This window comes from Enterococcus sp. DIV1421a, from assembly GCF_051711025.1.
Classification (GTDB): domain Bacteria; phylum Bacillota; class Bacilli; order Lactobacillales; family Enterococcaceae; genus Enterococcus_B; species Enterococcus_B hirae.
Genome location: NZ_JBIOLU010000001.1, coordinates 2,767,844 through 2,825,514, shown reverse-complemented (window position 1 = coordinate 2,825,514; position 57,671 = coordinate 2,767,844). Strand labels below are relative to the sequence as shown.

Annotated in this window: 43 protein-coding genes (2 of these 43 running past the window's edge); 34 read left to right on the top strand and 9 right to left on the bottom strand. The window is 36.3% G+C overall.

Annotation, left to right across the window (positions count from 1 at the left end; all coding sequences use genetic code 11):
- From IGK21_RS12770 to IGK21_RS12720, 11 genes are all read left to right on the top strand, one after another.
- Positions 1-267: the 3' portion of a helix-turn-helix domain-containing protein gene (locus tag IGK21_RS12770; RefSeq protein ID WP_010737210.1), read on the top strand. Its footprint begins 1,155 nt before the window's first position; 267 of the gene's 1,422 nt are visible here — the last part of the coding sequence; the start codon falls outside the window, past its left edge; its stop codon occupies positions 265-267.
- A 122-nt stretch (positions 268-389) separates the two neighbouring features.
- On the top strand, positions 390-896 hold the full coding sequence (locus tag IGK21_RS12765) for a hypothetical protein (RefSeq protein ID WP_034700156.1): 507 nt from the start codon (positions 390-392) through the stop codon (positions 894-896).
- A gap of 64 nt (positions 897-960) precedes the next feature.
- Complete coding sequence (locus IGK21_RS12760) at positions 961-6,255, top strand: hypothetical protein (RefSeq protein WP_181914733.1); 5,295 nt, start codon at positions 961-963, stop codon at positions 6,253-6,255.
- Between the two features lie 46 nt (positions 6,256-6,301).
- On the top strand, positions 6,302-8,047 hold the full coding sequence (locus tag IGK21_RS12755; RefSeq protein ID WP_370566299.1) for a VirD4-like conjugal transfer protein, CD1115 family: 1,746 nt from the start codon (positions 6,302-6,304) through the stop codon (positions 8,045-8,047).
- Between the two features lie 469 nt (positions 8,048-8,516).
- Complete coding sequence (locus tag IGK21_RS12750; protein WP_010720705.1) at positions 8,517-8,747, top strand: hypothetical protein; 231 nt, start codon at positions 8,517-8,519, stop codon at positions 8,745-8,747.
- Between the two features lie 24 nt (positions 8,748-8,771).
- Positions 8,772-9,596 (top strand): hypothetical protein, encoded by an 825-nt coding sequence (locus IGK21_RS12745; protein ID WP_010737215.1) that lies wholly within the window; start codon positions 8,772-8,774, stop codon positions 9,594-9,596.
- A gap of 11 nt (positions 9,597-9,607) precedes the next feature.
- Positions 9,608-9,970 (top strand): PrgI family protein, encoded by a 363-nt coding sequence (locus IGK21_RS12740; protein ID WP_010737216.1) that lies wholly within the window; start codon positions 9,608-9,610, stop codon positions 9,968-9,970.
- On the top strand, positions 9,967-12,303 hold the full coding sequence (locus tag IGK21_RS12735; RefSeq protein WP_181918514.1) for a VirB4-like conjugal transfer ATPase, CD1110 family: 2,337 nt from the start codon (positions 9,967-9,969) through the stop codon (positions 12,301-12,303). Before IGK21_RS12740 ends, IGK21_RS12735 begins: the two co-directional genes overlap by 4 nt.
- 32 nt (positions 12,304-12,335) lie before the next feature.
- Positions 12,336-15,389 carry a lysozyme family protein gene (locus tag IGK21_RS12730; protein WP_252703185.1) on the top strand — a complete coding sequence of 1,018 codons (3,054 nt, stop codon included), beginning with the start codon at positions 12,336-12,338 and terminating at the stop codon, positions 15,387-15,389.
- 102 nt (positions 15,390-15,491) lie between these two features.
- Positions 15,492-16,376 (top strand): hypothetical protein, encoded by an 885-nt coding sequence (locus IGK21_RS12725; protein WP_010737219.1) that lies wholly within the window; start codon positions 15,492-15,494, stop codon positions 16,374-16,376.
- Between the two features lie 33 nt (positions 16,377-16,409).
- Positions 16,410-17,462, top strand: a complete 1,053-nt coding sequence (locus IGK21_RS12720) for a hypothetical protein (RefSeq protein WP_225792567.1) — start codon at positions 16,410-16,412, stop codon at positions 17,460-17,462.
- 98 nt (positions 17,463-17,560) lie between these two features.
- On the opposite strand, the gene menA is transcribed toward IGK21_RS12720, so the two are convergent.
- The 3 genes from menA to pplA form a co-directional block, all read right to left on the bottom strand.
- Positions 17,561-18,514, bottom strand: coding sequence for a 1,4-dihydroxy-2-naphthoate polyprenyltransferase (menA, locus tag IGK21_RS12715; RefSeq protein ID WP_181918513.1), 954 nt, complete (start codon positions 18,512-18,514; stop codon positions 17,561-17,563).
- Positions 18,515-18,526: 12 nt separating this feature from the next.
- Positions 18,527-19,627, bottom strand: a complete 1,101-nt coding sequence (locus IGK21_RS12710; protein ID WP_010737222.1) for an FAD:protein FMN transferase — start codon at positions 19,625-19,627, stop codon at positions 18,527-18,529.
- 175 nt (positions 19,628-19,802) lie between these two features.
- Complete coding sequence (gene pplA / locus IGK21_RS12705; protein ID WP_010720695.1) at positions 19,803-20,732, bottom strand: extracellular electron transfer flavoprotein PplA; 930 nt, start codon at positions 20,730-20,732, stop codon at positions 19,803-19,805.
- Between the two features lie 300 nt (positions 20,733-21,032).
- On the opposite strand from pplA, the gene IGK21_RS12700 reads away from it, so the two are divergent.
- From IGK21_RS12700 to IGK21_RS12680, 5 genes are all read left to right on the top strand, one after another.
- Positions 21,033-22,970 (top strand): NAD(P)/FAD-dependent oxidoreductase, encoded by a 1,938-nt coding sequence (locus IGK21_RS12700; protein ID WP_034700146.1) that lies wholly within the window; start codon positions 21,033-21,035, stop codon positions 22,968-22,970.
- A 135-nt stretch (positions 22,971-23,105) separates the two neighbouring features.
- The gene (locus IGK21_RS12695) at positions 23,106-23,516 is read left to right on the top strand and encodes a NusG domain II-containing protein (protein WP_010737224.1); all 411 of its coding nucleotides are present in this window, start codon (positions 23,106-23,108) and stop codon (positions 23,514-23,516) included.
- Positions 23,517-23,528: 12 nt separating this feature from the next.
- Positions 23,529-24,095, top strand: coding sequence for a Gx transporter family protein (locus IGK21_RS12690; RefSeq protein ID WP_010720692.1), 567 nt, complete (start codon positions 23,529-23,531; stop codon positions 24,093-24,095).
- 22 nt (positions 24,096-24,117) lie between these two features.
- Complete coding sequence (locus IGK21_RS12685; protein ID WP_010737225.1) at positions 24,118-25,107, top strand: polyprenyl synthetase family protein; 990 nt, start codon at positions 24,118-24,120, stop codon at positions 25,105-25,107.
- A 781-nt stretch (positions 25,108-25,888) separates the two neighbouring features.
- On the top strand, positions 25,889-26,131 hold the full coding sequence (locus IGK21_RS12680; RefSeq protein WP_010737226.1) for a hypothetical protein: 243 nt from the start codon (positions 25,889-25,891) through the stop codon (positions 26,129-26,131).
- Positions 26,132-26,668: 537 nt separating this feature from the next.
- On the opposite strand, the gene birA is transcribed toward IGK21_RS12680, so the two are convergent.
- From birA to IGK21_RS12660, 4 genes are all read right to left on the bottom strand, one after another.
- On the bottom strand, positions 26,669-27,631 hold the full coding sequence (gene birA, locus IGK21_RS12675) for a bifunctional biotin--[acetyl-CoA-carboxylase] ligase/biotin operon repressor BirA (RefSeq protein WP_034700144.1): 963 nt from the start codon (positions 27,629-27,631) through the stop codon (positions 26,669-26,671).
- A gap of 96 nt (positions 27,632-27,727) precedes the next feature.
- Positions 27,728-28,531 carry an ABC transporter ATP-binding protein gene (locus IGK21_RS12670; RefSeq protein ID WP_010720688.1) on the bottom strand — a complete coding sequence of 268 codons (804 nt, stop codon included), beginning with the start codon at positions 28,529-28,531 and terminating at the stop codon, positions 27,728-27,730.
- On the bottom strand, positions 28,524-29,438 hold the full coding sequence (locus IGK21_RS12665) for an ABC transporter permease (protein ID WP_034700142.1): 915 nt from the start codon (positions 29,436-29,438) through the stop codon (positions 28,524-28,526). The genes IGK21_RS12670 and IGK21_RS12665 overlap by 8 nt, the downstream gene beginning before the upstream one ends.
- Positions 29,439-29,456: 18 nt before the next feature.
- Positions 29,457-30,425: an ABC transporter substrate-binding protein gene (locus IGK21_RS12660; RefSeq protein ID WP_181914731.1), complete on the bottom strand. Its 969-nt coding sequence runs from the start codon at positions 30,423-30,425 to the stop codon at positions 29,457-29,459.
- 497 nt (positions 30,426-30,922) lie between these two features.
- Here IGK21_RS12660 and IGK21_RS12655 point away from each other — a divergent pair, with 497 nt between their 5' ends.
- The 4 genes from IGK21_RS12655 (at position 30,923) to msrA (ending at position 40,033) form a co-directional block, all read left to right on the top strand.
- A complete protein-coding gene (locus tag IGK21_RS12655; protein WP_010720685.1) occupies positions 30,923-31,165 on the top strand; it encodes a hypothetical protein in 243 nt (80 codons plus the stop codon).
- 5 nt (positions 31,166-31,170) lie between these two features.
- A complete protein-coding gene (gene rpoB / locus IGK21_RS12650) occupies positions 31,171-34,788 on the top strand; it encodes a DNA-directed RNA polymerase subunit beta (protein ID WP_010720684.1) in 3,618 nt (1,205 codons plus the stop codon).
- 79 nt (positions 34,789-34,867) lie between these two features.
- Positions 34,868-38,521 (top strand): DNA-directed RNA polymerase subunit beta', encoded by a 3,654-nt coding sequence (rpoC, locus tag IGK21_RS12645; RefSeq protein WP_010720683.1) that lies wholly within the window; start codon positions 34,868-34,870, stop codon positions 38,519-38,521.
- Positions 38,522-39,508: 987 nt separating this feature from the next.
- Entirely contained in the window at positions 39,509-40,033 is a 525-nt protein-coding gene (gene msrA, locus IGK21_RS12640) for a peptide-methionine (S)-S-oxide reductase MsrA (protein ID WP_080704615.1), read from the top strand.
- Between the two features lie 309 nt (positions 40,034-40,342).
- Here the strand turns inward: msrA and IGK21_RS12635 are convergent, their stop codons facing one another.
- The gene (locus tag IGK21_RS12635) at positions 40,343-41,017 is read right to left on the bottom strand and encodes a prepilin peptidase (RefSeq protein WP_034700138.1); all 675 of its coding nucleotides are present in this window, start codon (positions 41,015-41,017) and stop codon (positions 40,343-40,345) included.
- Between the two features lie 72 nt (positions 41,018-41,089).
- Between IGK21_RS12635 and IGK21_RS12630 the strand changes: the two genes are divergently transcribed.
- The 9 genes from IGK21_RS12630 (at position 41,090) to IGK21_RS12590 (ending at position 51,802) form a co-directional block, all read left to right on the top strand.
- Positions 41,090-42,631 carry a gluconokinase gene (locus IGK21_RS12630; protein ID WP_034700136.1) on the top strand — a complete coding sequence of 514 codons (1,542 nt, stop codon included), beginning with the start codon at positions 41,090-41,092 and terminating at the stop codon, positions 42,629-42,631.
- Positions 42,632-42,821: 190 nt separating this feature from the next.
- A complete protein-coding gene (locus IGK21_RS12625) occupies positions 42,822-43,289 on the top strand; it encodes a Dps family protein (RefSeq protein WP_034700133.1) in 468 nt (155 codons plus the stop codon).
- 305 nt (positions 43,290-43,594) lie between these two features.
- Positions 43,595-44,023 (top strand): 50S ribosomal protein L13, encoded by a 429-nt coding sequence (rplM, locus tag IGK21_RS12620; protein ID WP_034686358.1) that lies wholly within the window; start codon positions 43,595-43,597, stop codon positions 44,021-44,023.
- 15 nt (positions 44,024-44,038) lie between these two features.
- Positions 44,039-44,431: a 30S ribosomal protein S9 gene (rpsI, locus tag IGK21_RS12615; RefSeq protein ID WP_002287505.1), complete on the top strand. Its 393-nt coding sequence runs from the start codon at positions 44,039-44,041 to the stop codon at positions 44,429-44,431.
- A gap of 570 nt (positions 44,432-45,001) precedes the next feature.
- Positions 45,002-45,235, top strand: coding sequence for a helix-turn-helix domain-containing protein (locus IGK21_RS12610; protein ID WP_034700131.1), 234 nt, complete (start codon positions 45,002-45,004; stop codon positions 45,233-45,235).
- 62 nt (positions 45,236-45,297) lie between these two features.
- The gene (locus tag IGK21_RS12605; protein WP_181918512.1) at positions 45,298-47,055 is read left to right on the top strand and encodes a hypothetical protein; all 1,758 of its coding nucleotides are present in this window, start codon (positions 45,298-45,300) and stop codon (positions 47,053-47,055) included.
- On the top strand, positions 47,048-48,673 hold the full coding sequence (locus tag IGK21_RS12600) for a hypothetical protein (protein WP_034700126.1): 1,626 nt from the start codon (positions 47,048-47,050) through the stop codon (positions 48,671-48,673). Before IGK21_RS12605 ends, IGK21_RS12600 begins: the two co-directional genes overlap by 8 nt.
- Before the next feature lie 9 nt (positions 48,674-48,682).
- Complete coding sequence (locus tag IGK21_RS12595) at positions 48,683-49,879, top strand: SIR2 family protein (protein ID WP_034700123.1); 1,197 nt, start codon at positions 48,683-48,685, stop codon at positions 49,877-49,879.
- Entirely contained in the window at positions 49,880-51,802 is a 1,923-nt protein-coding gene (locus tag IGK21_RS12590; protein ID WP_034700121.1) for an ATP-binding protein, read from the top strand.
- 380 nt (positions 51,803-52,182) lie between these two features.
- On the opposite strand, the gene IGK21_RS12585 is transcribed toward IGK21_RS12590, so the two are convergent.
- On the bottom strand, positions 52,183-52,323 hold the full coding sequence (locus IGK21_RS12585) for a type I toxin-antitoxin system Fst family toxin (protein WP_115233184.1): 141 nt from the start codon (positions 52,321-52,323) through the stop codon (positions 52,183-52,185).
- Between the two features lie 936 nt (positions 52,324-53,259).
- Here IGK21_RS12585 and IGK21_RS12580 point away from each other — a divergent pair.
- The 5 genes in view from IGK21_RS12580 to IGK21_RS12560 are tightly spaced (at most 26 nt apart) and all read left to right on the top strand, a layout consistent with a single transcriptional unit that may run on beyond the window.
- Entirely contained in the window at positions 53,260-55,203 is a 1,944-nt protein-coding gene (locus IGK21_RS12580) for a BglG family transcription antiterminator (protein ID WP_034700119.1), read from the top strand.
- Position 55,204: 1 nt separating this feature from the next.
- A complete protein-coding gene (locus IGK21_RS12575) occupies positions 55,205-55,666 on the top strand; it encodes a PTS sugar transporter subunit IIA (protein WP_010720675.1) in 462 nt (153 codons plus the stop codon).
- 23 nt (positions 55,667-55,689) lie between these two features.
- A complete protein-coding gene (locus IGK21_RS12570; RefSeq protein ID WP_034700117.1) occupies positions 55,690-57,036 on the top strand; it encodes a PTS galactitol transporter subunit IIC in 1,347 nt (448 codons plus the stop codon).
- A 22-nt stretch (positions 57,037-57,058) separates the two neighbouring features.
- Positions 57,059-57,343 (top strand): PTS sugar transporter subunit IIB, encoded by a 285-nt coding sequence (locus IGK21_RS12565; protein WP_034700115.1) that lies wholly within the window; start codon positions 57,059-57,061, stop codon positions 57,341-57,343.
- 26 nt (positions 57,344-57,369) lie between these two features.
- A protein-coding gene (locus IGK21_RS12560) for a class II fructose-bisphosphate aldolase (RefSeq protein ID WP_094940711.1) crosses the window boundary here: on the top strand, positions 57,370-57,671 show its beginning. The gene runs 526 nt beyond the window's last position; only the first 302 of its 828 coding nucleotides appear in the window; it begins with the start codon at positions 57,370-57,372; the stop codon falls past the right edge of the window.

Below are 57,671 nucleotides of genomic sequence, written 5' to 3'. Positions count from 1 at the left end.
TCGATTCTGGTTTTAAGTACACAGGAAATTGGTGTCGCTTTACTTTATAAAAATATTATTTTAAACAAGTATCCTTTTTTTAAGCAGATTGATATTTATGAACAAGATGTCTTTTCAATTGATTACCAGGTGTTGAATCAATATGACTTGATACTAACAGATCTCTCCCTAAATTTTGAACGAATCAATGCGGATATTTTAAAAATTTCAAAAGTGCCAACGCCAATTTTTTGGTCGAATTTTGAGGCGTGTTTATATTCTTCCTAAGGACAACTTTTACGAGTGCCATCTTTTTTTATTTTTTGGAAAAAATAGGATGGAGCCAGCTAGAAAGTCAGGTATGATTAAAATAAACAAAAAAATAAAAAAATTTAAAGGAGGAAAAAGTGATGGATTCTGAAGATCGTAGTATGTTGTTTCTTTTATGCTGTCTATTTGGGGGCTTGGGATTTTTGACTGTGAAATTATTAAAATTGACTTGGGAAGTAGCGAAGTGGACTGGGGATAAGCTTTGGATAGCAGTAAAATGGACTGGGGTTAACCTTCGAAAAGGATATAAAGTTCTTAAGAAAAAATGGAATAAACGGCAAGAAAGAAAGGCATTGGCCAAAGAAAAACAAGACCTAAGCCAAGAAACAGATAAGGTCCCATTACTTAAAGATGAACAAGTTCCAGAATTACAACCAATTGATAAACAAGTTTCAAAATTACAACCAATTTGGACAGTGGCGCAACAACAAAATCCTGTGGGAGTATCAGATAAACAAGTAGATGACAAAAAGCGTATGAAAGATGCCACTACGGGAGCAGTAAAAACCAGTATAGATATTAAAAATAGTCTAACAAATGGTTTCCAAATAAACAACGGTCGTAGTGAAATTGCACATCAGATTTAATAAATTGCGCTATTATGCAATTAGAATAGATCTAGTAGAATGATCCAAGAAGGATGGAGGAGGAATGAACTACTTGGTAAGAAAGAATATATTGGAGAACGAAACCGGTGAATGGCAAAATAAATCTAATTTAAAGTCAGAGTTTATCAAAGAAGCATCGTCGTTTTCTGTCAAAAAAGAAAATGTCTTTACTCTTTGTGAAAAGCCAATCCAAGAGAATAATGGAGAAAAGACTGCACTTTTAAAAGTGCAAGATATGTTAGATGACTTTAAATTTGAAGTACTTCGACGGATGGCTGGGGATCGTAAAGTGTTTGAATTACAAAGTGAAAAAACTGAGTATGAAGCAAGAATCGAACACGCCGAGGGAAAAATCAGCGGGGAGCAACTTCAACAAAAAATTAATGTATTAGAAAAGGAACAAGAAACGAAGATCGTAAAGCATGAAAGGTATAAGGCCACAATAGAAAAATTAGAAACAAAGGACGTTTTTTTATCTAATAATAGTCATGAAAGTAATGATTATCTTGGAGCCATCGCAATAGATGAAAAAACGAAGTACTTTGAGAATAAAGATCTGGCCGAAATATTAGCTAGTCAGATCAGTCAATCGAAACAACAACTTACTGGGCTTAAGCAGCACAAACGAAACGAAGTAGCAGATTGTAACAAAAAATTAAATGAATTAAATAATGTTAGTCAGAAAAATCAAAAAATGATGCATGAGATGTCAAATACGCCAAATACGCTAGATCTGCCAAATGCGCCAGATAAGGTTAGAGGCCAAACAATAACAGACGCTAAGATTGTTGATAAAATTAAGAAGCTTGTTAAAGAATTCATGAGAACTGAGAATTTTGAAATAATAAAAACGGATACTTTGGAAGAGATGTATGCAAAAGCTACTGCAGTTGATATTACGAAAGAGGAAGTAGAAAACAGAAAGGACAAGGCGAAAAAAGTTCTCGTAGAGACAGCCACTATAAGGAGGAAAAAAAGACAGGATAGGGGGAGTGTATTAGAACAAAATCAAGACCAAATGAATGTATCAGAAAGGGTTGTAGCGTTTGAAAAGAATGGAGAGTCAAAACCCGACCAAACAGTATCAGTAAAAACACCTAATAAAAATGGAAGTAATCTACCACAAGGAAACAAGCAACAAACGAATCATTCTCTCGATGAACCAGAAGTTGGTTTGCGAAACCAAGCTAAACTTGAAACTCAAACTACTAATAGTCTTCCAAAAGGTGCATCAGAAAAGGATTCGGCAAATAATAGACCTGTCAGTGGCGATGTGCAAAGTATAATCAAACAATTTAATAGCAACAAAGAAACCTCTCACGAGCTCCAGCCAGGTCCTAGAATAAAATTCAATCAAGGACTTAGCCAACAAGACCAACAAGAAGTGTCTAAACCAAACAGAAACAAGCAACAAACGAATAATTCTTTCAATCGATCAGAAGACGATTTACGAGAACAAGTAAAACCTGAACCTGAACCTAAATCTATCAATCGCCTAAGTAATAGTAATCTATCAAAAGAGCACGAGCAGCAAACGAATCATTCTCTCGATGAATCAGAAGTTGGTTTGCGAAAGCAAGCTAAGCCTGAAATTCAAGCTACTAATAGTCTCCCAAATGGTGCATCAGAAAAGGATTCGGCAAATAATAGACCTGTCAGTGGCGATGTGCAAAGTATAATCAATCAATTTAATAGCAACAAAGAAACCTCTCCCGAGCTCCAGAAAGGTCCTAGAATAACATTCGCTCAAGGACATAGCCAACAAGAAGTGTCTAACCCAAACGGAAATAAGCAGCAAACGAATAATTCTTTTAATCGATCAGAAGACGATTTGCGAGATCAAGTAAAACCTGAACCTATCAATCGCCTAAGTAATAGTAATCTATCAAAAGAGCACGAGCAGCAAACGAATCATTCTCTCGATGAATCAGAAGACGTTTTGCGAAAACAAGCTAAGCCTGAAATTCAAGCTACTAATAGTCTCCCAAATGGTGCATCAGAAAAGGATTCGGCAAATGCTAGACCTTACAGTGGCGATGTGCGAGGGCTAATCGATAAATTTAATAGCGAAAAAAAAGACTCTCACGAGCTTCAGAAAGGTCCTAGAATAACATTCGCTCAAGGACATAGCCAACAAGAAGTGTCTAACCCAAACGGAAATAAGCAGCAAACGAATAATTCTTTCAATCGATCAGAAGACGATTTACGAGAACAAGCAAAACCTGAACCTGAACCTATCAATCGCCTAAGTAATAGTAATCTATCAAAAGAGCACGAGCAGCAAACGAATCATTCTCTCAATGAATCAGAAGTCGATTTGCGAGATCAAGCAAAACCTGAAACTAAATCTAAATCTATCAATCGCCTAAGTAATGTATCAGAAATAGTTTCGACGTTTGAAAAGAATGGAGAGTCAAAACCCGACCAAACAGTATCAGTAAAAACACCTAATAAAAATGGAAGTAATCTACCACAAGGAAACAAGCAGCAAACGAATAATTCTTTCAATCGATCAGAAGACGATTTGCGAAAGCAAGCTAAGCCTGAAATTCAAGCTACTAATAGTCTCGCAAATAGTGTATCAGAAAAGGATTCGGCAAATGATAGACCTGGCCCTGGCCCTGGCCATGTGAAAAATCTAATCCATAAATTTAATAATATAGAAGAAAAAGACTCCCTCGTGCTCCGGAAAGGTCCTAAAGCAAATTTTATTCATGGACTTAGCCAACAAGAGGAGCGTAGACCAAATAGAATAGCAAGATCTAGATCAGTTAGTCACACATTACATGAAGTACATAGAGAACAAACAGATAAAGGTCGCCGAAATAGTGCACCAGAACTCACTACGCCATCTGACAAACGAACAACAAGTATATCTCAAAAAATTCAAGAGTTTGAATATGCCACTTCATTGCGTGAACTTTGGAAGATACCTCCTTCAAACTTAAAACGAAGCAATTCAGAACGTGTACTATCATCATTATCTACAACTCAAGATTTAAAAACTCATGACAAGTTAGTTCGTAGAGATTCGGCTCCCGGAGTAATGACGGAACAGGCTATACCAAGTCACAGTTTTGACCAATTTGACCGAATTTTTATACCAAGAGTTAAATTGCGTTACGTTAATGGTCAAAGTTATGTTAATGGTCAAGTTAGTTTACCAAGGAAATTTACAAATCAAACTGCTGAACTCAATAAATTTCCAGAATTAAGCAGTTTTACAAAACGAGTTCTAACACCAGGAGATTCCTTAGATCAATCACCTGCTTCAAACTTAAAACGAAGCAATTCAGAACGTATACTATCATCATTATCTACAACTCAAGATTTAAAAAATCATGACAAGTTAGTTCGTAGAAATTCGGCTCCCGGAGTAATGACGGAACAGGCTATACCAAGTCACAGTTTTGACCAATTTGACCGAATTCTTATACCAAGAGTTAAATTGCGTTATGTTAATGGTAAAGCTAGTTTATCAAAGGAAATTACAAATCAAACTGCTGAACTCAATAAATTTCCAGAATTAAGCAGTTTTACAAACCAAGTTTTAACACCAGGAGATTCCTTAGACCAACCGTCTACACCCAATAGCGATTCAGAAATAAATAATTTTACAAATCAAGTTCCACTACCAAAGGATTCTTCAGATTTACGTTCAGTATCAGAAGGTGACATGAACCAAACTTCTATGCCGGAAAACGTCAACAGTACATTAGATGAAACAGATAGTGTGAAAAAATCAGTTTCGGTTGAAGATCTAAAGTTAGCATACGTAGAAAGATTACGATCTCAGGTCGCGTTTGTCGAACAAAAGATAAAGCACGATGAAGAATTAAAAAAATATGGACCGTACAATAATTTTTTCCTTGATCAATCGAAGAAGTCTAAAGCAGCAAGATCTAAGATAGAAATCGATCTTACTAAAAATAAAACACTATGTGAAGGTTTAAAGACAATTCTTGGCGATGAAAAAAAATTAGCTGAATTTTTAGAAGAGATACAGCCAAAGGATCCTCAGGTGCTAGCTAAGGAACTCGAAAATGTTAAGCAAGATACGGCAGAATTGAAAGGAAAAGCCGAAGAGTTAAAAGAAATTACTTATAAAGATCTTAAAAAGAAATGGTATCAGGTGCTGACCCGCCCTTCATTTTATTTGTTTTTAGCAAGACAAGTACTGTGGGTTGCACCGATGGCGTTTTTTAGTGCGATGGCTGGCGCTCTTCCGCTAATGCCTACTGGCACACAATTATTACATGGATCCGCTGTAGTCAACTGGTTAAGAGGCGTGATTATTGGTAGTTATGTCGGTCAACGCTTAGTAAATGCCGTACCTAAAATCATTCCACGTACTTCCAAGAGAGTCCAACGATTTGCTAAGGAGAGATTTCCTAAGACAGTGGCAGCGCTAGAAAAAGGTTCAAAAACAATTGCTAGACCTTTTAAATCCATCGGAAAATCTGTGCGCTCGACAGCTAGAACAATTGGTCGACCTTTAAAACCAGTCGGTAAAGTAGTGGCTAGACCATATAAATTTGGTAAGGAAAAATTAAGTAATCTTAACGCTAAAACCTTTGTTCCAATCGGAAAGAAAATAAAAGAAACATTCGATATTGCCCATTCTGAAAAGCGTTCATCAGAAGAAAACCAAAATCTGAAAAAAGGGTTGGATGCTAACGGACAGCGGTTGCCGTTTGCTACTCGAGTAAAAAATGCGGCATTGATGACGACAACCAATTTCGCCAAACGTTTATGGAGAAATAAAGTGAAAACGTTAATTGGAGTCGCCCTATTTGTTGGGTTAGCTACTTTCGGCTTACCTTTACTGTTAACCGCAGCACTTCCAGCGATTTCTGGTACACTTATTGCTTCAGTAGCAGCTATAGCAGTTCCTGCCCTTTTTACGTTGCTAGGTGTGTGGGTTGCTGATAAATACTTATTGAAACCCCTGCAAAATCGATTAGCTAATCGAGAAAATGCGAAGCGTGAACAGTTATTTACCGAACGCTCAGCTAAAGTGCAAGAACTAGGACAGCACCACTCTCTTACCCCTGACTTTAATACGCGAGTAGCACGAGTGGCTCAGATAGACAATGAAAAGCAAACAGCTGAAAAACAGAAAACGCAGACGAGCCAAAAAACGCAAGAACAAGAATCAGCTCGGACGAGTATATCTTCCATTTCTACTTTGAATAAACAGACAGAAACTGACAAAGTAAGATTAAGGGATTCTGTTAGTAGAGTGCTGAATAATCCAACTAATGCAAAACAATCTAGTGGACGAGCATCAGTGAGCAGTAAAAATGATCACCAGCGCTCGGAGGGCTACGGACGTTAGTGATAATATCACATAAACGCTATATTCAAATTAAGTAACGAAAGGGATGAACAACCACTTGAAAAAGTCTCAATATGTTTTATGGGTAGTCCACGTAGTTGTGGTGAGTACATTAATGTATATAGGGAATCGTACATTTTTTTTATTTACGATTGATCAAAATACAACCGTAACATTTGTGGAAAAAATAGCTAGATCTTTTCTTCACGCAGTTGATGAAATAGCTAGTTTTTCCTTCCAATTCTCATTTAACGTAAAGTCATTACTGGGAGGGCTCGCTTTTGTTCTTTCTTATGGATTACTAGTATTATACAAAACGTTTGATGAAAAAAAAGTACGCCCAAATGAAGAATATGGAAGTGCAAAATGGGGGAAATTTCGAGATATCAAACCATTTTTGGCGAAGAAAAAGAGTTTTAATATCATATTGACTAAAACAGAGAGTTTATCCTTGTCAGGACGAATGAAAATTACTGGTAAAGATAATTTTAACCGTAACAAAAATGTCGTTGTGGTTGGAGGAGCCGGTAGTGGTAAGACGCGATTTTATGTAAAACCGAATCTGATGCAAATGCATTCTTCCTATGTAGTCAGTGATTCCAAAGGATTGTTATTGATGGAAACAGGAAAAATGTTTGAGGAAGCGGGTTACAATATCAAAGTCTTTGATTTGATCAATCGGCGTGACACCCATCACTACAATCCATTTAAATACATAAGAACGGAAGACGATATTCTAAAAATCGTAAATAATTTGATTAAAAACACTTCAAATCCTGATAAAAAAGGTGGCGATGATTTCTGGGAAAAGGCAGAGACTGCTTTATTGATGGCGATTTTTAGCTATTTGATCCAAGAAGTCGTTGAAGAAGATCGCACATTAGGAAATGTGATTGAATTGGTACGTCTAGCAGATATTGACGAAAATGTTCCTGGATTCGTCAGTCCTTTAGACGTGCTGTTCAATGAGTTAGAAGAGAAAGATCCAACAAACTTCGCGGTTGCGCAATATAAAATTTTCAAACTATCAGGGGATAAGACGACCAAGAGTATTTTAGTTAGTTTAGGGGTAAGGTTGTCTCCGTTTGATATTCCTAGTATCAAAGACTTGGTCTCTAAAGATACATTAGAATTGGACACCATTGGGGATCGGAAAACGATTTTGTACATCTTACTGCCAGATACAGATACCAGTTTTAACTTCTTAGCCAGTATGATGTACCAACAGCTCTTTGATATGCTGGTCTACAAAGCAGATAATATTTATAAAGGACGCTTACCATGTCATGTTCGCTGTATTCTAGATGAATTTGCCAATATTGGTCAAATTCCGGATTTTGAGAAAGTTATTTCGGTTATTCGAAGTCGAGAAATCTCAACAAATGTGATCTTACAAAATATTAGTCAGTTAAAAACGTTGTATAAAGATACTTGGGAAACCATTATTGGTACGAGTGACGTCTTTTTATATTTAGGTGGGATGGAACAAAGTACGCATGAATATATTTCTAAACTTTTAGGTAAAGAAACGATCGAACAAAGAAATATCAGTGTCACTAAAGGCTCAAATGGATCATTCAATGAAAGTTTCCAAAAGCTGGGGCGTAATTTGATGGACCCCGATGAAGTAGCCAGTTTGAAAGGGCAACAATGTATTTTAAAAATACGTGGAGCAAATCCTTTCCTATCTGAAAAATATGACATTGTCAAACATAAAAACTATAAAAAATTAGGGGATGTGACAGACTCATATATGTATGAACGTAATCTCTCTACACCTTCCACTACGTAACATACATATGTAATAGGAATTTAATCCTTGTCAATGATGCTGAGTGAAACTAGTAGAAGATGATATAAGGACTGTCTGGCACTCGGAAATCATGGTGAATCCAAAAGTGGCTTCTTGTTATTTTGAGCATTTTTGATTTTTCGACTTATTTTCAGGAATCAATTCTTAAGCGCTGTGCATTTATTTGAAAAAAATGGATAGATGTTCCAAGTTTTGTAGATGAATCAATCTATTGTGTCCAAAATAACGAATTTTAAAATTTTTTAGAGTAACTATTCTTCTCAGCTAGTCTGCTTTTTGATAAGGACCTCTTACATATATTGACTAAATTAGTCAATTATAAAATTTGAGAGAGGGAGTTTCTAAAATTTCTCAACTTAGAAATAACTGGCAAACATCGGTTGAAAAATTACCATATACTAAAAGTAGTAACAAATAATAAATAACTCAAAAAAGGGGAAATGTTTAAATGAAAGATGCAGCTTTATTAGAAAAAGTTTTTAGTTTAGTATCAAACTTCACTTTAGTAGGTGGAGGTCTTTGGCTAATTTGGGGAACGGTCATTTTAGCTGGTGCATTAAAAGATAAAAATGGTCCGCAATTACAGCAAGGAATTTGGCAAATTGTCGGTGGTGGATTGATTTTAGTTGCTGCAGGCTGGTTCGCAACTCAATTTGATTTCTCTTCACTTTTACAATAATACACTGAAAGCAGGATTTAATTTATGACATCAGCGATAATGTGGCTCTTTAATCAAATCATGTTTTATTTGAATGGAGATGATTTAAAATACACTCTGAGTAAGAATCTATCAGGATACATGTATGATGCATATAAATTAGTAGTAGATTTACAGGAACTAGTTGTTATTCCGCTTTCATTGTCTATTTTAGCCATCTTTATTCTTTTGGAATTTCAAAAAATTTCACTTAAGGTTGAGGGAGCTGGAGGAGCACCAATGCTTGGGTTTGAAATGATCATCAAATCATTTATTAAATTTGCGATTTGTTATGTGGTTATTTTAAAAATTCAAGTTTTGTTAGACGGAATCATAGTGATTACTTCTAATTTAACGTATAAAATTTTACAAGTAGGTGACGAAAAAACTGTAGCGAATGTAGCAGCAAGAGTAGAACAGGCGGTAAATGATCTAGATTTCTGGTCACAAATCGCTGTGCTATTAATTATGTTCATTCTATTTTTAGTGTCACTTGTTGTACGGACGTTGATTCAGGTAACGATTTATTTACGATTTATGGAGCTTTATATTTTTAGCGCGATGGCACCAATTCCGATGGGGGCTCTACCAAGCCAAGAATTTTCTGCTATGACCAAAGGCTTCTTTAAAAATTTTGCCGCCACGGGGTTGCAGTCAACCTTTATCGCCCTGGTTTTAGTTACATATCCAATGCTATTCATGAGAATAATGGAAGACGTTGGCACCCATATGTTTGGGATTATTTTAGGATTAACGATCTATATGATTGGAATCTTACTAGCTATCAATAAAACTAAAGGATGGGCCAAAACACTAATATCTGCATCATAAGGAGGGGAGATATGGCAATAGAAGTAAAAGTTCCAAAAGATATCAAAGAATACAAAGAAAAAGTAATAGCAGGAATGAATCTAAAACAATTATTGTGTCTTTGTATTGCTGGCGGGGTAAATGTCGCGATCGCACTGATATTCATTGCATGGTTAAAAATGCCAATCGAAATCATCAGTTGGTTGATGATCATTGCCTCTATTCCAATCGTGTCTTTTGGATGGTTCAAACGAAATGGCTTATCATTTGAAGTTTATGTTAAGCAATTTTTTAAATACCATATTTCGACAGGAACTAGAAAAAAGAAACGAAAAAAGAATGATGGTCAGCAAGACATGTCAGAAAGTAAAGAATTAGGCGGACAAGAACGATGATGAAATTAAAGTCAAAAATAAAGAATAATCATAAAAATTTAAAGAAGACTTCTAAAAATATAAAGAAACAACAGAAAAAAAATCCACAAGATGTGGATTTTTTGCGCGATACTTTTTACTTTAAATCAATTTTTCCCAGCGGTGTTTGTCAACTGGATGATAATACGTACTCCATCACAGTCGAATTAGAAGATATCAACTATCAGCTTTCATCAGAAGAGAATCAGATTGAGATTTTCTCGCAATATTGTGATTTCCTTAATTCTTTAAGTAGTAAAACCCAGCTACAGTTAACTGTCTACAAAAAGAAACGACCGTTGAGTGAATTGCAATCAATTCTCTACTACCAAGAAAAGAATGATTTTTTAGATCCTTATCGCGTAGAAATGAATGATGTTATTTCCAGAAAACTGGATGAAGAAAAAAATGGCTATAAGAAACGGATTTTGTTTACCTTCATCCAGCAACATCAAACAGAAAAACTTGCTCATAAAGAGCTGGAAATGGTTGTAGATCGCTTTGCAATGTTTGCGAGTCGATTAGGTAGTAGGATCAACCGTCTTGAGAAAAAACAGATGTTGACAATTTTGTCTGATATTTTATTAACAAAAAGCGATAAGGAAGAACCAGAAATTGAGGATATCCTACCAGAAGTGATTGAACTGAAACAAAACAAAAACTACTTGAAAATGGATGATCATTATGCCAAAACCGTTTATTTGCAAGAATATCCATCGGAACTAGCAGATACCTTTATTTTTGAACTGTTAGAAATCCCTCAAGAGTTGGTGATTACATTACATATCAAGCCACTTGAGCAAGATGAAGCATTTGACTTAGTGAAGACCAAATTAGCTTTTATGGAACAACAAAAAGTGGATGAACAGAAAAAAGCCCTACAAAACGGCTACGATTTTGAAATGCTTTCCTATGATTTGACTTATTCGCTAACAGAAGCGAAAAATTTAGTTGATGATTTACAGAACAAGGGTCAAAAGCTTTATTCGATGACTGGAAGTATCCATTTCCATGCCCTAACAGTTGAAAAATTAACAGAAGTACATGACGAGGTATCTTCTATTGGTCGACAATTTGGATTTAAGATCATCGAGTTAGAATTTATGCAAGAGGCTGGGCTGAACGCAACCTTACCTTTAGGAAATAATATATTGCCATTGGATCGAACACTAACGACTGCCAGCACTGCGATATTTGTGCCGTTTACTATTTCAGATCTAATTCAAGAAAATGGGAAATATTATGGCGTAAATGCTATTTCAAAGAATATTTTATCTCTTGACCGGAAATTATTAAAAGCACCCAATGGATTTGTTCTAGGAACTCCTGGTTCTGGTAAAAGTTTCTCGGTGAAGCGTGAGATCGTAAATGTACTATTGCGTGATGCCGAAGATGAAGTCATCATTATTGATCCTGAACGTGAGTATTCCGTTATCGGTAAAAATTTTAATGGTGAGATTATCAAGATCGCTAGTGATTCCGCTACCACGATCAATCCAATGGATATCAACGAAAACTATGGAGATGATAGTGACCCGGTTGTTTTAAAGTCGGAGTTTTTGATTTCATTGTTCGACTTGATCATTGGCGGTGCATTGGGGCTAACCTCTACCCAGAAAACGTTGATCGACCGTGTATGTCGTCGAACGTATGAAACGGTTAGCGATCGGATGCCAACTTTTGTAGATTTCTACCACATCTTACAAGAGCAAGAGGAAGAAGAAGCGCACCAATTGAGGACGGACTTGGAAATTTATATCGAAGGAAGTTTGTCAGTATTCTCCTCTGAAACAAATGTCGATATTACCAAACGGCTCGTTGTTTATGATATCAAAGATTTAGGGAAACAGCTCAAAACAATGGGGATGTTGATCGTGTTGGACCAAGTCTGGAATCGGATCACTACCAACCGGGAAAGAGGCGTTCGGACCTGGTTGTATATCGACGAAATGCAATTACTGTTTACAAATGAGTATTCTGAAAATTATTTCTTTGAATTATGGAGTCGTGCCAGAAAGTGGGGGGCAATTCCAACTGGGATTACACAGAATGTGGAGACACTTTTACTTTCGGACCTTGCGCGGCGGATGCTTTCAAATAGTGATTTCGTCATGATGCTCAATCAAGCAAAATCTGACCGTTCACAATTAGTCCGGTTATTTGATATCTCAGAAGAACAAGAAAAATTTGTTGTGAATTCACCAGAAGGTTATGGACTGATGGTATTTGGCGATACAACTTTACCTTTTTATGATCATTTTCCGAAAGATACGCAGTTGTATAAGATGATGTCAACCAAACCTGGTGAAGACTAAAACGAAAATGGAATCAGAAAGGATACGTCACAGTGCCCGATTTGAATGAACCCAATAACGAACAGCAGGAATCACAAAATAGTATTATCAGCACAGGATTAGAAAAAACCAAAGGTCTCATCAAAGACCAAAAAAAAAGTTCAGAACTAACAAAAGCGATCCTTAAAAACAATCAGACAATTAAAGTAACGATAATCGTCCATAGAAATGATAAACTACCAATCATTAAAAAAAAATCTCGTTTAAAAAGAGTCATTAAACAAGGGAAACAAAAGATTAAACTGACTAAGAAACAAATTTCAAAAATAAAACGAGACGTTGAAGAATTTGGAAATAAAACCGTCGTATTAGCTAAAAATAGGTTCCGTAAAGTTTTAGGCATAAAACGCAAAAATGATCAAAAAAAAGTGCGACAGGAATTACGTGCTGATTCAAAAAGTCAGAATAATATCCAGGGAACAAAACAGTCGACAGATCAACCAAAAGTGAATGTGCAAAAGAAACAGCTAAAAAAAGAACAGTTAAAAAAAGTAGCAGAAGAAACAAAAAAAGGCAATTTGGTTGCTCGTTCTTCTAAGGATAGTACCCCTTACAGCTACACTGCTTACAAAGATCAAAAAGGATTTGCACCTCAAGATTCAGTGAAATCCACCAAAAAAAAATGGTACAATATTTTTGGTAAGGGTAAAAACACGGAAGTTGTCTATGTAAATCCTACAAAAGGCGTTGGTAAAAAGGGTGGTTTCTTCAAGAATTTTCTAGGTAAAGCAAAATCAGCGCCAAAATTTTTAGATATGGCTCAAAAGCTGTCACCAAAAGGGCAAGCAAAAGAAGCGACTATGAAAATGCTTGGTGGGCGAGATGAAAAGGGCGATCTAACGATTATCGGGATCCTCATTACGCTGATTTTTTTAGTGATTACAATCAAGGCGCTATTGATCATCGCGATAGTTATCGTTATACTAGCGATCATTCTCGTGGTAATCTCGGTTGTTTTAGCGATTTGGACTTTTATTGTCGCCTTGTTCACATTGAAAACAGAAGATATGGCGATTGCTGAAGCATTTGAGTATATTTCCTATTTGGATGCCTCTAAAAATAGAGATGTTTATAATCGTTACAATCAATTAGTTGAAGAACATGATGAAGTTTATTTTGAAGTGAATGGAATGGTTGCCGATCCGGAACAATTTTCGTTTGCTTCAAATGGGGATAACTATATCTATTACTTAAATGCCAAATATGAAAATTATAATATTAAAAATAGTGCGCTTCCTAATTATCTGAAACGACTAAAAGACCAAACCTCCATGAGTCCTCCATTATATATGTCTTTTTATGCCCAGTTTAAAGATAAGTATTCGCCAATGGAGGAAGAGCCAGTTAAGATTGCAAAAGTAGAAGATGAACTTCGCGCAATCCATGATGGCACTTTTACATACAAAGTCGAATTTGAAGAAGATAAAGATACAGAAGAAAAAGTTAAAGACAAAGAAGAAGAAGATAAAGAAGAAAAAGACAAAGACAGCGTCACGCTGAATGTCAAAGTACAAACGATTGCTGAATTTCTTGATTTAGATCCTCAAATCGAACTCTATTCAAACAATAAAGTGATAGGAACGATCTCAGCATTCTCACAAGATGAAATCGATAAATATTATCCTGTGTTAGAAATCGATCGTTTTCAGGATAAGATTTTTATGGATAATCCTTTAGGGAAAGTTTCGTATGCTTCTGTTATTGGTAATTATGGTTATCGCGGTCGGGACGATGCCAATATGAATGATGAAATAATCATTGATGCGAAACCACAAACGCCTGTCTATGCCACATCAAACGAGAAGGTAACAGAGATCAGTACACGTACGGCTCGAGATCTAAATGGGAAAAAGCAAACGACAACAAGTATCAAAACGGAAACAGGGAAATACCAAGCTTATTATATTAATGTGACGCCGATCATACGTGAAGGAGCTTCTTTAGAAAGCGGAGATTTGATTGGTTACACAAGTGACAAATTTGACGGTAATTTATTGATGATCATGAAAGAAAAACGAATCTTCCTCTACCGCAATCCAGAAATCAATCCGACAATTTTTATTGAAAATTTGGTTTATGGAAATCGTACGAAATTAAGTCAGTATGATCGAGAACAATCGCAAGGTGAGCTTATTTATCCACCTGAAAAAGTGGTTCAATGGCGAGAAAAAGTAGTAACAGAAGCAAAAAAACAGAACATTGAATCATTTACCAATGTCATACTATCCATAATCTGGGTAGAAAGTGGTGGGGATGGTGAAACCGTTCCGGATATTATGGGAATTGCGAAAGCACAAAATTTGAATCAAACGATCAACCCAGAAAAGTCAATTGAATTAGGTGTAGCTTATTTTGCAAATTTAATAAGAAAAGCACAAATGTATCAATTAGGTAACTTAGCAGCGATCCAAGCTTACAATTATGGGGAAGACTATTTGGACGAGTTGATCCGTACAGATAGTAAATATACATTTGAGCATAGCAAAGCTTATGCGCAAGAAAGAAGTAATGGGGAAGTTGTTTCTTATAATAAGGGCGTGGCTTTAGATCTTGGCTATAACTGGCGTTACGCATTTGGTGATATGTTCTATGCACGCTTAATTTCTTACAACCTCTCAAACTCTACTGGCAAGTTGGTAGAGGTGGCAACTAAAGAAATCGGTACGTTAAATGGCAATAAATATTGGGAGTGGGCTGGCTATGAGAGCCGAATGGAATGGTCTGCGATCTTTGTTACTTGGGTAGCAGAACAAGCAGGGTATCTCAGTCAAGGTCGTGTACCGAATACTGTAAGACCGTTAGATATGTTCAATTGGTACAAAAAGAATAATAAATTCAAAGCCACTGATATAGGCTACATCCCGCAACCAGGGGATTTGATTTTCTTTGATTGGAAAGGTAATAAAACGGGGAAAGACCAGGTGGGGATCGTTGAATTTACAGGTGGAAATACGATTCAAGTAATTGAAGGTAATTCAGAAAATATGGTTCGAAGAAGAACCTATACACTCGATCATTCAGCAATCTCTGGATATGGGGTGCCTTAATCTTTCGACTAGCTAGTTAATGATTCATTAGTCAATTCGTGAAAAGTAAAGGTGGTGAGTAATTCCTAAAAATAACGAAAATCTTTATTTTTAGGAAAAAATATGATCAAAAATTTTTTAGAAACCAAAACAGGTAGAAATTTTTTAATAGGGGTAACAGTTTTTTTCGTTGTGGTCTTGGGTTTGACAAGCTATTCATTGTTCTCAAACACAGCCAATCGGGAAGAGACGACTAAAAAAGGTCAGACAGAAGAAACAGCGGAAAGTAAGGAACGATTAGGAGAATACAGTGCCACTACTTATAGTGGTAAATGGTACTCCAATCGAAGTGACGAAATGGTACTAGAATTAAAAACCGACGGGACCTATCGTGCTTCTTCTTGGCTAGCAGCTGGTAAATATTACTTAGTCGATAACGGGTATTTAGTGCTAGAAGATAAAGAAGGAACCATGAAAAAACTCAAATTACAATCACGTATGGGAAGTACAATCTTTTATTTAAAAGAAGATAAAGAAGAAATCTACTTCTATCCAAATGAAGAAGTTAAAGTCAAAATGGAAGAAGAAATCACCGAACAAGCAGAAGCAGCACAACAAGTGATTTCACAAGCTTGGTTAGACGTCTTACAACAAGGCGCATGGGAAAATACGAATACCGATCGAACATTTACATTAGAATTTAAAGACGGTAAGTTAATCCAGAAAAAAATCGAAGAAGACAAAACGGTCAATGAGCTCACTTATGATTATCGTGTTGTCACCGTCAATCCAGATCAAGACGGTGCAGTATTTGTCATCACGAAAATCGACGATAACGGTAGAAAAGAAGAAGTTTCTTTCTCTATTGGAGAAAAAGGCTCGAAATATGCCCTAAGAGGCGACCCTGGTTCATTTAATTGGATTACGATATACGAGAAAGAATACGAAGCGGTATCTCCCACTCAAGATGGGACCACACGTGAAGAAGCAACGAAAAAGAATGTCTGATTCAGATGAAAAATAAGAAGGAGGTGAAAATATATGATGGAACCGGGAACGGAAAGAGAACTAGATTATACCGAAAGACTCTTTAAAAAGATGCCAGGATGGGCTGTTACTGCGACACTTTTTATTGGAAGAATGCTAATACGCGCAGGTCGAGCTGGGAAAAAATTATGGAATAAACGGAAAGAGAATCAACAACGAGCTTTTCTTACTCAACTATGTGAAGGAAAAAACGGTAGTGAAATAGAAAAAATAATAAAAGCAGATCCTAAACTAGCTAAATTAATCGAACCGAAAAAGAGAGGGTTGATTGGGCGAATAATTGATAAAGTGAGAGGTATTACGCCAGAAGCTAGGCAAAATAAATGGAAAGATAAACTACTTCAACAACCACTTCATAAATTTGATAAGAACCTATTAAAACCACTCATGAATGAGAATGAGGTCATTCGCGATAAAGTCCTAAGTGAGAACAGATTCTTGGGTTCGATTGATCCAAATGCAAGAAAAGTTTATCAAGCCACTCTAAAAGATACAACTAATCAGAGAGCTTTCGTTACGCAACTATGTGCAGGGAATCCAGAGGTAGTAAAGGCACTAGAAAAACAAAACTCTCCATTACTTAAATTAAACGGTCCGAAAAAAAGAGGCTGGCTTGGGCGAAAGATTGATGAAGTGAGAGGTATTACGCCAGAAGCTAGGCAAAGAGAATTGCTCCAACAACCACTAAAAAAATTTAATAAGTTAGCATTAGAAGACCTCATAACTAGAGATGATACTAAGGTAATTAAAGATCGAGTCAATAGTCATATCAAATTCAAGGGTTCGATTGATCCAGTTGCAAGAGCAGAGTATAAAACTCATTTAATAGATGCAAAGATACAGGCTCAAAATGCTAAAAAGGGAGTGAGCGCACTTGACGTCGGTAATACCATGTCTCGTAAAGGAGAACTAAGTAAGCTTACTGATCTTACGAAACATGCAATACCACAGGCTAAAAGACTAACTGCACAAAACCAACGAATAATCGGCGGCAATACACTAACGAAAGGTTTACAGGGACAGCTTTTGCAAGCACCTGTAAGGTAAAAGATTAGCATTCTAAGATAACTTAAAATTAACCCATGAAGTCACAGCTTTTCATTGACTTCATGGGTCTTATTTTTATTTGAAAAATCAATGGATCTCTAAACATAAGACAACAGAATACTGCAAAGTAAGCCCAATGCATAACTACTGTTGAACAAGATCATATTTTTGATGGCATAGCTAAAACTGATGGGGTGAGGCAAGGATTGTTTGAATTGTTGCAAGTTACGATAGATCGTTGGTAATGTGAGAAAAGTCAACAAGATTGGCCACTGGTAGACATGGCTCAATAGTCCAATCAAGACGAACAGATAACAAGCATACATCAATAACTGGAACAACAATTGTCCAATGGGACGCCCAATATAAAAAACTAAAGTATAGCGATGATTTTCGATATCTCTTTCTAAGTCCCGTAGGTTATTAGCTAACATGATATTGGCAATCGTAAAAACCAAGGGGAGTGAAGCTAGGATGATCGTTAGGATACTCCAAATGTTTCCTTCTAAACGGAAGGTTCCTGTCTGAAAAGAAAGAATCAGATCAAATACTTTCGTACTGTAAGTATTGATGTAAATGACCATGGCAAAAATTCCCAACCCCATTGTTACACCGCTGAAAATTTCCCCTAAAGGCATTCGTGATAAGGGAATGGGCCCAAAGGTATAAAAAATGCCAATGAAGCAACAAGTAGCGCCCATCAATAATAATAAAATCCCAGTTCTAGCGGTTAGGATTACACCAATCAGTAAGACAAATAAAATCATTCCTAGGATCATTTTTTGGATCAGTTTTGGTGAGATGCCAGTTCGTCCAATTACGTTTTCTTGGTATTTATAAGTTTTCGAATGGGCTTTTTGGTAGTCCATATAGTTGTTGATTGCTGTAGTTGCTAAATCAAAAACCAACATACCAATAAAAAACAACCCTGTATTAAGCCAATGTATTTCATGAAAAAAAGCGATAGAGAATAAAACCCCTATCGCAAAAGGAAATACACTAGCCACCTTTGTTCGTAGTTCTACTACTTCTAAAAAGATCTTTAGTGTCATAGTTCATACTCCTTATTTCAATTCAGAACGATTGCCCATCGTATATTTAGAATCTTTGTCCAAAACGAAAGTATCTTTGATCGGATCGGTCACGTATACTTTGTTTTCTTTGGTAACAAAAATGGCTTCCGTTCCATCATTCAGTTCACTTTCGACGTATTCCAATCCTTTTTTCACACCCATTGAGAAGACAGCTGTCGACAAGCCATCACCATCAATTGATTTATCTGTGATGATTGTTACACTAGCAATATCATTGTCAAAAGGATAACCAGTATCTGGATCAAATAGATGATGATATTTTTTACCATCTACTTCTAAATAACGCTCATAGATGCCAGAAGTCACTAATGTTTTGTTCCGTTCTTTGATCGTCCCTAAAACAGAACCACGTGCTAGATTCGGATCTTGGATACCAACTGTCCAGTCTTGATCTTCACCACGTGGGCTATGACCTAAAACATAGACATTTCCACCTAAGTCAACGATAGCTGTCGTTACACCTTGCTGTTTTAACACTTTGACAACTTCATCTGTGATATAGCCTTTAGCAATGGCTCCAAGATCGATGATCATGCCTTTTTCTTTCAGATAAACAGTTTTGTCTTTATCGTTCAGCTCAATTTTATGGTAATCAACCAGCTTTAATGCTTGATCGATTTCTTCTTGGGCCGGTTTTCTCGCATCGTCAAACCCAATACGCCATAATTGAGTAACAGCCCCGATTGCCATGTCAAAACCACCTTGTGAATCTTGACTATATTCATAAGCACGTTTTAGTAACGTGTAGATATCATCAGAAACCTTTACTGGCTTGATACCCGCTTGTTGGTTCACTGCGTCGATTTCGGAACCCTCCTGATTGATCGTGATTTTATCACCTAGTTCTTTGACCCGAGCAAAGGCAGGTTTTAATGCTGCTTCTTTGCCTTCATCATAGATTCGAATCCGAACATAAGTGCCTAATAAGAACTGTTCATCAGAATAAGGTTCTTGTAAAATTTTGGTGGTCGTTTTGCTCTCAGAGGTCGTTTGTTTCGTCGCTGTGCTGCAAGCTGCTAACGTGAACAAACTTAAAAAAGCTACGAAAGAGAGTAATCGTTTCTTTAACATGTGTTTCCTCATTTCATTAGTGGAAGGGACGGTTGCTGAGAAATCAAAAAGTGTACTTTGAGAAATAAGCCGAAACATCACAAAAATTTTTCAAAGAAAAATTTTGGACATCTCGGCTTGGATCTCAAAGAAACAACTTGTGCAATCGTCTCTTCCACGGATAATTATAGAAAATTTATTTTGTTACGATATTGTCAACTTGAATTGTTTGAGTGTCGCCTTTTTCAGCAGCATTCACTAATTGTTGTGCATACATTACAAATGAATGTGAGCTGTGAGTCGCACCAGTAACAACTTCAACATCTGCAGGTGAACCATCTTCTTCGCCCATTGCTTTGACAAGTTCATCGTTCAATTCAGGGATGTAAGTCTCTGGAGACGTACCACTTTTTGCTTTCATATTTTTGTTGTAGTCAGCATCGTCTTGTTTTGAGTTGCCGTCTTTGTCGACATAGTCAAATTTAGATTCAGATACTTTACCATCAGCGACTGTCATTTCAAATTGGACACGGTAACCATTAGAATAGTTTTTCTCTTCTAATTTGTATGTGCCATCTTGAAGATCTGCACCGTTATTGATTTCAATTGTATCAGTATTACCAGCTTGAGCAGCTTGGATCAATTGTTGTGCATAGTTTTGGAAGCTTTCTGAAGAATGAGTTGCACCAGTAACAACTTCAACTCCACTTGCGCTTTGTGCTTCGACTAATTGTTCATTCAATTGTGGAATGAATTTTTCTGGGCTAGTACCAGCTTTTGCTTCCATGTTTTTGTTGTATTCTGTATCTTTGGTTTTAGACTCGCCATTTTCGTTGATGTTGTCATATTTAGATTCAGTGATTTTGCCATCTTTGACAACCATTTCGAAGACTGCACGATAACCGTTAGAGTAATTTTTTTCTTCTAATTTATAAGTACCATCTTGTAACTCGCCGCCAGCAACGATTTGTGCTGAGCTTTCAGTTGTTTTTGTTTCTGATGTCTTAGCAGTTGAAGCTTCTGTTGAGCTGTTAGAGCTTCCGTTATCATCCGCACCACAAGCACCTAACATTAAAGCTGAAAAAGCTAATACAGCAAATCCAGTAATAAAACGTTTTTTCTTCATTTTACTCCCACCGTTTCCTTTTTTAGTACACAATATTCTTTGTGATTCATTATACATTCTAATGAAAATCAGCCATAAGTCAACCGTTTTCGTCAAATAACTAGTGTAATCTTTAAACCGTTTTCTTTCTGTAAATTTCGTGAAAAAGAGCTTAACCACAAATTTTTAAAAATAATGAAAATGAGTTAGACAAAAGGGAATAACATCTATATAATGTATAAAGATTGTGTAATAGGTAGCAAACTAATACAAATGTTAATCATTTCAAATAAAGGATTACCAATAAGGAGCGGATGAACAATGACAAAGCAAAATATTGTCGTTGTGGGTGCAGGTTATGCCGGGGTATCAGCAACAAAATACTTGGCAAAAAAACTTAAAAAAGAAGATGTGACAATCACTTTGATTGATCGTCATTCGTACCACACGATGATGACAGAATTACACGAAGTTGCAGGTGGACGGGTTGAACCAGAAGCAATCCAATATGATCTACAGCACTTGTTTGCTCGACAAAAAAATGTTCAATTAGTGACAGATACGGTCACTGGTATCGATAAAGAACAAAAAGTTGTGAAAACAAAATTAGGCACTTACCCATTCGATCAGTTGATCTTGGGAATGGGGGGAGAACCAAATGACTTTGGGACTCCTGGAGTAAAAGAAAACGGCTTTACCTTATGGTCATTTGAAGATTCAGTTAAAATACGTGAACACATTGAACGTACCGTGGCAAAAGCAGCTTTAGAACCTAACGATGCGTTACGTAAAGCAATGCTGACGTTTGTGGTGTGTGGTTCAGGGTTCACCGGAATCGAAATGATTGGTGAATTGATTGATTGGAAAAACCGTTTGGCAAAAGACTACAAATTAGACCCAAGTGAAATTACACTGATGGTTGTAGAAGCAATGCCGACGATTTTAAATATGCTGGATCGTAATGATGCAGCCAAAGCAGAGCGCTATTTAAAGAAACATCAAGTAGAACTACTATTGAATGCACCAATCGTGGAAGTAGCGAAAGACCATATCAAGTTAAAAGATGGTCGCCAGATTCCTACCCACACATTGATCTGGACAGCTGGTGTCAAAGGAACTTCTGATGCTGCTGATTTCGGCTTAGAGTCCGCTCGTGGTCAACGTTTGGTAGCGAATGAATATATGCAGGCAAAAGGATATGAAGATAAAAACATCTATATTATCGGAGACTTGGTTTTCTATGAAGAATTTCCTGGAACACCAACGCCACAAATCGTTCAAGCGGCTGAACAAACAGGTCATACAGCAGCAGCCAATATCGTGGCTGCCATCAAAGGCGGCGAAAAGCATAAGTTTAAAGGAAACTATCAAGGTTTCATGGTATCGATCGGTGCCAAATGGGGCGTTGCCAATTTATTTGATAAGATCCATTTAAGTGGTTTCTTAGCAATTGTGATGAAACACATCGTCAATTTGAAATATTTCTTTGATATTCGTTCTGGCTATTATATGTTCCAATACATGATGCACGAATTCTTCCATATCAAAGACGATCGTAATGTGACACGTGGCCATTCTTCCCGTTATGGAAATGTCTTATGGAGTGTGCCTTTACGAGTGTTCTATGGTCTGGTTTGGTTTATCGAAGCTTTCAAAAAAATTGTTGGTGATGGGCAAGTGTTGAAACCAGGTACTTGGTTTGGTGAAGGTTCATGGTTTACAGGTAACAGCGTGTTCCCTTGGACTTGGGAATACAATGTGACCGATGTAGCAAGTGGGGCTTCCGCTGCTGGCGATGCAACAACAGCAGCTACTGGTGCAGCAACCAGTGGTGCAGGAGAAGCAGCGACACAAGCTACTCACTTTGGTCTAAGTTATGCTTATGGTGAACAGCCTATGGCCGTGATTGAAAAATCACCAGACTGGTTCACAAAAATGATGCAAGTGATCATGCCAAACAATGATGTAGCAATGTTTTTCCAAAAATTCATGGTATTCTTTGAAATTGCTTTAGCACTCGCTTTGATTGCTGGTTTATTTACCTGGTTATGTAGTGCAACGACCATTGTTTTAGTGATTACTTTCTGTCTATCTGGAATGTTCTACTGGGTAAACATCTGGTTTATCTTTGTTGCTTTTGCATTGATGAACGGTTCAGGTCGTGCAATTGGTCTTGATCGCTGGGTGATTCCATGGTTACAAAAAACACTAGGCAATTGGTGGTATGGGAGACCTAAATCCCGATATGGATCAAAATAAAAAATTAGCCTAGAGCTTAAACTGAACAATTTGAGAATAATGGCTGATTGAAGAAAGTTCTGGGGAAACCTAGGACTTTCTTTTGTTTCATGCTAAAATTGGAGAACAGTTCAGCAAGAGGAGGCGTGCGAAAAGATGAAAGAATTTATCAAGAAAAGTTTGCTTAAACCTTGGGATATTTTCATTATCGTTCTTTTGATTGCTCTTTCTTTTTTACCCATCATCGTATTTAGTTATCAACAAGACAATGTAGCTCCTGATAAAGAAGCTGTACTCCGCGTTGATGGTGATGAAATCAAAACCTTCCCATTAGTAGCTGGGAGTAAAAAATATACGTATACTTATGAAGATCCACATGGTGATTATAATTTAATCGAAGTTGATGGCGACAAGATACGCATAAAAGAAGCAGATTGTGGCGATCAGATTTGTGTGAGACGAGGGTGGGCTTCTAAGAATGGCGAAACGATTGTTTGCTTGCCTCATAAATTAGTGATCGAGGTTCGGTCAACAGATGGGAGTGACAAAGATGGTCTGATCTATTAGGCTATCCACACCATGACAAAATTACAAAAAATGATTTATATATCTTTACTAGTGGCGCAAGGAGTCATCATTGGATTAATTGAGAACATGATCCCATATCCTTTTTCATTTGCTCCTGGAGCAAAGTTAGGACTTGCTAATTTGATTACCATTGTAGCGATTTTTACGATGAAAAAACGGGATAGTTTTTTATTGTTATGGCTTCGCCTATTTTTAACAACTTTGTTAGGTGGGACGATCTCTACCTTTCTTTATAGTATGAGCGGCGCGTTACTCAGCTATGTAGGAATGCTGTTAGTGAAACAGTTAGGTCCTAAGCGAGTCAGCATTATTGGAATCAGTGCAACAGGTGGCTTTATGCATAATGTCGGACAACTAGTGATGGCTTCGTTCATTGCTCAATCATGGACAGTCATGTTATATCTGCCGATTCTATCTTTCTTAGGTATTCTGTCTGGAATTGCGATCGGGATTGCAGCCAATTATTTGTTGCAACATGTACGTACATTACAACTTTTTCAAAGAGACTATGAGAAAGAACAAAAAGAGAAATGGCAACCGCTTTTTTTGAAAAAATAATGGTTATACAAGGAGTTTTTTTATGAAGCTACATCCAATGTGGAGTGAGTATCCAACTTTGAAAAACGAATTAAACGAGACGTTGAAAAAGATGGAAGATGTTGTCCGCTTAAAGAACAAGCCAGTCGAACAAGCAATCAAAGAGACGATTCATGCGGGAGGTAAACTGCTAAGACCTGCCTATCAATTGCTCTTTTCTCAATTTGGTCCAGAACAAGATCGTGAAAAGGCGATTGCGCTAGCTGCTTCGATCGAAATGCTTCATACCGCTACATTGATCCATGATGATATCGTTGATGAGGCAGATGTTCGACGTGGTCAGCCTAATTTACGTGGTCGATTTGGGAATACGGTAGCCGTTTATGCAGGAGACTATTTATTTGTTTGCTGTTTCAAATTACTTTCAAATTATTCTAATTCGCTAAAGAGCTTACAATCTAATTCTCGGAGTATGGAAAAAGTATTAGATGGTGAGCTTGGACAAATGGACGACCGTTACAATTATCATTTAACTGTGCCGGAGTATTTAGAAAACATCTCAGGGAAAACGGCCGAACTCTTTCAATTAAGTTGTTCAGTCGGAGCTTATGAAAGTGGAATGAATGAACGGTTTGCTCGAAAAGCAGGTTCAATCGGTTTAGCTGTCGGGATGGCGTTTCAGATCATTGACGATATCCTGGATTACACGAAAGATGCGGTCGATATCGGTAAACCAGTATTAGAAGATATGCGTCAAGGCGTGTATTCTCTACCATTGATTTACGCATTACAAACAGATAAAAAAGCAGAATTGATTGCATACTTGGATAAAAAAACTGAGTTGACACAAGAGGAAGCAGAAAGTGTTCGTCAGATTGTCAGGGAAGTCAATGGTGTGACAAAAGCCAAAAAATTAGCGGAAGATTACACAAAAAAAGCCTTAAAGGAAATTAGTAAGCTCCCTGATACAGCCTTTGATACACGTGAGATTCTTTTGTCAGTTACTGAGTTGATTTTAGATAGGGAAAATTAAAGAAAAATACCAGAAATCAGCCGCTACAATGGCATATTCTATTTCAAGAATCAAGAAGTAAAAAGAGTAGGCATGTGATGGTTGAACTTGAGAACCTTATTGTTGAGGAATTGCTTCTTGAACGCCGTTTATTCGTTTTTAGATATACCAGAAGAGATTGAGGAAAGTTTTGGCTCAGTCTCTTTTTTATTTTAGAAAAATATTGGATCTATTTCAATCACTTTACTTCTTTTGGCTTTTTTCCAACAATTTGTATTACTTCTTTATTTGGAAGATCGGTCTAAAGTTTATTCTTTAATTTTACCAATTTTTTTTATTTTTAGAAAAAATAGTTGTCAAAGAGTATTGAGAAGAAAGTATGCTAATAATAGATGCCAGTGAAATCTGAGGACTTTGCTGTTGCAGTCTGAAATTTACTTAACTTTAGGCATGTACTTATAAGTGAGACTTTGTATACACAGAAAGTCGCTATCTGTATAAAAGGAGGGATCAGACTATAGGTTACAATCTTTAACTGACTATTCGTAGTTTTGGGGGAAACGACGAATAAATTTTAAATAACATTCAGCCGGTTTTCTATTTAGGAAATCGGTTTTTTTATAACTGGATGACAAATCCAAAAGGTAAGAGTGAAAAAAAGAAATTTTAACGTGTATTATTCATTAAAACAACTATTTTGCGAAACAATCTTTCCTAATTTTGAAAATAATTGTTCTGGACCAAGACTAAAAATATGTTATATTCACTAGTGAAGAAATACAATTAGAAAGGAAGATGTTGAGTGAAAAAACGATTAACAACGGATTTAACCAGAGTAGATGTAAATAAGATTTTAACCCGAATGATCAGTAAAAAAAATCATTTCTCATTTGAAGATATTGAAAAAGAATGTCAAAAACCGTTAACCACGGCGGATAAATTTCTAATTAGGACACTTGTTGTCAAAAAATTTAAGCTGAATGTAGAATATCTTTCATCTAATCAGTTAAAATTTTATCGTGTAAACAAAGAAGCGTGTTTGTAAGTCCTTTTTGTACATAATAAAATTAAAAATGTTGCAATACCATACAAAATAACACAGACCTTAAAGAATAAGGTAAGATAGAACCAGAAAGAGAAAAGGAGGAGAGCTAGGAAAGAAAAAGTGTTGTTGTGTATGGATCAAGAAGCAGCATGTTTGATTGAACAAGATTTTGGGGAAATCCGTTTAATGAAACATTATATATTGGGGAAGCGACAAATAGTAAGTAGAAGTCATACTTATATGACAGAATAGCATCAGAAAAACAAACCTTTTATAGGTGGAAGTTTGTCTGTGGCTTTTGATTGAAACATTCGATACATCAGATCAATGATATTGCAGTTGTATAAAAAAGCACATAGAGGTTTAAAAATTGTGTAGCATTTTTGTTATGAACAGCAATAGCACATAGAATAACAACTTCATTTTACAACTCGCTAAATGAAGGGGCTATGAAGTATTCTGCGAGATCACATAAAAAAGGAACCACCATTGATGAAGAAAGGGATGGGCATTTTTGCCCATCCCTTTCTTTTTGACTTACTCAATGGAGGTTAAACTAATTTCGCCAGAAAAAAGAGTGAGAAATTGGTCTTCTATTTGTACGATCAACTCTCCATGTTCTCCGATTTCTTTAGCAATCCCAGTATAATGCTGCCCTTTTTGGGTAAATTGTACTTTTTTTCCAAGAACGAAAGACTTTTCACGATAAAGTGTTAAGTATTCGTCTGTGGGTTCTGAAAGATAGTGAAAGAAATTTTTCCAAATTTGACTAATCAATTGATTCCGTGTGATGGATTTCTGACCATCAGGGAAAAGAGACGTTGCTTTCTGTTGAATGGTTTCAGGAAACTGTTTTTGCGGGATGGAAAAATTTAGACCAATGCCAATAATGATCGAACTGATCCCGCCAGTTTCCATGTCACTGATTGCTTCAGATAAAATCCCGCTAATTTTTTTTCCATTTAAATAAAGATCATTGACCCATTTGATCGAAGGGTCTTTTTTAGTCAATTCTTGAATGGCTTTCACGCATGCACTTGCTGCAATAACTGTATACTGAGGCAATTCATCAAATCGTTGATTGGGATGGATCAATAAGCTCATATAAATACCTTGACCAGGGGCTGCAAAAAAAGGACGTCCAAATCGGCCGTGTGCCTGTTCTTGGGTATCGGCGATAAAAAGAGCGGGTCCGATTTCTTTGGTTGCCGCAAGTTTAGCATCTTTCATCGTAGATTCTGATCGTTCTTGTACCGACACCGTCAAATCTGGTATCCAAGGTTCTAATGCTTGGCGAATTTCTTGGGCATCTAACACATCAGAAGGAAGATAACGGTATCCCTTAGCTTGATGCTCAAAATGATAACCTGTTTTTTCTAATTCTTTGATTGCTTTCCAAATACTGGTACGTGACACTTGTAATTGCTGTGCCATTTTTTCACCTGATAAAAAATCAGGAGATTCTTTTAATAGTTGGAGTACTTTATCTTTTGTCGTCATCCATTGCAACTCCTTTCATGTAGTATTGTATCAATAAGAAAGCAGAAAACAAATGAGAAATTTGTCAGTTGTTATGGAAGTGACAACAGATGATTGCTAACTTAAAAGTACTTGGTCGTCTTTCAATGCAGCGCCACTATTTTGTTTGAACATTTCTAGTAGCTGAGGGACAGTCAAATGTTGTTTTTCTGCCTGTTGAATATCCACGACGATTTGCCCTTGGTGTAGCATGATCAATCGATTTCCGTAGCGGATGGCATCTTCCATATCATGGGTGACCATGAAAGCCGTCAAGTGCTGTTCGCTAATTAATTTGTCCGTGAGTTCCATCACCGTTTTTGAAGTTGCCGGGTCGAGGGCTGCAGTATGTTCGTCTAATAAAATCAATTCAGGACGTTGTAAAGTAGCCATTAATAAAGTGATCGCTTGACGCTGTCCTCCAGAAAGCAAGCCGATTTCAGTGGTCAAACGATTTTCTAACCCAAGATTCAAACGTGCGAGATGTTCCTTGAAAAAAGAACGATCTTGTGGCTTGACGCCACGGAAAAAGCCTCGTTTTTTACCACGTTTCATTGCTAGTGCTAAATTTTCTTCCACCGTCAATCGGACAGCAGTGCCTAATTTAGGATCTTGAAAGACACGACTGATTTCTTTGGAGCGAGCAACCACTGACTTTTTGGTGATATCTTTGCCATTCAATAAAATCTTCCCTTGATCCACTGGAAAAGAACCAGCAATACTGTTCAATAGTGTCGATTTACCTGCACCATTTCCGCCAATAATTGTTACGAAATCACCTTGTTTCAACGAGAGATTAACTCCTTTTAGCACATGGTTTTCATTGATGGTTCCTTTTTCAAACGTATGGTGGATAGATTGAAGTGTTAAAACATCAGTCATTGATAGATCCTCCTTTTGCTTTCGTACGCTTAGGTAACTTTAATTTTTGTTGGATTTGTGGAAAAGATAAACAGATAACCAGAACAAGTGCAGAAGCTAATTTTGAATCGCTTGGTTGAACGTTCAACTCAAAAACTAACGCTAAGATAAAACGATAGATCACGGCGCCTAAAATAATTGTCAATAATCGAAGAAGCAATGGTTGGTTTCGAAAGAGGACTTCAGCGATGATGATTGAAGCCAAGCCAATCACGATCGTACCGATCCCAGAGTTTAAATCAGCAAAGCCATTGTTTTGTGCAAGCAACGAACCAGATAAAGCAATACAGCCATTTGAGATCATATACCCAATGATTTTCATCGTATCGGTGTTGATGCCATTTGCTTCACTCATTGCTAAATTATCGCCAGTCGCTCGAATCGCCAACCCCGTTTCTGTCCGTAAAAATAAAACAAGCAACGTGACAACGATCAATGCGACAAGTAAGCCAGCGATCAATACAGCATTTTCCTTTGAAACACCGAGTGATTCTGCCCATGTAAAGACGGTTTTTTGTCCTAATAATGAAAGATTAGGTGCGCCCATGATTCGTGAGGTAACGGAATATAAACCAGTCATCGTGATGATTCCAGCTAGAAGTGCCGGAATTTTAAGTTTGGTATGGAGCAATCCTGAAACTAAGCCAGCTACTGCGCCTCCTAAAAATCCTAAGAGGCAAGCAACGATTGGGGAAAGTCCATTAGTGATACTGACGGCAGCAATCCCAGCACCTAAAGGGAAACTGCCTTCAGCTGTTAAATCAGCGATATCCAGGATACGAAAAGTAAGGAAGACACCGATTGCCAGTAGTGCCCAAAGCACGCCTTGTGAAGCAGAAGATAAAAAGATACTTATTAAATTAGTCATGATTGTCCTCCTGTAAAATTATTCAGTCTCTTTGATTGTTGTTGGATCGATCCCAAGGGCTTTTGCCATGTCTTTATTGACATATAAGGAAAGATCATCTGCTGATTCAACCGGTAATTCACTCGGTTTTTTGCCAGCTAAGATCTTAGCAGCCATTTCGCCTGTTTGTCGCCCTAACTCTTCATAATCAATCCCAACAGTTGCTAAGCCACCTTCTTTGACTTGATCCACGGAACCAGCAACGATCGGTGTTTTTGTTTCTTTGGCTACTTCACCGATAACGCTAGCAGCACTGGCGAATGTATTATCCGTTGGGATGTAGATACCGTCGACATCTTTGGCTAAACTTTTTGTCACTTGTTGAACATCATTGGTGGAGTTTGCCGTCAATACTTTGACTTTCTCTCCGGCTTTTTTCAATGTTTTCTCGGCTAAGTCTCCTTGGATTTTAGAATTTGCTTCCCCGTTGTTGTACATGATCCCGATCGTTTTTGCTTTTGGCACGATCTGTAATAATAGCTCAATTTGTTTTTCGATCGGTACCATATCCGTTGTACCAGTCACGTTTCCACCAGGTTTGTCATTAGAAGAAACTAAGTGTGCTTTTTCTAAGTCGGTAACTGCTGTCACTGTAATAGGAATCGTAGTTGTTTCATTAAGGAGTGATTGCGCAGCTGGAGTTGCAATCCCTAATAATAAGTCGGGTTGGTCTTTCACTAATTTTTCACTCATACTTTTTAGATTGTCTTGATTGTTTTGCGCATTTTGATAGTTGATTGTTAAATTGTCGCCTTCTTTATAGCCATTTTCTGCTAGCCCTTCTTTGAACCCTTTATATGTAGCATCTAATGAATTGTGTTGAACCAGTTGTAAAACACCGATTGTTTTCGAGTCATCCGATTTTGCTGAGGAACTATTTGCAGTTCCACATCCACCAAGTGCTAGTAATAATGTTGCGCCTAATCCGATCAATAGATTTTTTTTCATTTCTTTTTCCTCCTTCAATTTTGAAAACAAAAAATCCATTTAGACAAAACGTCTAAATGGATTGAGTATCGAAAGAGTATGTAAGTAAGAAATCGTGATTACTTTGTACTTTTCGCTTAGCCACTTAACGTAATGTCTACGTGGCTTTTGCGTAATACAAAGTTCTTTAGCCATCATAGATACAAACCAGTTGTTTGGTGTTTGTATCCATAATTCATGAATACAAACCTATCTAAAGTAGCTAAAGTAAAAGTTATTCAATTGTGTCGGGATAAGTTGTATATTCGGTTTTTGCATAAATAAATCCTCCACAAATAATAAATTTTCCTAAGTATAGCGGAGATGTAAGGGGATTGTCAAGACGAACATTCAGAAAATTCTCAAAATCCGTGAATGTTTATTCGATATACTATAGTAAGAAAAGTTTAAGAAAAAATGATGAAAAGAGGAGGGAAACGCCAGGAAGTGTTGACTTTTATGAAAAAAGAGTGTAATATATGAAGTTGCAAAAACTATCTGATGAAGTAAAGGCAGAAACGAAATATTGTCCGTTTCGGCTTTATAATAAGGAAACAAAAATAGAAGCGCATGAAGAAATGGTTTCAAAAGAATGCTCTATTTTTGGTTTTTTTTTGCCTAAAAGCCGCAAAAAATGTCTATTGTTATCTAAATATAATATTTTTAATATTATTGTAACAATTGATCGGGTAGTCTTTTTGAATGACATTTTAGAGGGGTGAAGAGCTTGGCTGGACACGTAGTAAAGTACGGAAAACATCGCGAACGTAGAAGTTTCGCACGAATCAGTGAAGTGTTGGAATTACCAAATTTGATCGAAATTCAAACAGACTCTTACCAATGGTTCCTAGATGAAGGACTAAGAGAAATGTTTGAAGACATTTTGCCAATTGATGACTTCAATGGCAATCTATCTTTGGAATTTGTGGATTATGAATTGAAAGAACCTAAGTATACGGTAGCAGAAGCACGCGCACATGATGCAAATTACTCTGCACCATTACATGTAACGTTACGTCTAACAAACCGTGAGACAGGTGAAATCAAAGCGCAAGAAGTCTTCTTCGGTGATTTCCCATTAATGACTGAACAAGGAACATTCATTATCAACGGAGCAGAACGGGTAATCGTTTCTCAGTTAGTGCGTTCACCTGGTGTGTACTTCCATGGAAAAGTAGACAAAAACGGAAAAGAAGGTTTCGGTTCAACTGTGATCCCGAACCGTGGTGCATGGTTAGAAATGGAAACTGATGCAAAAGATATTTCTTACGTACGTATTGATCGTACCCGTAAGATTCCTTTGACTGTGTTAGTTCGTGCCCTAGGGTTTGGATCGGATGATACGATCTTTGAAATCTTTGGTGACAGTGAAACGTTACGTAATACAGTTGAAAAAGACTTGCACAAAAATGCAAGTGATTCAAGAACAGAAGAAGGATTAAAAGACGTTTACGAACGTCTACGTCCAGGCGAGCCTAAGACAGCCGATAGTTCTCGGAACTTATTGAATGCTCGTTTCTTCGATCCAAAGCGCTACGACTTAGCCAACGTTGGTCGTTATAAAGTAAATAAAAAATTAGACTTGAAAACACGTCTATTGAACTTAACATTAGCAGAAACATTGGTTGATCCAGAAACTGGTGAAATCATCGTTGAAAAAGGAACTGTGTTGACTCACCAAGTGATGGAAACATTAGCACCTTTCATTGATAATGGATTGAATTCAGTGACTTACTATCCATCAGAAGATGGTGTTGTGACTGATCCAATGACTGTTCAAGTAATCAAAGTCTTTTCACCAAAAGACCCAGAACGTGAAGTGAATGTGATCGGTAATGGTTATCCAGAATCAGCTGTGAAAACTGTTCGTCCGGCAGACATCATCGCATCAATGAGTTATTTCTTAAACTTGATGGAAGGGATCGGCAACGTGGACGATATCGACCACTTAGGAAACCGTCGTATCCGTTCAGTCGGTGAATTACTGCAAAACCAATTCCGTATCGGTTTAGCTCGGATGGAACGTGTTGTACGTGAAAGAATGTCGATCCAAGATACAGAAACATTGACACCACAACAATTGATCAACATCCGTCCAGTGGTTGCAAGTATCAAAGAATTCTTCGGTTCTTCTCAGTTGTCTCAGTTCATGGATCAAACGAACCCACTTGGGGAATTGACACACAAACGTCGTCTTTCAGCCTTAGGACCTGGTGGTTTGACTCGTGACCGAGCTGGTTATGAAGTTCGTGACGTTCACTATTCTCACTATGGCCGTATGTGTCCGATTGAAACGCCTGAAGGACCAAATATCGGGTTGATCAATAGTTTATCTAGCTATGCGAAAGTTAATAAATTTGGATTTATCGAAACTCCTTACCGTCGTGTTGATCGTGAAACTGGTCGTGTAACGGATCAAATCGACTATCTAACAGCTGACATCGAAGACCACTACATCGTTGCCCAAGCAAATAGCCCATTAAATGAAGATGGTACTTTTGCACAAGACGTTGTTATGGCTCGTGCGCAAAGTGAAAACTTAGAAGTTTCAATCGATAAAGTCGATTATATGGACGTATCACCTAAACAAGTAGTTGCGGTAGCGACAGCATGTATTCCTTTCTTGGAAAACGATGACTCCAACCGTGCCTTGATGGGTGCCAACATGCAGCGTCAAGCAGTGCCATTGATCAATCCACAAGCACCATGGGTTGGTACTGGTATGGAATATAAATCAGCTCATGACTCAGGAGCTGCTTTGCTATGTAAACATGATGGTGTCGTTGAATTTGTGGATGCCTCTGAGATTCGTGTTCGTCGTGACAACGGTGCATTAGATAAATACGCTGTAACAAAATTCCGTCGTTCAAACTCAGGAACAAGCTACAACCAACGCCCAATCGTTCATTTAGGCGAAAAAGTTGAAAAAGGCGATACTTTAGCAGATGGACCTTCAATGGAACAAGGTGAAATGGCGCTAGGACAAAACGTTTTAGTTGGTTTCATGACTTGGGAAGGTTACAACTATGAAGATGCGATCATCATGAGCCGTCGTCTTGTGAAAGACGATGTCTATACTTCGATCCACATCGAAGAATATGAATCAGAAGCTCGTGATACAAAATTAGGACCTGAAGAAATCACTCGTGAAATCCCTAACGTTGGGGAAGATGCTTTGAAAGATCTAGACGAGATGGGTATTATCCGTATCGGTGCGGAAGTCCAAGATGGTGACTTGCTAGTTGGTAAAGTAACACCAAAAGGGGTAACCGAATTATCAGCTGAAGAACGTCTTTTACATGCGATCTTTGGTGAAAAAGCTCGTGAAGTCCGTGATACTTCATTACGTGTACCACACGGTGGTGGCGGGATCGTCCACGACGTAAAAATCTTTACTCGTGAAGCCGGCGATGAATTATCACCAGGCGTAAACATGCTTGTACGTGTGTATATCGTTCAAAAACGTAAAATCCATGAAGGAGATAAGATGGCCGGACGTCATGGTAATAAAGGGGTTGTATCCCGTATCATGCCGGAAGAAGATATGCCATTCTTACCAGATGGAACACCAATCGATATCATGTTGAATCCTTTAGGGGTGCCATCACGGATGAATATCGGACAAGTATTGGAATTGCATTTAGGGATGGCTGCTCGTCAGTTAGGTATCCATGTTGCAACACCAGTATTTGATGGTGCAAGTGATGAGGACGTTTGGGAAACAGTTCGTGAAGCTGGTATGGCCAGCGATGCGAAAACCATCCTTTATGACGGACGTACAGGTGAACCATTTGACGGCCGAGTGTCTGTCGGTGTCATGTACATGATCAAACTTGCTCACATGGTCGATGATAAATTGCATGCTCGTTCAATCGGACCTTACTCATTGGTTACACAACAACCATTGGGTGGTAAAGCACAATTTGGTGGACAACGTTTTGGTGAAATGGAAGTTTGGGCTTTGGAAGCTTACGGTGCCGCTTATACCTTACAAGAAATCTTGACATACAAATCAGATGATGTAGTTGGTCGTGTGAAAACTTATGAAGCGATCGTCAAAGGCGAACCAATTCCAAAACCAGGTGTACCAGAATCATTCCGAGTATTAGTAAAAGAATTACAATCACTAGGATTAGACATGCGTGTCTTGGATATCAAAGATTCTGAAATCGAACTCCGTGATATGGATGACGAAGATGATGATTTGATCACTGTAGATGCTTTGACAAAATTTGCTGAACAGCAAACAGCCAAAGAATTAGAAAAGAAAGCTGCTGAACAAGTGGAAGATGAAAGACAAGATATCATCCAAAACTTTGAAACCGCAGAAGATAACTTAGACTAATCCGGTCTATGAGCTGTAAGGCGGTCGATGATCAGCCGCCTTGCGGTTTTGCCATTAAACGAAATGGAGGGAACCCCTTTTGATCGATGTAAATAAATTCGAAAGTATGCAAATAGGTTTGGCTTCTCCCGAAAAAATCAGAAGCTGGTCTTATGGTGAAGTAAAAAAACCTGAGACGATTAACTATCGTACCTTAAAACCTGAACGCGAAGGGTTGTTCTGTGAGCGGATTTTTGGTCCTACGAAAGACTGGGAATGTGCCTGCGGAAAATATAAACGTATCCGTTATAAAGGAATCGTTTGTGACCGATGCGGTGTTGAAGTGACACGTTCAAAAGTTCGTCGTGAACGTATGGGTCACATTGAATTAGCAGCACCTGTTTCACATATCTGGTACTTTAAAGGAATTCCTTCTCGTATGGGACTTGTTTTAGACATGAGTCCTCGTGCCTTAGAAGAAATCATTTATTTTGCTTCATATGTGGTTATCGAACCAGGAAACACCAACTTAGAGAAAAAACAATTGTTGACAGAACGTGAATACCGCGAAAAACGTGAACAATATGGACAAGAATTCCAAGCAGCAATGGGTGCAGAAGCAATCAAACAATTACTAGACAGTGTTGATTTAGATGCTGAAGCAGCTGAATTGAAAGAAGAATTGAAATCTGCCCAAGGGCAAAAACGGACTCGTGCGATCCGCCGTTTGGACATTTTAGAAGCTTTCCGTGCTTCAGGAAATGAACCAAGTTGGATGGTTATGGACGTTATTCCAGTTATTCCACCAGATTTACGACCAATGGTGCAATTAGAAGGTGGACGTTTTGCAACAAGTGATTTGAATGATCTTTACCGTCGAGTAATCAACCGTAATAACCGTTTGAAACGCTTGTTAGATTTGAATGCTCCAGGAATCATCGTCCAAAACGAAAAACGGATGTTACAAGAAGCTGTTGATGCGTTGATCGATAATGGTCGTCGTGGCCGTCCAGTTACTGGACCAGGTAACCGTCCATTGAAATCTCTTTCTCACATGTTGAAAGGGAAACAAGGTCGTTTCCGTCAAAACTTACTTGGTAAACGTGTTGACTATTCAGGACGTTCCGTTATCGTTGTAGGACCTTTCTTGAAAATGTATCAATGTGGATTGCCAAAAGAAATGGCGATCGAACTATTTAAACCATTCGTGATGCGTGAATTGGTTCAACGTGAACTAGCTTCTAACATCAAAAATGCGAAACGTAAAATCGAACGTCAAGAAGACGAAGTTTGGGATGTCTTGGAAGACGTAATCAAAGAACACCCAGTATTACTTAACCGGGCACCTACGCTACACAGACTTGGTATCCAAGCATTTGAACCTGTTTTAGTGCAAGGCCGTGCGATTCGTTTGCACCCACTTGTATGTGAAGCTTATAATGCCGACTTTGATGGAGACCAAATGGCCGTTCACGTACCATTGAACGAAGAAGCACAAGCGGAAGCTCGTATGTTGATGCTAGCTGCTCAAAACATCTTGAATCCAAAAGACGGTAAACCAGTTGTAACACCTTCCCAAGATATGGTTTTAGGTAACTACTACCTAACAATGGAAGAAGAAGGACGTGAAGGCGAAGGAATGGTCTTCCGTGACCAAAACGAAGCTGTGATCGCATGGCGTAACGGCTACGTTCATTTACACTCACGTATCGGTGTGAACCCTAATTCATTAGGTGAAAAACCATTTACTGACTGGCAAAAAGAACGTACGATGATTACAACTGTTGGTAAGATCATCTTTAATGAGATCATGCCTCCAGAGTTCCCTTACTTGAATGAACCAACAGACTTCAACTTAACGGTACAAACACCGGATAAATATTTTGTTGAAGCAGGTACAGATATTCCTGCGCATATCAAAGAGCAAGAATTAGTCTTACCATTCAAGAAGAAAAATCTAGGAAATATCATTGCGGAAGTCTTCAAACGTTTCAAAGTAACTGAAACTTCTAAGATGCTTGACCGAATGAAAGACTTAGGGTATAAACATTCTACACATGCTGGTATCACAGTAGGTATCGCAGATATCAGTGTACTGAATGAAAAACAAGGAATCATCGAAAATGCCCATAAACAAGTTGAAACAATTACAAAACAATTCCGTCGTGGATTGATTACTGATGACGAACGTTATGAACGAGTAATCGCTGTTTGGAATGCTGCTAAAGATAGCATCCAACAAAAACTGATGGAAGGGTTAGAAGCGAAAAACCCAATCTTCATGATGTCTGACTCTGGAGCTCGTGGTAACATCTCCAACTTTACTCAGCTTGCTGGTATGCGTGGACTGATGGCTGCTCCGAATGGTCGAATCATGGAATTACCGATCATCTCAAACTTCCGTGAAGGACTTTCTGTCTTAGAAATGTTTATCTCTACTCACGGGGCTCGTAAAGGGATGACCGATACTGCCTTGAAGACAGCCGATTCAGGTTACTTGACTCGTCGTTTGGTTGACGTTGCCCAAGACGTTATTATTCGTGAAGAAGATTGTGGAACAGACCGCGGTCTTGAAATCCAAGCGATTCGTGAAGGAAACGAAATCATTGAATCATTAGAAGATCGTTTGATTGGTCGTTACACACGTAAAGAAGTACGTGATCCAGAAACGAACGAATTGATCATCGCTGGTAACCAATTGATTTCAGAAGATATTGCAAAACAAATCGTGGATGCAGGTGTGGAAACTGTAACGATCCGTTCTGTCTTCACATGTAACACAAAACATGGTGTCTGCAAACACTGTTATGGACGTAACTTGGCAACTGGATCTGACGTTGAAGTTGGTGAAGCAGTTGGTACGATCGCCGCTCAATCAATCGGAGAACCAGGTACTCAGTTGACAATGCGTACCTTCCATACCGGTGGGGTAGCCGGAGACGATATCACTCAAGGTCTTCCTCGTGTCCAAGAAATTTTTGAAGCACGTAATCCTAAAGGGCAAGCAGTGATCACCGAAGTAACTGGTGACGTCATCGATATCTCAGAAGATGCTTCAACTCGTACAAAAGAAGTAACAATCAAAGGGAAAACCGACACACGTACGTATACTGTTCCTTATACAGCACGTATGAAAGTCGCTGAAGGCGATATGATCCACCGTGGTGCACCATTAACGGAAGGTTCAATCGATCCTAAACAATTGTTACAAGTTCGTGATGTATTATCAGTTGAAAACTACTTGCTGCGCGAAGTACAACGTGTATACCGTATGCAAGGGGTAGAAATCGGCGATAAACATATCGAAGTAATGGTTCGACAAATGTTACGTAAAGTCCGTGTAATGGATCCAGGTGATACTGATATCTTACCAGGTACATTGATGGATATTGCTGACTTCAAAGACCAAAACTACAATACATTGGTAGCTGGAGGCGTACCTGCAACATCTCGCCCAGTCCTACTAGGTATTACAAAAGCATCATTAGAAACAAACAGCTTCTTATCTGCTGCATCCTTCCAAGAAACAACTCGTGTCTTGACTGATGCTGCGATCCGAGGTAAAAAAGATCCACTTCTTGGTTTGAAAGAAAATGTTATCATCGGTAAAATCATCCCAGCTGGTACTGGTATGGCTCGTTACCGTAACATGGAACCAAAAGAAGTCGGTGTTGCAAGTGAAAATGTTTATAGCATTTCAGACATCGAAGCACAAATGGCTGCAGAAGATGCAATGAATGAACAAACAAAATAATGTGATACCAAACAGAGCTAAGATGAACATCTTAGCTCTGTTTTTTTTGTCGTGCTAAAGTTGATAGAAACAAACGAAATTGAGAATTTGTTCATTACAGACGAGCATTTTTTCTTATTTTTGTACTTCTAGAAAAATAGGTTCATGAATCATTGAATTGCTTAGCAAAACTTGCTAAAGATTGCTATGCTAGATCAGGTTTGTTCATCGTTCAGGTGAAACTGCTATGTAGGAGCGGATGGGTTGAGATTTTTTCAGGTAATAAACGATACATAATCGAGTTTGAACCAAACGTTTCAGTAAGTGATGCGAGTGCTTGTTGAGCTTGAAGTATAAAAACTTCTTCTTGTAGTTGGGAATGTGAGGACGAAGGATGTGTGGTATTGAGAATCAATTTTTCAAGTAGATTTTTTGGGTTGTCTTGATCTACTAGCGTACCAGAATTCTTTACTGACTTGCTTGGTAAAATTTGTTGAATTTTATCAGTGAAATTAGTTTTTTTGACATAACGTGTCCCCCTGAAGTTAAAAATTTTAGCGGTTGTTAATTCAAAATCTGTGGAAAAGTATAATATAAAAGAACTATCCACAAGGAAAAAGAAAAACCGTTTATTCTCTCTTGTGGAAAAAACAGTTGAGAGGAAAAAGAAAGTTATCCACAAAAGAGAATGAAAATAGGGAAAATTGATAAAAATACCGGGTGGGGGTAAAATGAGTATTTCTTTCAATAAATGTAAAAAATGTGAGAACAATAAATGGCGTTTAGGTTTAAGTCCTAGGAGTATTGTATATACTTTTAAATAGATGGATAAAAAATCAAATCAATAAAAAGATTAGTAAAAAAGAAAATGCTGCAATATTCTATCTTAATAAAGCAAGCAGGTAAGTATAGGAGTATCGATTCTTTGTTTATTCGTTTCGAAGGTAAGCAAAACAGTATCACCCTTTTATAAATCAAGGTATGATGAAAGACAAAGGGGGATTTTATATGACGAAAAAAGCAGTTTTTGCAGGTGGTTGTTTTTGGTGCATGGTCAAACCTTTTGAAACACAGCCAGGAATCATAGCAGTAACCTCTGGCTATACGGGAGGACATGTCCCAAATCCTACCTATGAACAAGTAACCACAGGAACGACAGGTCATACGGAAGCAGTAGAAATCGAGTATGATCCGTCTCTGGTTTCTTATGAACAGTTAGTCGAAATCTACTGGCAACAAACAGACCCAACGGATGCTTTCGGTCAATTTGCTGATCGCGGAGACTCTTATCGACCGGTCATTTATTATAGCAATGAAGAAGAACGTGAAATCGCTGAAGCATCAAAGAAACAACTACAAGAAAGTGGTCGATTCGATCGTCCGATTGTCACAAAAATCGAACCCCGAAGTGAGTTTTATCCCGCTGAGGAGTATCATCAAGACTATTATAAGAAGAACAAAGTCCACTATAATCTTTACCGAGAAGGCTCTGGACGAGGGAGTTTTTTACGCAAACATTGGTCTGGAAAATAAGACACATTGCATTTTGAAGAATTTCAGTTAGGGATAAAAGCTGGCTATGCTTTGGCTTGCTGTGAATTTAGTGATTTTTATAATTTTTTAGGTAAAGTTATCTAAGTGTCAATGGATCGGCCATCTGGTTGATCCATTTTTTTATAAATCAAGGTTCATTATCGTTTGTTGAATGACAGCAAGCAGAAAAGATACTAAGCTATCAAAAGCGTACGTAATGAGGCAAATAAGCAAAGTCCGTCAAATCATTAATCATCATCAGTTAAAAGGCTCGCATCGTTGATAACCAATAAATAGACAACTAAATTACTACACATGAAGGAGAAAAAGTGCGACACTCAAAAAAGGCACAAAAGGTACTCTTTTAGATTTTTTATCGTGAGAGAGAAAAATAAAGAAAAAAAGTAATCCCAATAAACTAGCAAGAAAGAGGAGTTGCATCAGTTGATTGAGAGTTAGACCGCCACTCCAGCTTAAAAGCAATAAAACATCGCCTAACCCTAAAAATTCACTCCCGTAACGAGTAAGGAAAAAACTGATCAAGAATAAAACAGCAAAACTAAGCCATTGAAACTCTCCTTTGATCAACCAAGTCATCCATAAGATAAACCAGATAAAATAAAGTGTTCTTCCCTCGATCATCAAATAAAAACTATCCATTAACGATAGTAAAAAGGCTGACAAAAACCAAAAAACAAGTAACCCGTCTGGGCGCTGTGAAAAATAAAATAGCCAAACAGATAAACAACCACCGATACATTCTGCTATAAAATAAATCGGCGAAAGCTTGCAACGACAGTTTCGACAACGAAAACGTTGGTAACAGATGGAAAGCAATGGGACCAATTCATACCAAGCCAATACATGCTGACAGTTGACACAATGAGACCGTGGGTAAATAATAGAGTGTCCTTGTGGCAGGCGTTGTGCCACTAAGCATAAGAACGAACCAATGCAACAACCAATGATAAAATAGAGAAACATAGCGAGGGCCTCCTTTTAAAGAAAGATACGCCAATAACAACCATTTTATTTATTTTTAGTAGAGGTGACAAAATGAAGATTTCGATCGGAGTCGATATCGGTACGACACAAACAAAAGCAGTGGCATTCAACGAACAAGCTGAAGTCATCGCTTCAGCTTATTTCCTTAATCCGATGATCCAAGAAGCACCAGGAATGGCAGAACAAGACCCAGAATTGATCTTCCACGGTGTATGTACAGTAATCAAAGAAGTCGTCAAACAGTTACCTAAGTCGACAACTATAGAAGTGATTGCCTTTTCATCAGCGATGCACAGTTTGATTCTGTTAGATGACAATAAACACCCTTTGACCCGCATGATCACTTGGGCAGATAATCGTGCGAAAACACAAGCTGAAAAACTAAAAAACAGCCAACTAGGGTTTCACTTTTATCAACAAACAGGCACCCCAATCCATCCAATGACGCCACTAGTTAAAATCCATTGGTTGAACGAAACCCAACCAGAACTAACGAAGCAAGTGGCATATTATATTAGCATAAAAGAATATATCTTTTACCGTTTGTTTGGGAAACTAGTCTGTGATTACAGTACAGCCTCAGGCACAGGTTATTTTGATATCCATCAATTCAAATGGGCAGAAGAAGCGTTAAATTACTTATCAATCACTCAAGAACAACTACCTGCAGTGATGCCGTCAACCACGATACTCAATGGATTATCAAAAGAAAAACAAGAAATTTTAGGATTAGAAAATGATATATCATTTGTTTTGGGCGGTGCTGATGGTCCTTTATCTAATTTGGGGCTAGGAGCTTTTGGCGAAAAGGTAGCTGCGTTAACAGTCGGAACCAGTGGGGCATTAAGATTTATTACAGATAAACCACAACTACATCCAGAGATGGAAACCTTCTGTTATGTACTGGATCGTACACACTGGGTAGTCGGTGGCGCAACAAGTAATGGTGCGGGAATTTTTGATTGGGCAAGTCAAACTTTGATGCAAGAAGTAACTCAAGCGGCTATTGACCAAGGTGAAAATCCTTACGATGCTCTTTTCTCAGCAATTACGTTTGTCCCACCAGGAGCGAACGGATTACTCTTTCAGCCCTATTTATTAGGAGAACGAGCCCCTCTATGGGAGGCAGAAGCTTCTGGGAGTTTTTTAGGTTTGCAAAGAGACCACACGGAAAAAGAAATGATGCGAGCTATTCTAGAAGGAATTTGTTTCAATTTAAAAAGGATTTTGACAGGAGTTTGTTCAGAAGATCAATTAACAGAAATCAGAGCTACAGGCGGATTCTCACAATCGCCTGTCTTTCGCCAATTAATGGCTGACGTTTTGGGGTATCCGCTCATTTTCCCGGCGGTGTCTGAAGCCTCCGCTTTAGGAGCCGTTTTCTTAGGGTGGCAAAGTATCGGGAAGATCACTGACTTAAGCGAAGCTATAGAAAAAGTACAGCTTGCTTCACAAGTACCAGTTCAACAAACGGTCAAAGAGACATATCAAAAAATCTTTCCGATTTTTGTTGAAACACAAAAACAAGTAGCGGCGACTTATCAGCCTTTAGCGCATTTACGGCAAACTTTAAGTACTATGGATGAAAAATAGGATGAAAAAGTAGAATGACGGAATAAGAGAGGAATAGTGTAAGAACTAGAAAAAACGACTAAAGCAATAGAAAGTCTTTTCTAAGAAATGATAGGATGAAAATCGTTCTCAACTAATTGGTTTTATTGTACTTTTGTCTCAAAGTTTACTATGCTTTTATTGTAGACAAAAGTTAGGAGGAGAAAAGAAAATGAAATTTCCACAAACAAAAGAAGTATTAAATCAATTAGTTGCAGACTTGAGTCAAATGTCTGTTGTTGTTCACCAAACACATTGGTATATGCGTGGACCAGGTTTCTTGACATTGCACCCAATGATGGATGAATTTATGGATGACTTGAATGAACAATTAGATGAAATCTCAGAGCGTTTGATCACACTAGATGGTTCTCCTTATTCAACCTTACGTGAATTTGCAGACAACACCAATATTCCTGACGAAGTAGGCAATTGGGATCGGACTATTCCAGAACGCTTGGAAATTCTTGTGAAAGGCTACCGCTATTTGGCAGACCTTTACCAAAAAGGAATTGAAGTAGCTGGTGAGGAAGGCGACGACCCAACACAAGATATCTTTATCGAATTCAAAACAGCGACTGAAAAACGAATCTGGATGATTCAAGCACATTTAGGAAAAGCACCAGAAATCGATGTGTAAAATGATCATCAGCTGATGATATTATATAATAGTAGAAAAACTGCGAGGGAAGTTATTTTCCTTGCAGTTTTTATTTTAGAAAGAGAAAGAAACGTTCTTCGTTCTAAAAAAGAATGAGTGCATCACAAGGATACGGGCAATAAAAACGAAAGTTTTGGATTGCTAAGAAAAAACGTTGACATTAAGGGGATTAGCAGGTAATATGTTAAATGGTATTGTTTGCCCCACAAAGAGCCCCGGAAACTCGAAGTGTATGTCAAACATCAGAACTTAAATTGGAGGAAACTAACGTGCGTACAACATATATGGCCAAACCAGGCGAAGTAGAACGTAAATGGTATGTAGTAGACGCAACTGATGTTCCATTGGGACGTCTTTCAACAGTTGTTGCATCTGTACTACGTGGTAAAAATAAACCAACTTTCACACCTCATTTGGACACTGGCGATTTCGTCATCGTAATCAATGCAGATAAAGTGAAATTAACAGGTAAAAAAGCGACTGATAAAATTTATTACCGTCACAGCAACTACCCAGGAGGATTGAAATCAATCACTGCTGGTGAATTGCGTGCTAAAAATTCTCGTCGTTTGATCGAAACTTCTGTAAAAGGAATGCTTCCTAAAAATACTTTAGGCCGCAAACAATTTACAAAATTGAATGTATACGCTGGAGCTGAGCATCCACATGCAGCACAACAACCAGAAGTTTTAGACATTACAAACTTAATCTAATAGGAGGGAATTTCATTGGCACAAGTTCAATATATCGGCACAGGCCGTCGTAAAAATGCAGTTGCTCGTGTACGTTTAGTACCAGGAACTGGTAAAATTACTGTAAACAAAAAAGATGTTGAAGAATACATTCCACATGCTGACTTGCGTGAAGTAATCAATCAACCTTTCGCTGTTACTGAAACAAAAGGCGCTTATGACGTATTTGTTAACGTAAACGGTGGAGGCTACGCTGGACAATCAGGAGCTATCCGTCATGGTATCGCTCGTGCATTGCTAGAAGTTGATCCTGACTTCCGTCTAGCTCTTAAACGTGCTGGCTTACTTACTCGTGACGCACGTATGGTTGAACGTAAAAAACCAGGTCTTAAGAAAGCTCGTAAAGCTTCACAGTTCTCAAAACGTTAAGACTACTATTATATCAACGTTTCAGACACTTTCCATTTTTGGAAGGTGTCTTTTTTTGTACTTTTGGGTACGAAAATGGGTAGGAAGATTTTAAACCTGCCATTCATTTTCCATTTTTTACTTCTTCCAAGCGTTGTTCAAATTTTCGTAAGTGGATAGATGAACGATATTTGGTGTTTTCATATAAACTTCTGTTGTTTATGTATCAGAATTGATGACTGCTCTAGAAATTTGTTCAATTGTTGCGCCACCTCTACCTGCTAGCGTGCTAAAAGTATGTCTTAACTTTTGAGAAGAAGTATTTATCAAGTGTTTGTGTCGGCGTTTCACTGATTTGATGCGGTAGTTAAGGTAGTCTATGTGTACTGGGACATTCACATTTCACTTTCTATCAATATAAGTGAAAAGAAATTGCTCTGCGTTTTGTTTAATTCCAAGTTGTTTCTCTAAATTCACAGTTTTCTTTTAGTACTTCTTCTATTTTGCTGATAATCATGTCTATATGAACAACAATTTTAAATTTTTATACTATACCATGTTTATATAGACAACACAGGGGAGGAAACACAAATGAATGAAAATGAAGGTGGTAGAGAAGTGGAAGTGCTGATTAATGATTTGTTAGCAGAACGTCAAATGTCATTAAGAGAACTCGCAAGATTATCTGGAATTGAGCCATCAAATCTAAGTAATTTGGCAAATGGAAAAAGACAGAAAATTTATTTAGAACACATTGAAAGAATCGCGGATGCATTGGAGATTGATGATATCGATAAAATTATTAAACTGAAGAAAATGAAATAAGCTTTTATAATTTGTAATTACAGATTACCAGCTCACACTTAGATAGAAATGGAGAGATAAATTTGATTTACGATAGAATTTCTTTCTTTAAGGAAATGAACTTAACAAATGAGCAGATTAGTAAGTATAAGAATTTTAAATTTACGGAGGATAAAGTAACTCAATTAGAAGAACTGAATAAGGTATATAAGATTGAAAGACATTTTAACTTTTCTGATATAAAAAAAATTTGTAATTCAGAAATTTCCTTAGGAGATAATATTATGTTGTCTTTAATAATATATTTAATAGAGAAAGGAGACTATTCGTTTCTTGATTTATTTAATGAAAAGATATCCGAAGAATCTTTTGTAGATAATGAATTTAAAAGACAAATTTTTTTATCTATGGAGCAAGTTGAATCGCTGAATTTGACATTAGAAGATGTTTTAGAATATTGTCATACGATTTTTAAAAAGACTAATGATATTACTTTTTATCGAACACTCTCTCAATATGTAAGTGATGAATTATTAGAAGATATTAAAATTGAGTTTGTAACAAACCCTAATAGAGAACTGAACTATCTTATAATATTCAGTTTAGAAAAAAGAGATATGTTATACAAGTTTATTGAAGATTATCAAGTGAAGGGTTTTGAGGAGACTCTTTTTTTGATTCAATCGTGTTTTGAGATTTCTAAAACCGACAAAAAATTTGCTTATAGAATTGCTAGAGAGAAATTAATTACAAAAGTAGAATTAGATGTAATTGGCGAGGAAAACGCTTTATTAATTGGAAACTACTCACATCTTTTATTTATGTTATTACTTAATAATAACGATGAAGCTATAGTTGATGAAATAAGTAAAATAACTGAACAACTTGGAGAATCAAATATCGAAAGGATCATTTATCTTGTATACCAAGATAAAATAGCAATTAGTAAAGAGTGTGCTGAATGTTTATATTCACTTATTATTCAATTATCAGATGAAAAAATTGAACATTTAAAGTACCCGATAAGTCACATCTACTCTTTGCTAGAAGATTCTATTTTTGTGAAATTTTTTATACCAATATTATCAATTATTGGTATCGAAGAACATGATTCAATACTTTCTAGGATAGAAAATAATTCAGGGATTTTTTTGAAAAATTTATTGCAAATAGCACTTGATATGAACAAATATTTTAATGTAGCTATTAAAGTGATCAAGCATCTCTATAAAAAGAAAAAAATGTCTTTAGGAGATTTAAAAGAAGATTACTATTTGAGGTTATTAAGAATTTTTCATTGTTATGAGATAGATGCTGATTTCATTTGTGACATTTCTATAGATTTATTTCTGAATACAAGGAATGAAAATATTCAGAAAGAATTATATGATTATATTCTTACTTCAATATATGACAATTACTTCTATTTGTTGGAAAAAAAAGTAGAATATTTTGTTTTAGATGAGCCTAAACTAAAAAGAATTAATATAGAATTGATGCAAAGACGGGAATTACACGAAAAAAGTGTAGAGAATTTTGATTTCAAACCATCTGAAAAAAATATGAATATTTATTATGAAAAGGTAGCCGAAAGAACTAGAAAAATAAATGAAGATGCTGAAAAATTATCTGTTTTAGATGAGCTTTTTTCTAAGCAAACGATCTTGTACGGAAATAAAGTTCAGTATAAACATATAGATGATGACGGTAATTTACACATGCAAGTGAGTGAAATGAAGAAAATGAGTCATAGTATGCCTATACCAGTGAGATTTCTAAATGATCCATTATTTCATAAAACTGAGACTGCGATAATCTTGGAGGACAAATTACATGATTGAATTGATACTAGAAGATTATTTAGCTTCTTTAAAGGAAAAAGATGAATTGGATATTTTATTGTCTGATTTGTTAAAATTAGATGGGTATACTGTAAAAAATCTGCCCAAGACAGGGGAAAGACAATATGGTGTCGATTTACTCGCAGAAAAAGGTGAGGAAATCTATTTATATGTTATAAAACAAGGAGATTTAACTAGACAGACATGGGACGGAGATAAGAATTCTGTCCGACAAAGTTTCTCGGAAATTGTTGATGTTTATTTAAACACAATGTTGGATTCAATTTATCAAAACAGACAAAAAAACATTGTATTTGTAACAAATGGAATAATACAGGATGCTGTTAGACCTAACTGGGAGGGGTATAAAAAAAGTAATAGTACAGAGGATATTAATATTTCTTCAATCTTGCTGCCGGATTTAGTAAACTTAGTTCTTCAAGAAGGTTTTAATGAAACGTTATTTAGTAAAAGTAAACGTTCTGAGCTAAGAAAATGCCTTTACTACTTAGATGAATCAGATTATAAATTAGATTTTTTTGAATCTATCGTAAGTAAATATTTTAAAGAACTTGAAGAAGTAACAACTGAGAAAAAGAAGAATAAAATATTTACATCATTACAAATGGTATTGAGTTTGGTAACCCACACTGCAAATGAAAAGAAGCGATATCGGATCAGTATACAGTTTACAGAATATGTACTAATATCTATGTGGTCCTATATTCAAAAAAATAATCTCTTTGAAAAGACGAATGAAATCTTATGGTTGAATAAATTCATCAAGTTGTATATAAATTCAAACGAAAAATTCATGGATAATCTGAGCGGATTTTCAACAATTAGAAATGGCTTACCCTCCTATAATCCCGTTGAATATAGAATATTATGTTTTGAGATATTGGGCTATCTCTCTGTGTATGCAGCATTTTTATCAACTGAGAATAGTTCAAAAAATTTTGATTTAAAATATTCTGTTGAAGATACTATAAATTTGTTAGTTGATTTAATGAATAATAATTATGGTTTCTATTATCCAGTGTATGATAATGATGGGATAGAGATATCTATTCTGTTTTATGTAATGCTATTGAAAAGAAATCTTGCTGATATTGAGATCTTAGTGAAAAACTATACTAGCCATATTTTTTCTAATATCAGAAATGGAAAATATCCTATTTTGGAAAGACAATATAGTTTAGCCATGGAAATTGAGTTTCAAGAGATTGATTATGTAAACCGATATTCTGCTTCATTTCTCTGGGGTATTCTTTTTGAGTGGGCGTTGTTAACAGAACAAGAAGACTTGGCTAATCAAATATTAGAATTTGATTTTCTTAGTGAAGCAACAATTCAAAATTGGAATTGTTCAAGCGAAGAAGAGTTTAATTTATATATTAAAAATGAAATTCATATGCAAGGATACACTGATATACTGAATGAACTTGAATCAAAAGAAACAAAGAAAATGATTTTAGATACATCAAAAATTGATGATTTTAATCATTTTAGTTTTATTGAGTACTCATTTCCTACAATAGGTTTGATGATTAGTAGAAAGTATAGAATACCTGTTATTCCAAGTTATTGGAGAAAAGAATTTATAAATAGAGGGTGAGAAAAGTGTATGACAAAAGAATATAGTAATTTTTTAGATGAAATAAATGGTAAGAATATCAATTTTTTAATTGGATCAGGTGCATCAGCGGGGATAATTCCTACTTTATGGATAGATGCATTTTCAAAATCATTTGAAGAATTATTGACCTCAAAAGAATATAGTGAGAATCAGAAGATAGTTCTTTATTATTTATGGTTTAACCTTTGGGTGAAAAAGACACAAATTTTAGAGATAGAGGATCAATCAAAAGAAATTGTTGAAAACTATGAGAGATTTATCTCTAACCTTATTACTTTATCTAATCATGAAGGGTTTGATAAACCCAAAAGGGTTAATATTTTTACGACAAACTATGATACTCTCTTTGAATTATCTTTTGATAAATTAGCGTCACAAAATAGACTTACATTTTTCAATGATGGAAGTAGAGGTTTTTTAAAAAAATATGTTTCCTCAGAAAATTTTTATATTACAGCTGCACATTCTGGTATTAGTGATGGGTTTCAAAGAAGTATTCCAACTATCAATTTGATTAAATTGCATGGATCGGTAACGTGGAAAAAAGATAATGAAAAAATTGAGATGAGTTTAGAGAATAAAATTTTTGAAGACCTTGTGAAAGAAGCAGAAAAAGTTAATGAACTGATTTTGGATAGTAAAGAGGATATTGATCCTATTGGGGATAATTCTGATTTAAATAAAGCAATTGATTTTTTTTGCATTGAAAGTATTGAGCAGTCAATTTTTGATAATACTCTTACAGAAGATGTATTAAAAGAGCATATTAATCAGATTTATTCTATTGCAGATGATAAATTAAAATATTTTAAAGAAAGATATGATTTATTACCAATAGTAAGTCCAACTAAACAAAAGTTTTCTGAGACTGTTTTTGAACAACACTATTACCAAATGTTAAGAATGCTAAGTTTCGAATTAGAAAAGAAAGATAGTGTTTTGGTTGTATTCGGCTTCTCTTTTGCAGATGAACATATCTTGGAGATAGTCAGAAGATCAATGGTGAATCCATTCTTAAAAATATATGTCATTGCATACAATAAAAAATCTAAGGAAACGATAGAAAAAGCTTTAGGAAAAGGGGTTCAAATTGAATTTATACCTAACTTTGATGAAAAAGTAGATGGTAGTCTTATTAATGGTAATTTTACCTTTCTAAATAACCTATTAGGGGGCAAAGAATGAATGGGCGAGTCAACTAACACCTCTTCTTTAGATTTTATTGTTGGAGCAGTTCGTGAGATTAAAGGAACTGCTGTATTAATACGATTATTTGAAAATACAAGTCAATTAGTACATTTTTTTAAAGGAGAAAAATATTCAGGAGTAATCATTGGCTCTTATGTGGGGATTATTCGTGGACAATATACAATTGTGGGAAAAGTGGAAAAAGAGTATGCATATGATCAGTTAAGAGATTCTTCAATACAGGAGTTCAGAAAAGACAGATTTGTAAGGGAAATTGAAGTCAAAATCATTGGTAGTTTTAAAAGAAATGATTACAAATCAGGTATGGTGGCTTTTCCACAAATTTTTAACGATGTAGTTTTATTATCTGAAAGACAGAAAGAAGCAATATTATTAGGCAGTGAAGGTAATGAAGGTTTTGAGAGTAAAAAAATTCCACCAGTAACAATTGGTAAAGTATGGCCAGACGGAATTAATTTCAATTTAAAATGGTATAAATTATTTAATAGTCATATTGCTATTTTTGGAAATACTGGAAGTGGAAAATCTAATACTTTAGCAAAATTGTATCATGAATTGTTTGAGTTGAGTTTTAGATATAACGTTCTTGATTTCGGAGAATCTAAGTTTGTGTTGCTAGACTTTAATGGTGAGTATGTAGGAGAACAGTCAGTTACAGAAAATAAAAAGATATATAATTTGAGTACCAATAGAAAACAAGAGACAAAAGTAGACCAACAAGATACACGTCTTAATATACCTGAGACAAGATTTTGGGACAAAGACATGCTTTCTGTTCTTTTTGGTGCAACTGAGCAGACCCAACAGCCTTTTTTAAGTAGAGTTCTAAATTACTATTTTAAAGATGAAGGAGTTTTTAAAGATAATTTGCCTAGATATATCGCTGAAGCTTTTTCTAATGTTTATATTGTTTCGAATCATAATAGTTTAGACCTATTTAAACAAGTGTTAAAACTGTTGGATTTAAAAAATGAAGATGTTTCAGAGTGGATTGGAAATTCACTGTACAATAATACAAGAGAGTGTTTTTATTCTAAAGTTTTTTTAGAAGGATGGAATGAATCTAATAATGGTAGTTACTATTGGAATCCTGATGAAGATTTATTGAAAGAAGAGAAAAGAAAAGTTTCGTTAAAATTGAATACAAAGGATTTTGATCTCGATAATCCAATGAAAAACTTACAAATTGCTTCTTATTTGAAAATGATATATGAATTAAGGCAACACACAGTTCAGTATGATCATATTGCACCTTTACTCCATAGAATTGAATCTCGTGTAAATGATTTTTCAAAAGTATTTAAAATAGCATCTGGCGATGAAGAAATTTTTGATAGTACAGTCAATGTAGTATCTTTCAAAAACGTTAATCAAGATATGAAAATGATGATTCCAATGGTTATAGCAAAGCTAACATATGAAATGAATAGGGAACAAAATAGCGGTCGAAATAGAATTTTTAATTTAATTATCGACGAAGCACATAATATTTTATCAGACTCATCAAGTAGAGAGTCTGAGAAATGGAAAGATTATAGATTAGAGGTTTTTGAAGAGATAATCAAAGAAGGAAGAAAGTTTGGATATTATTTGACAATATCTAGTCAAAGACCAGCTGATATCTCTGCTACAATAGTTTCTCAAATTCATAATTATTTTATCCATCGATTAGTTAACGACAATGATTTGCGTTTACTGGATAAAACAATGTCTTCATTAGATAGTGTTTCCAAAGAGAGTATTCCTAATTTAGCGCCAGGACAAGTTATATTGACTGGTGTATTATTTGAGCTTCCAATAATTATACAAGTTGATCAGCTAAATAGTGCATTAGCGCCAAATAGTGAAAATATCCCATTATTAGATATTTGGAAATTGAAAGGAAATAGTAAGGGATAAAATTCAATGAAATTTAGTGAATCTACTCTGTTCGTGAGCTTAAAGGCTCTTTTCAATTTTTGGGTAGTGTTTTTCTTCCAACAAGTATGTAAGGAAAGAACGTAAAGATGAGTACTAGCAAAAGTTGCCCTCTATCTCGTACAAGTTGATCCCTGTAAAACAAATTATCTATCTTTTGAGGCGTTAATAGGCTACTACTTATGGGTACTGAATCCTTTAATATAGACAATTTGATTTTTTGGATTATTCTTGATATGATGATGGTGCGAAGTGATATTAATTTTTACCAATGGAACACAAAAACCACTCTACGGCGAATAGAGTGGTTTTCTTTTACAATCGTTGCGACTTCGAATGTGTGGGTTAGAAGCAACTTGCTATTAGTCATTGTCTTTCTCATCTAACCAGTGAGAAATTAGTTGAATAACTAAACCTACAAAGATAGGTGCAATAACTAGCGATATTAATTTTTCCAATGGAATCACCCCCTTGGGGGCAAGTTGCCAAAGTGAGTATAGCATATTGTGCATTAGGAAGTGAACTTAAATTTTATGGGTGAGAAATTGTTATAAAATAGTCTTTTTGATTCACGTATATTTTTTAGGTACGTCTTTAGGTACGAAGGCTTTAAAATGTGGTGAAATCCATTAAAACCGTACTTGTTGAAGAGTTGCTCAATCTATTGCTATCCATTCCCTTCAAAATCTCTGCCACAGAACTAGCTCTTAAGAAAGCTCGTAAAGCTTCATAGTTTTCAAAATGTTAAGAATACTATTATATCAATGTTTTAGACACTTTTTATTTTTGGAGAGTGTCTTTTTTTTGTACTTTTGGGTATGGAAATGGGTACTAGCTTTTTAAGCATGCTATTCATTTAGCATTTTTTACTTCTGCTAATCGTTGTTCAAATTTTTCATAAGTGGATAGATCGATAATTTAGTAGTTATCTTAGGAATGTTTGGGGTATATAAATAATGATATTGGATATTTCTTGACTTTTCTTGCCTAAAAAATGTTGTTTTTTTTACAGTGTAGAGAAAATATAATAAATGAAATACTTTCTCCGCCAAATAGTATAAAATGGCGGAGAAAAGAGGTGGATGGCGGTGAAAGAATTTAATTATTCTACACACCTTTTGTTCGTTATCTTGTCGGAATCATTTTGCGAGCTTACGGAAACTTCTCAGATAGATTGGGCGAGTTACGATAATCACACTGGGCGAAGCTATGCTGAGCGCAGTTACCTTGAGCATGTCTTTCAAGGCACTTTCCAAATTTTGGAGAGTGTCTTTTTTCATTTTAAATCATAAAAAAGTTGTCGTGAGTCTCACCAACATCAAAAAGTATAGGGTCATAATAATCTCTTCCACTTTAATGTGGAACAGATTACGTATTTATCTTTAGGGAGAAAAACTCTATGATATAAACAAGGAAAACGTTTTCTGAGGTGATGATGGATGTTATCAAAGCGCGAGAGTCAGTTAATTGAATTACTTTTAGAGGAGGAGAATTTTCAACCAGCAAGTTTCTTTAGTGAAAAACTCAATGTTTCGAATAAAACAATTTATCAAGATATTCAGAAGCTGGGACAGTTCTTGAATCGTTTTGAGTTAAAAATTGAAAAAAAACCTCGCATTGGGATTTACCTAATTGGAACATCAACTAAAAAAAATGATGCCAAAATATTTATCACTAGTAAAGAAGCTATGTCAACAGAGGTAAAGTATAGTTCAAATTATCGGAGAGTGTACTTATTCGCCAATCTAATTTTTAAAACGGATAAAAAAAGATATGAGTATTTTGAAAAAAAGTTTTTTGTCAGTATTGCAACTTTGCGTAAGGATTATGAGGAAATCATCAAATATTGTCGGTTAGCTGGGATTAGGATTACTTCAAATCATGTAATAGACACACAAAAAACACCTGAAGAGTTGATCCAGCGGACATTTGTCAATTATTTTGAAAAAAACATCGGTGTAGGGAATGAAAAATGTCAATATCACTTTGTTTTTGATCAAGCGATGGTTCAGTTTGTGGATGATTTTGTAAAGAATTTTTACCAACAGTCTAAACAGCAACCAACAAATTATATTGTCCATTCACTCAAACTTTCGTTGTTAACTTTGATTGGTCGAGTAAAGCATGGCTACCATTCACAAACAAATAAAAATCCTTTGTTTGTCGAAATAAAGAAAATGGAATTATATATGGTGGCACTAGATTTTTCAAATGGGGTCAAAGATGAATTGAATTGTTCCTTTACGATAAATGATCTTTACTTTATTTGTTCGTTGTTTATGGGACATGGAGTGAGACCGTTTGTGAATCTGGCAACCCATAGTCAACAAATCATGGAGACCACCAAACAATTTATTCAAGATATGTCGACACTGGTTGAGAAGGATTTGGAGCAAGATAGTCAGCTGCTTCAATCTCTATTTGCCCATATTGAGCCAATGGTTTATCGGTTGCAAATGGGGATTACCATTAAAAATCCTTTAAAAGAGGATATCATTCGGCAATACAGCACAATGTATACGCTAACAACTTACTGTATTCCAAAATTGGAAAAAGCAATGGGGATCAGAGTAACGGATGATGAAATTACTTTTTTGACTATTCATTTTCAGTTAGCTTTTGAAAAAATTGTGAATACGAAGCATGTTTTTCTTATTTGTCCAACGGGGTTGGGAACTTCGCAATTATTATTTCAACGTATTCGTCATAGTTCTCCTAGCACCGTAGTCTATGAAGTGATTGATGTTCAAAAGTTGCAGGATTACAACTTAGATAGTGTCGATTTGATTATTTCAACAGTCAAATTAGAAAATGAGTATCAAACGCCGATTATTTATGTTCGACCATTACCAACGAAAGAAGAAATTGCATTGATTAATCGTCATCTTCTTACCTTGAATCAACAAGACAATACATTTTTACCATCTATTGCACCGGATAAAACGATTTTAAAGAAATATTTGAAGGATGGTTGGATGTTCTTGAATCAAGATTTTGATAGTAGAGAATCTGTACTTTCTTTCATCACTGAGAAATATAAAGAAGAACAATTAGTAAAGGATAATTTTCTTGAGGTTGTACTTCAAAGAGAAAAACTAGGAGCTACCGGACTTTCATCAGGCGTAGCCATCCCACATGCAAATCCTAAATATGTAGTCAAAACAAAAATTTCTATTATCACCCTAAAAAACAAAATTACTTGGGGAGATGTGGATATAAGGGTTGTTTTATTCTTAGCGATTGCAGAAGAAGATATGATTCAAGTGAAAAATATGATTGCACTACTTTATGATGTCTTTGTCTCACCTGAGAGAATAAAAAGTATTGCAAGTAAAGAAACAAGGAATGAGATTATTAACGAAATTATAGGAAAGAGGAAGTAAGATGACGAGTTATTTTGGAAAGAAAATTGCATTATTTCAATCTGAGGTAAAGAGTCAGAAGGAAGCTTTATCAATTATTGCAACTTGTCTATATCAAACAGGTTTAGTGAAGGATTCGTTTGCAGAGAATGTACTGAAAAGAGAAGAAGTGTTTCCTACTGGCTTATTAATCAATGATGTTGGGATTGCTATACCACATACGGATGCAGAACACGTGAATGATTCTCAAATTGCATTTATGTCATTGAAAACACCAGTAACTTTTTATGAAATGGGAACTGCAGATAAGGAAATTTCAGTCAGCTTGATCTTCATGTTAGCGTTGAAAGAACCACATGCACAGTTAGAAATGTTACAGAAGTTAATTACGATGTTTCAAAAAAAAGAGGTGGTTCAAAAGCTTCGAGCTGTAAATAATACTGAGGAGTATTATCAAATTATTGAAAAAGAAGGATTCGTTTAATAACCATTTTGAGGGGGAGCATTATGTTAGATTTATTACAAAAATTTGTTGATCTCGGATCAATCGTTGTATTGCCAATCTTAATTTTTGTTTTTGGTTTGATTTTAGGAACAAAACCGAGTAAGGCTTTTATTTCAGCATTAACGGTTGGTGTTGGATTTGTCGGGTTGAATTTAGTTATCGATTTATTGACCAATAGCTTAGGACCAGCAGCACAAGCGATGGTTGAACGTTTTGGACTAAACTTAACAACCATTGATGTTGGTTGGCCGGCAGCAGCTGCGATTTCTTATGGAACCGTTTTAGGTAGTTTGGCGATTCCAGTAGCTATCGTAGTCAATGTGTTATTAATTATTGTTGGCTTAACAAAAACACTGAATGTTGATATTTGGAATATCTGGCATGCAGCATTTGTTGCTTCACTTGTCTATGCGGTAACGAATGACTTTGCAATGGGCATGTTGGCAACGGTTATTTATACAATGATGATTTTATTGTTTGGCGATATTTTAGGACCAATCATCAATAAATTCTATGGATTTCCAAATATTACCTTCCCACACGGAACAGCAGCACCTGGGTTTGTTTTTGCCTTACCTTTAAATTGGTTATTCGATAGGATTCCAGGATTGAAAGATTGGCATGCAGATCCAGAAACGATTCAAAAACGGTTTGGCATCTTTGGTGATTCAACAGTCATGGGCTTTTTAATTGGTTTGGTTATGGGGATTTTAGCTGGATATGATGTTGCGGGAATCGGTCAATTAGCGGTGAAAACTGGTGCTGTAATGGTCTTAATGCCTAAAATGGTGGCACTTTTAATGGAAGGCTTAACACCTATTTCAGAATCAGCAAATTCATTTGTTCAAAAACGTTTCCCAGGAAGAGAATTATATATCGGGATGGATGCCGCATTGTCAGTAGGACACCCAGCTGTATTGTCTTCTTCGTTAATCTTAGTCCCAATCACGATTTTATTAGCAGTGATTTTACCAGGTAACACAACCTTGCCTTTCGGTGATTTGGCAACTATTCCATTCTTAGTTTGTTTGATGGCAGCTGTCTTTGGTGGAAACATTATTCGAACAATCTTAGGTGGGACGATCTACATGGTCACCATTTTATACATCACTTCATGGGTGGCACCATTTTTAACAAAAGCAGCACAAGCGGCAAACTTTGATTTACAAGGACATTCATCAGTAACTGCGATGGCAGAAGGTGGACTGTGGACAACACTTCTATACGTGGGTGGTGCAAAACTATTTGGTTACTTTGCCCTAGTCGGAATTGGTCTGATTATTACAGGTTTACTATTCTACGTGAATCGCATTTTACCTAAAAGAGCAGCTAAACAAACTGAAGCTTAATACAAAATAGGAGAGATGACAGATGAAAAAATTATTAATTATGTGCGGAACAGGTGTGGCTACTTCAACAGTGGTAACAGGAAAAGTAAAAGAATGGTTGAAATCAAAAGGATTCGAAAATGAAGTGAAACTATATCAATCAAAAGTTGCGGATGAAATTGGCAAAATTGATGACTACGATATTGTGGTCAGTACGACCGTGGTTCCTGACAACATTAAAGATAAAGTAATTATGGGGCTTCCTTTATTAACCGGAATTGGCATTGATGGGTTGTTTGACGAAATTGAAGCGAAGATTAAAGCCTAAAAAATACTTGAAAAGAAGGTAATCAAATGTTAGTTACAACGAAAGAGATGTTTGAAAAAGCGCAAAAAGAAAACTATGCGATTCCGGCAGCAAACTTTTTTGATTTAGATTCTGCAAGAACCTTTGTAGAGGTTGCAGAAAAAATGCAAAAGCCATTAATTTTAGCCTTTGCACAAGCGCATATTGAAGAATGTCCTCTTGAAGAGGCAGCGTTAATTGCAACATATTTAGCCAAAAAAGCAAGTGTACCAGTAGCACTTCATTTGGATCATGGACAAGATGAGGAAATCATCAAGCAAGCAATCGAGCTTGGGTTCACTTCTGTGAT

What these genes read in the sequence shown, in the direction of transcription:
- IGK21_RS12765 (WP_034700156.1), top strand. Translation starts at nt 390, where the DNA reads ATGGATTCTGAAGATCGTAGTATGTTGTTTCTTTTATGCTGTCTATTT.
- IGK21_RS12760 (WP_181914733.1), top strand. Translation starts at nt 961, where the DNA reads ATGAACTACTTGGTAAGAAAGAATATATTGGAGAACGAAACCGGTGAA.
- IGK21_RS12755 (WP_370566299.1), top strand. Translation starts at nt 6,302, where the DNA reads ATGAACAACCACTTGAAAAAGTCTCAATATGTTTTATGGGTAGTCCAC.
- IGK21_RS12750 (WP_010720705.1), top strand. Translation starts at nt 8,517, where the DNA reads ATGAAAGATGCAGCTTTATTAGAAAAAGTTTTTAGTTTAGTATCAAAC.
- IGK21_RS12745 (WP_010737215.1), top strand. Translation starts at nt 8,772, where the DNA reads ATGACATCAGCGATAATGTGGCTCTTTAATCAAATCATGTTTTATTTG.
- IGK21_RS12740 (WP_010737216.1), top strand. Translation starts at nt 9,608, where the DNA reads ATGGCAATAGAAGTAAAAGTTCCAAAAGATATCAAAGAATACAAAGAA.
- IGK21_RS12735 (WP_181918514.1), top strand. Translation starts at nt 9,967, where the DNA reads ATGATGAAATTAAAGTCAAAAATAAAGAATAATCATAAAAATTTAAAG.
- IGK21_RS12725 (WP_010737219.1), top strand. Translation starts at nt 15,492, where the DNA reads ATGATCAAAAATTTTTTAGAAACCAAAACAGGTAGAAATTTTTTAATA.
- IGK21_RS12720 (WP_225792567.1), top strand. Translation starts at nt 16,410, where the DNA reads ATGATGGAACCGGGAACGGAAAGAGAACTAGATTATACCGAAAGACTC.
- menA (WP_181918513.1), bottom strand. Translation starts at nt 18,514, where the DNA reads ATGACACTAAAGATCTTTTTAGAAGTAGTAGAACTACGAACAAAGGTG.
- IGK21_RS12710 (WP_010737222.1), bottom strand. Translation starts at nt 19,627, where the DNA reads ATGTTAAAGAAACGATTACTCTCTTTCGTAGCTTTTTTAAGTTTGTTC.
- pplA (WP_010720695.1), bottom strand. Translation starts at nt 20,732, where the DNA reads ATGAAGAAAAAACGTTTTATTACTGGATTTGCTGTATTAGCTTTTTCA.
- IGK21_RS12700 (WP_034700146.1), top strand. Translation starts at nt 21,033, where the DNA reads ATGACAAAGCAAAATATTGTCGTTGTGGGTGCAGGTTATGCCGGGGTA.
- IGK21_RS12695 (WP_010737224.1), top strand. Translation starts at nt 23,106, where the DNA reads ATGAAAGAATTTATCAAGAAAAGTTTGCTTAAACCTTGGGATATTTTC.
- IGK21_RS12690 (WP_010720692.1), top strand. Translation starts at nt 23,529, where the DNA reads ATGACAAAATTACAAAAAATGATTTATATATCTTTACTAGTGGCGCAA.
- IGK21_RS12685 (WP_010737225.1), top strand. Translation starts at nt 24,118, where the DNA reads ATGAAGCTACATCCAATGTGGAGTGAGTATCCAACTTTGAAAAACGAA.
- birA (WP_034700144.1), bottom strand. Translation starts at nt 27,631, where the DNA reads ATGACGACAAAAGATAAAGTACTCCAACTATTAAAAGAATCTCCTGAT.
- IGK21_RS12670 (WP_010720688.1), bottom strand. Translation starts at nt 28,531, where the DNA reads ATGACTGATGTTTTAACACTTCAATCTATCCACCATACGTTTGAAAAA.
- IGK21_RS12665 (WP_034700142.1), bottom strand. Translation starts at nt 29,438, where the DNA reads ATGACTAATTTAATAAGTATCTTTTTATCTTCTGCTTCACAAGGCGTG.
- IGK21_RS12660 (WP_181914731.1), bottom strand. Translation starts at nt 30,425, where the DNA reads ATGAAAAAAAATCTATTGATCGGATTAGGCGCAACATTATTACTAGCA.
- IGK21_RS12655 (WP_010720685.1), top strand. Translation starts at nt 30,923, where the DNA reads ATGAAGTTGCAAAAACTATCTGATGAAGTAAAGGCAGAAACGAAATAT.
- msrA (WP_080704615.1), top strand. Translation starts at nt 39,509, where the DNA reads ATGACGAAAAAAGCAGTTTTTGCAGGTGGTTGTTTTTGGTGCATGGTC.
- IGK21_RS12635 (WP_034700138.1), bottom strand. Translation starts at nt 41,017, where the DNA reads ATGTTTCTCTATTTTATCATTGGTTGTTGCATTGGTTCGTTCTTATGC.
- IGK21_RS12630 (WP_034700136.1), top strand. Translation starts at nt 41,090, where the DNA reads ATGAAGATTTCGATCGGAGTCGATATCGGTACGACACAAACAAAAGCA.
- IGK21_RS12625 (WP_034700133.1), top strand. Translation starts at nt 42,822, where the DNA reads ATGAAATTTCCACAAACAAAAGAAGTATTAAATCAATTAGTTGCAGAC.
- rplM (WP_034686358.1), top strand. Translation starts at nt 43,595, where the DNA reads ATGGCCAAACCAGGCGAAGTAGAACGTAAATGGTATGTAGTAGACGCA.
- IGK21_RS12610 (WP_034700131.1), top strand. Translation starts at nt 45,002, where the DNA reads ATGAATGAAAATGAAGGTGGTAGAGAAGTGGAAGTGCTGATTAATGAT.
- IGK21_RS12600 (WP_034700126.1), top strand. Translation starts at nt 47,048, where the DNA reads ATGATTGAATTGATACTAGAAGATTATTTAGCTTCTTTAAAGGAAAAA.
- IGK21_RS12595 (WP_034700123.1), top strand. Translation starts at nt 48,683, where the DNA reads ATGACAAAAGAATATAGTAATTTTTTAGATGAAATAAATGGTAAGAAT.
- IGK21_RS12590 (WP_034700121.1), top strand. Translation starts at nt 49,880, where the DNA reads ATGGGCGAGTCAACTAACACCTCTTCTTTAGATTTTATTGTTGGAGCA.
- IGK21_RS12585 (WP_115233184.1), bottom strand. Translation starts at nt 52,323, where the DNA reads ATGCTATACTCACTTTGGCAACTTGCCCCCAAGGGGGTGATTCCATTG.
- IGK21_RS12580 (WP_034700119.1), top strand. Translation starts at nt 53,260, where the DNA reads ATGTTATCAAAGCGCGAGAGTCAGTTAATTGAATTACTTTTAGAGGAG.
- IGK21_RS12575 (WP_010720675.1), top strand. Translation starts at nt 55,205, where the DNA reads ATGACGAGTTATTTTGGAAAGAAAATTGCATTATTTCAATCTGAGGTA.
- IGK21_RS12570 (WP_034700117.1), top strand. Translation starts at nt 55,690, where the DNA reads ATGTTAGATTTATTACAAAAATTTGTTGATCTCGGATCAATCGTTGTA.
- IGK21_RS12565 (WP_034700115.1), top strand. Translation starts at nt 57,059, where the DNA reads ATGAAAAAATTATTAATTATGTGCGGAACAGGTGTGGCTACTTCAACA.